At 62.8% G+C, this 56,879-nt stretch carries 53 protein-coding genes and 1 pseudogene (2 of these 54 only partly in view); 21 read left to right on the top strand and 33 right to left on the bottom strand.

Translation table 11 applies throughout. From position 1 onward, the window contains the following. The 5 genes in view from AB6724_RS00750 to pilV are tightly spaced (at most 8 nt apart) and all read right to left on the bottom strand, a layout consistent with a single transcriptional unit that may run on beyond the window. Positions 1–126: the 5' end (the start) of a type IV pilin protein gene (locus AB6724_RS00750; protein ID WP_369336590.1), read on the bottom strand. Its footprint begins 384 nt before the window's first position; 126 of the gene's 510 nt are visible here — the first part of the coding sequence; the start codon lies at positions 124–126; the stop codon falls past the left edge of the window. Continuing rightward, a complete protein-coding gene (locus AB6724_RS00745; protein WP_369336589.1) occupies positions 123–4,541 on the bottom strand; it encodes a pilus assembly protein in 4,419 nt (1,472 codons plus the stop codon). Before AB6724_RS00745 ends, AB6724_RS00750 begins: the two co-directional genes overlap by 4 nt. An 8-nt stretch (positions 4,542–4,549) precedes the next feature. Beyond that, complete coding sequence (locus AB6724_RS00740; RefSeq protein WP_369336588.1) at positions 4,550–5,179, bottom strand: pilus assembly PilX family protein; 630 nt, start codon at positions 5,177–5,179, stop codon at positions 4,550–4,552. A gap of 1 nt (position 5,180) precedes the next feature. After that, complete coding sequence (locus AB6724_RS00735; RefSeq protein ID WP_369336587.1) at positions 5,181–6,206, bottom strand: PilW family protein; 1,026 nt, start codon at positions 6,204–6,206, stop codon at positions 5,181–5,183. Then, entirely contained in the window at positions 6,203–6,871 is a 669-nt protein-coding gene (pilV, locus tag AB6724_RS00730) for a type IV pilus modification protein PilV (RefSeq protein WP_369336586.1), read from the bottom strand. The genes AB6724_RS00735 and pilV overlap by 4 nt, the downstream gene beginning before the upstream one ends. Before the next feature lie 95 nt (positions 6,872–6,966). On the opposite strand from pilV, the gene ribD reads away from it, so the two are divergent. Both ribD and AB6724_RS00720 read left to right on the top strand, forming a co-directional pair. Next, a complete protein-coding gene (ribD, locus tag AB6724_RS00725) occupies positions 6,967–8,085 on the top strand; it encodes a bifunctional diaminohydroxyphosphoribosylaminopyrimidine deaminase/5-amino-6-(5-phosphoribosylamino)uracil reductase RibD (RefSeq protein WP_369336585.1) in 1,119 nt (372 codons plus the stop codon). A 63-nt stretch (positions 8,086–8,148) separates the two neighbouring features. Further along, positions 8,149–9,852 carry a phospholipase D family protein gene (locus AB6724_RS00720; protein ID WP_369336584.1) on the top strand — a complete coding sequence of 568 codons (1,704 nt, stop codon included), beginning with the start codon at positions 8,149–8,151 and terminating at the stop codon, positions 9,850–9,852. Here AB6724_RS00720 and AB6724_RS00715 read toward each other — a convergent pair. Beyond that, complete coding sequence (locus AB6724_RS00715) at positions 9,806–10,852, bottom strand: tRNA dihydrouridine synthase (protein WP_369336583.1); 1,047 nt, start codon at positions 10,850–10,852, stop codon at positions 9,806–9,808. The two genes, AB6724_RS00720 and AB6724_RS00715, sit on opposite strands and share 47 nt — an antisense overlap. A gap of 210 nt (positions 10,853–11,062) precedes the next feature. On the opposite strand from AB6724_RS00715, the gene AB6724_RS00710 reads away from it, so the two are divergent. After that, on the top strand, positions 11,063–11,614 hold the full coding sequence (locus AB6724_RS00710) for a hypothetical protein (RefSeq protein ID WP_369336582.1): 552 nt from the start codon (positions 11,063–11,065) through the stop codon (positions 11,612–11,614). Here AB6724_RS00710 and AB6724_RS00705 read toward each other — a convergent pair. The 6 genes from AB6724_RS00705 to AB6724_RS00680 form a co-directional block, all read right to left on the bottom strand. Further along, the gene (locus AB6724_RS00705) at positions 11,611–12,720 is read right to left on the bottom strand and encodes a methyltransferase (RefSeq protein WP_439329813.1); all 1,110 of its coding nucleotides are present in this window, start codon (positions 12,718–12,720) and stop codon (positions 11,611–11,613) included. The genes AB6724_RS00710 and AB6724_RS00705 overlap by 4 nt on opposite strands. A 105-nt stretch (positions 12,721–12,825) precedes the next feature. Beyond that, positions 12,826–13,350, bottom strand: a complete 525-nt coding sequence (locus tag AB6724_RS00700; RefSeq protein ID WP_369336580.1) for a GNAT family N-acetyltransferase — start codon at positions 13,348–13,350, stop codon at positions 12,826–12,828. A 268-nt stretch (positions 13,351–13,618) separates the two neighbouring features. Further along, on the bottom strand, positions 13,619–15,058 hold the full coding sequence (locus AB6724_RS00695; protein ID WP_369336579.1) for a coniferyl aldehyde dehydrogenase: 1,440 nt from the start codon (positions 15,056–15,058) through the stop codon (positions 13,619–13,621). A 127-nt stretch (positions 15,059–15,185) separates the two neighbouring features. Beyond that, a complete protein-coding gene (locus tag AB6724_RS00690; RefSeq protein ID WP_369336578.1) occupies positions 15,186–15,542 on the bottom strand; it encodes a hypothetical protein in 357 nt (118 codons plus the stop codon). A 27-nt stretch (positions 15,543–15,569) separates the two neighbouring features. Beyond that, positions 15,570–18,182 carry an ATP-dependent chaperone ClpB gene (gene clpB, locus AB6724_RS00685; RefSeq protein ID WP_369336577.1) on the bottom strand — a complete coding sequence of 871 codons (2,613 nt, stop codon included), beginning with the start codon at positions 18,180–18,182 and terminating at the stop codon, positions 15,570–15,572. A 131-nt stretch (positions 18,183–18,313) separates the two neighbouring features. Next, complete coding sequence (locus AB6724_RS00680; RefSeq protein ID WP_369336576.1) at positions 18,314–19,222, bottom strand: helix-turn-helix domain-containing protein; 909 nt, start codon at positions 19,220–19,222, stop codon at positions 18,314–18,316. A gap of 134 nt (positions 19,223–19,356) precedes the next feature. Between AB6724_RS00680 and AB6724_RS00675 the strand changes: the two genes are divergently transcribed. Beyond that, positions 19,357–20,250, top strand: coding sequence for a DMT family transporter (locus tag AB6724_RS00675; protein ID WP_369336575.1), 894 nt, complete (start codon positions 19,357–19,359; stop codon positions 20,248–20,250). A gap of 88 nt (positions 20,251–20,338) precedes the next feature. Here the strand turns inward: AB6724_RS00675 and AB6724_RS00670 are convergent, their stop codons facing one another. Continuing rightward, positions 20,339–20,797, bottom strand: coding sequence for a molybdenum cofactor biosynthesis protein MoaE (locus tag AB6724_RS00670; RefSeq protein WP_369336574.1), 459 nt, complete (start codon positions 20,795–20,797; stop codon positions 20,339–20,341). A 53-nt stretch (positions 20,798–20,850) separates the two neighbouring features. Between AB6724_RS00670 and AB6724_RS00665 the strand changes: the two genes are divergently transcribed. Next, complete coding sequence (locus tag AB6724_RS00665; RefSeq protein WP_369336573.1) at positions 20,851–21,105, top strand: hypothetical protein; 255 nt, start codon at positions 20,851–20,853, stop codon at positions 21,103–21,105. 11 nt (positions 21,106–21,116) lie between these two features. Next, on the top strand, positions 21,117–21,443 hold the full coding sequence (locus tag AB6724_RS00660; protein ID WP_369336572.1) for a hypothetical protein: 327 nt from the start codon (positions 21,117–21,119) through the stop codon (positions 21,441–21,443). Between the two features lie 79 nt (positions 21,444–21,522). Here AB6724_RS00660 and AB6724_RS00655 read toward each other — a convergent pair whose 3' ends face one another. The 12 genes from AB6724_RS00655 to AB6724_RS00600 all read right to left on the bottom strand — a co-directional run bounded on the left by AB6724_RS00655 (position 21,523) and on the right by AB6724_RS00600 (position 32,902). Then, positions 21,523–22,029: a hypothetical protein gene (locus AB6724_RS00655; RefSeq protein WP_369336571.1), complete on the bottom strand. Its 507-nt coding sequence runs from the start codon at positions 22,027–22,029 to the stop codon at positions 21,523–21,525. Next, a complete protein-coding gene (locus tag AB6724_RS00650) occupies positions 22,026–22,448 on the bottom strand; it encodes a winged helix DNA-binding protein (RefSeq protein ID WP_369336570.1) in 423 nt (140 codons plus the stop codon). The genes AB6724_RS00655 and AB6724_RS00650 overlap by 4 nt, the downstream gene beginning before the upstream one ends. Continuing rightward, positions 22,445–22,816: a GIY-YIG nuclease family protein gene (locus AB6724_RS00645; protein ID WP_369336569.1), complete on the bottom strand. Its 372-nt coding sequence runs from the start codon at positions 22,814–22,816 to the stop codon at positions 22,445–22,447. Before AB6724_RS00645 ends, AB6724_RS00650 begins: the two co-directional genes overlap by 4 nt. 276 nt (positions 22,817–23,092) lie before the next feature. Next, positions 23,093–23,446: a recombinase family protein gene (locus tag AB6724_RS00640; protein WP_369336568.1), complete on the bottom strand. Its 354-nt coding sequence runs from the start codon at positions 23,444–23,446 to the stop codon at positions 23,093–23,095. Next, positions 23,443–24,870, bottom strand: coding sequence for a short-chain fatty acid transporter (locus AB6724_RS00635; protein WP_369336567.1), 1,428 nt, complete (start codon positions 24,868–24,870; stop codon positions 23,443–23,445). Before AB6724_RS00635 ends, AB6724_RS00640 begins: the two co-directional genes overlap by 4 nt. Positions 24,871–25,139: 269 nt before the next feature. Next, positions 25,140–25,394 (bottom strand): molybdopterin converting factor subunit 1, encoded by a 255-nt coding sequence (gene moaD, locus AB6724_RS00630; RefSeq protein WP_369336566.1) that lies wholly within the window; start codon positions 25,392–25,394, stop codon positions 25,140–25,142. A gap of 10 nt (positions 25,395–25,404) precedes the next feature. Beyond that, positions 25,405–26,652, bottom strand: a complete 1,248-nt coding sequence (locus AB6724_RS00625) for a molybdopterin molybdotransferase MoeA (protein ID WP_369336565.1) — start codon at positions 26,650–26,652, stop codon at positions 25,405–25,407. 14 nt (positions 26,653–26,666) lie between these two features. Beyond that, the gene (gene mobB / locus AB6724_RS00620; RefSeq protein ID WP_369336727.1) at positions 26,667–27,269 is read right to left on the bottom strand and encodes a molybdopterin-guanine dinucleotide biosynthesis protein B; all 603 of its coding nucleotides are present in this window, start codon (positions 27,267–27,269) and stop codon (positions 26,667–26,669) included. Positions 27,270–27,350: 81 nt separating this feature from the next. Continuing rightward, positions 27,351–28,775, bottom strand: a complete 1,425-nt coding sequence (gene thrC / locus AB6724_RS00615) for a threonine synthase (protein WP_369336564.1) — start codon at positions 28,773–28,775, stop codon at positions 27,351–27,353. A gap of 146 nt (positions 28,776–28,921) precedes the next feature. Beyond that, a complete protein-coding gene (locus tag AB6724_RS00610) occupies positions 28,922–30,130 on the bottom strand; it encodes a hypothetical protein (protein ID WP_369336563.1) in 1,209 nt (402 codons plus the stop codon). Positions 30,131–30,219: 89 nt separating this feature from the next. Next, on the bottom strand, positions 30,220–31,554 hold the full coding sequence (locus AB6724_RS00605) for a homoserine dehydrogenase (protein WP_369336562.1): 1,335 nt from the start codon (positions 31,552–31,554) through the stop codon (positions 30,220–30,222). Between the two features lie 67 nt (positions 31,555–31,621). Next, positions 31,622–32,902, bottom strand: a complete 1,281-nt coding sequence (locus AB6724_RS00600; protein WP_369336561.1) for a pyridoxal phosphate-dependent aminotransferase — start codon at positions 32,900–32,902, stop codon at positions 31,622–31,624. Positions 32,903–33,067: 165 nt separating this feature from the next. On the opposite strand from AB6724_RS00600, the gene AB6724_RS00595 reads away from it, so the two are divergent. The 4 genes from AB6724_RS00595 to AB6724_RS00580 all read left to right on the top strand — a co-directional run bounded on the left by AB6724_RS00595 (position 33,068) and on the right by AB6724_RS00580 (position 36,430). Further along, the gene (locus tag AB6724_RS00595) at positions 33,068–33,436 is read left to right on the top strand and encodes an Mth938-like domain-containing protein (protein WP_369336560.1); all 369 of its coding nucleotides are present in this window, start codon (positions 33,068–33,070) and stop codon (positions 33,434–33,436) included. Between the two features lie 138 nt (positions 33,437–33,574). Then, positions 33,575–34,063 carry a peroxiredoxin gene (locus tag AB6724_RS00590; RefSeq protein ID WP_369336559.1) on the top strand — a complete coding sequence of 163 codons (489 nt, stop codon included), beginning with the start codon at positions 33,575–33,577 and terminating at the stop codon, positions 34,061–34,063. A 222-nt stretch (positions 34,064–34,285) separates the two neighbouring features. Further along, on the top strand, positions 34,286–36,019 hold the full coding sequence (locus AB6724_RS00585) for a PhoH family protein (RefSeq protein ID WP_369336558.1): 1,734 nt from the start codon (positions 34,286–34,288) through the stop codon (positions 36,017–36,019). Between the two features lie 3 nt (positions 36,020–36,022). Further along, a complete protein-coding gene (locus tag AB6724_RS00580) occupies positions 36,023–36,430 on the top strand; it encodes a hypothetical protein (protein ID WP_369336557.1) in 408 nt (135 codons plus the stop codon). Positions 36,431–36,594: 164 nt separating this feature from the next. Here the strand turns inward: AB6724_RS00580 and AB6724_RS00575 are convergent. The 6 genes and pseudogenes from AB6724_RS00575 to rpsF form a co-directional block, all read right to left on the bottom strand. Continuing rightward, positions 36,595–37,393, bottom strand: a pseudogene (locus tag AB6724_RS00575) (IS5 family transposase). A 58-nt stretch (positions 37,394–37,451) separates the two neighbouring features. After that, complete coding sequence (gene dnaB, locus AB6724_RS00570) at positions 37,452–38,885, bottom strand: replicative DNA helicase (RefSeq protein ID WP_369336556.1); 1,434 nt, start codon at positions 38,883–38,885, stop codon at positions 37,452–37,454. Positions 38,886–39,035: 150 nt separating this feature from the next. Continuing rightward, positions 39,036–39,488 (bottom strand): 50S ribosomal protein L9, encoded by a 453-nt coding sequence (rplI, locus tag AB6724_RS00565; RefSeq protein ID WP_369336555.1) that lies wholly within the window; start codon positions 39,486–39,488, stop codon positions 39,036–39,038. 11 nt (positions 39,489–39,499) lie between these two features. Continuing rightward, positions 39,500–39,781: a 30S ribosomal protein S18 gene (gene rpsR / locus AB6724_RS00560; protein WP_158386426.1), complete on the bottom strand. Its 282-nt coding sequence runs from the start codon at positions 39,779–39,781 to the stop codon at positions 39,500–39,502. 18 nt (positions 39,782–39,799) lie between these two features. Continuing rightward, positions 39,800–40,090 (bottom strand): primosomal replication protein N, encoded by a 291-nt coding sequence (priB, locus tag AB6724_RS00555; protein WP_369336554.1) that lies wholly within the window; start codon positions 40,088–40,090, stop codon positions 39,800–39,802. Positions 40,091–40,110: 20 nt separating this feature from the next. Further along, positions 40,111–40,473: a 30S ribosomal protein S6 gene (rpsF, locus tag AB6724_RS00550; RefSeq protein ID WP_369336553.1), complete on the bottom strand. Its 363-nt coding sequence runs from the start codon at positions 40,471–40,473 to the stop codon at positions 40,111–40,113. Between the two features lie 314 nt (positions 40,474–40,787). Between rpsF and grpE the strand changes: the two genes are divergently transcribed. From grpE to dnaJ, 3 genes are all read left to right on the top strand, one after another. Then, on the top strand, positions 40,788–41,333 hold the full coding sequence (grpE, locus tag AB6724_RS00545) for a nucleotide exchange factor GrpE (protein ID WP_369336552.1): 546 nt from the start codon (positions 40,788–40,790) through the stop codon (positions 41,331–41,333). 117 nt (positions 41,334–41,450) lie between these two features. Continuing rightward, the gene (gene dnaK / locus AB6724_RS00540; RefSeq protein ID WP_369336551.1) at positions 41,451–43,388 is read left to right on the top strand and encodes a molecular chaperone DnaK; all 1,938 of its coding nucleotides are present in this window, start codon (positions 41,451–41,453) and stop codon (positions 43,386–43,388) included. Between the two features lie 101 nt (positions 43,389–43,489). Next, a complete protein-coding gene (gene dnaJ, locus AB6724_RS00535; protein ID WP_369336550.1) occupies positions 43,490–44,617 on the top strand; it encodes a molecular chaperone DnaJ in 1,128 nt (375 codons plus the stop codon). A gap of 67 nt (positions 44,618–44,684) precedes the next feature. On the opposite strand, the gene AB6724_RS00530 is transcribed toward dnaJ, so the two are convergent. Together AB6724_RS00530 and AB6724_RS00525 are read right to left on the bottom strand one after the other, a co-directional pair. Beyond that, the gene (locus tag AB6724_RS00530) at positions 44,685–45,974 is read right to left on the bottom strand and encodes an SEL1-like repeat protein (RefSeq protein ID WP_369336549.1); all 1,290 of its coding nucleotides are present in this window, start codon (positions 45,972–45,974) and stop codon (positions 44,685–44,687) included. Then, entirely contained in the window at positions 45,971–46,237 is a 267-nt protein-coding gene (locus AB6724_RS00525) for a hypothetical protein (RefSeq protein ID WP_369336548.1), read from the bottom strand. The genes AB6724_RS00530 and AB6724_RS00525 overlap by 4 nt, the downstream gene beginning before the upstream one ends. A 73-nt stretch (positions 46,238–46,310) precedes the next feature. Between AB6724_RS00525 and AB6724_RS00520 the strand changes: the two genes are divergently transcribed. The 8 genes from AB6724_RS00520 to AB6724_RS00485 form a co-directional block, all read left to right on the top strand. Continuing rightward, positions 46,311–47,273, top strand: a complete 963-nt coding sequence (locus tag AB6724_RS00520; protein ID WP_369336547.1) for a LysR family transcriptional regulator — start codon at positions 46,311–46,313, stop codon at positions 47,271–47,273. A 55-nt stretch (positions 47,274–47,328) separates the two neighbouring features. Then, a complete protein-coding gene (gene leuC, locus AB6724_RS00515; protein ID WP_369336546.1) occupies positions 47,329–48,750 on the top strand; it encodes a 3-isopropylmalate dehydratase large subunit in 1,422 nt (473 codons plus the stop codon). 125 nt (positions 48,751–48,875) lie between these two features. Then, positions 48,876–49,532: a 3-isopropylmalate dehydratase small subunit gene (gene leuD / locus AB6724_RS00510; protein WP_369336545.1), complete on the top strand. Its 657-nt coding sequence runs from the start codon at positions 48,876–48,878 to the stop codon at positions 49,530–49,532. A gap of 232 nt (positions 49,533–49,764) precedes the next feature. Then, positions 49,765–50,841, top strand: coding sequence for a 3-isopropylmalate dehydrogenase (gene leuB, locus AB6724_RS00505; RefSeq protein ID WP_369336544.1), 1,077 nt, complete (start codon positions 49,765–49,767; stop codon positions 50,839–50,841). 391 nt (positions 50,842–51,232) lie between these two features. Continuing rightward, on the top strand, positions 51,233–52,345 hold the full coding sequence (gene asd, locus AB6724_RS00500; RefSeq protein ID WP_369336543.1) for an aspartate-semialdehyde dehydrogenase: 1,113 nt from the start codon (positions 51,233–51,235) through the stop codon (positions 52,343–52,345). A gap of 364 nt (positions 52,346–52,709) precedes the next feature. Then, positions 52,710–55,505: a motility hub landmark protein FimV gene (locus AB6724_RS00495; protein ID WP_369336542.1), complete on the top strand. Its 2,796-nt coding sequence runs from the start codon at positions 52,710–52,712 to the stop codon at positions 55,503–55,505. 38 nt (positions 55,506–55,543) lie between these two features. After that, entirely contained in the window at positions 55,544–56,395 is an 852-nt protein-coding gene (gene truA, locus AB6724_RS00490; protein WP_369336541.1) for a tRNA pseudouridine(38-40) synthase TruA, read from the top strand. Further along, positions 56,392–56,879 carry the 5' portion of a phosphoribosylanthranilate isomerase gene (locus AB6724_RS00485; RefSeq protein ID WP_369336540.1) on the top strand. It continues 295 nt past the right edge of the window, so 488 of the gene's 783 nt are visible here — the first part of the coding sequence; it begins with the start codon at positions 56,392–56,394; the stop codon falls past the right edge of the window. Before truA ends, AB6724_RS00485 begins: the two co-directional genes overlap by 4 nt.

The following is a 56,879-nucleotide window of genomic DNA, read 5'->3' as shown; positions in this document are numbered from 1 at the left end:
CCCTTTCAGAACTGAATCCGTATATGCAGGATAGGCCACTGCCGCGAGTATTGCAACAATAGCCACGGTAATCATCAGCTCTATCAGAGTAAAGCCATTTGAGCGACTTAATTTCATAGCACTCATTTATTTTTCATATCCTGATAATTGAAAATCTGGCGCCACTCAAGACGCCCAACAACTTCATTGACCGTCACATTTTGTCCCCCACCACTCACACCCGACTGCCCCACCGTCACACCACGCTGCACCGTGCTGCGAATTCTTCGCCCAGTGCTATCGCTCTTGGTTTCCGTGGTTTCCGATGCATTGACAAAAAATATCGCTGGCCCCGGAATTCCCACAAGCGAAGGCACATAGGTTCCCTTTCCAGTGAATATATTGAATGCATATTGATTTCCACCTCCAGCAGCAGCAGAGCACGAACCCGGCGAACTTCCCGAGGCTCCAGGAATTACCGTATTAAAAGCTGCCGAGCCAACACCGAAGTCAGCAATTGAGCTGACCATTTTTTCCCCTGAGGATGGCAGATCGATATACCAACCGGATCGCATGCTGGCATCCGTATTAGACAATGGACGCCCCCATTTAAAGGCACTCAACGCAATGGTTTTTGCCGTTGTATCGACAGTGCCGGCAATCAGACGCCCTCTGCCACTGATAGCACCATCACCTACAGGACTAGCATCCGCGATCGCAGAACCATTGTCATACAAGGTATAGAAAGAATTGGTCAAGGTGGAGTTATTGTCTGCAGACTCCAAATATTTTCCAGTTCCAAAAGCCACATAAAAGGTTTCGATCCCTGCCACAATAGGTCCGGAGAACAAGGTCGGAGCCACCGTGATGGGCTGCACGTCCCCACTGCTCGTCTTGGCTGCGTACAACGGATAGGGACTAGGAGAGCTAGCAGTCCCCTTATTGAAGAAGGACAGGCTATCGACGCTCCAGTTTGCAGGAAGCACACTATTGAAATTGCTCAGCTTCCACAATTTTCCATGCATATCCCCCGCGTATACATCTGTCACCTCACCAGCCGAGCCATAGAGCGGGGTGAAGTTGACAAGCCCCGGAGCTACGGTTGCAGCCAAAGTAGCATCTACGGGCAGAGAGATTTTGTAGTAATTATCCCCCAGTGACCAAGCAGTACCCACAGGTTTATCCAGCGCAAGAAGGAACAATGCCGGCTTTCCGCTTGCGCTGAATAGGCCCGCACCATCCAGAACGTAGTTGTTCACACCGCTGGCAACCACCACAAACCAACGATATGTCGGTGCACCGGTCCCCGAGCCACTGGTTTTGAATTTCAGAATGCGGGGCTGCCCCACAACTTGACCCATATCCGGGTCATCGGCACGCTTGAACTCCCAAAGCACTTTAGATGCGTCAAAGGAAGAAGGATCTGAAACATCCAGCGCAAACACCCCCGCCCCCCCCCCGCCAGTGCCTCCTGCAAGAACGGTTTTCCAATCAGCTGCAACGTCATTGGACGCGACCTGCGCATCACCCAAGGCCAAAGGTGCATCTACATAGTTTTGATGCGTGGAGGCGAACGTCGGATCGGTAAGTGCAGACAGCTTCGGTCCCAACCAACTGGGGATATAGCCAAATAGCTCTACGCCAGTATCTGCATTAAATGCATGCAGCATGCCATCATTGGCACCGGCAAAAACCACCTTGGCACGGCCCCCATATTGAGAACGGAAAGCCGCATACCCCGTTCCCGCATACATCAACCCAGGACCGCCGGAATAAACCACATTGGAGTTGACAACATCACCCATCAGCGAAGTACGAACTCTGAATGGATTCCCCTCCAGCGACCTATCACCCCGAATATAGTTCAACCGATCCTGACCTCGATTGTCCGGCGTAGCCGCCGGAGCAGCCTTGTTCAAGTTCGCCTGCAAAGCCGCATCGATGGAGCCCCAGGCAAAATTAGTTGCAGCCGGATTCGCCGTACTACCTTCTCGCCCCACGACGATATTTCGTCCGGAAGCCGCAGAGGTTCGCGTATCCAGCTTGTTAGCAGCACTCCACACCTGAGCACCGAGGGTCACAGCCTTGCTTGCAGCATCTACGCTCAAGGACTCGGCCACCACATCACCACTCCAGTTGCTGGTATCAAAACGCGCCGTATAGAGCGTCGTGCCAGAACTCACAGAGCTGGAGGCCGCGGCCCCCCCGGCAATACTGCGCGCTGCCGTTGAGGCTCGACCAAAAATTGCGTCAAATGCACTTAAAACACCTCGTGCATCACTTTGCAGGTAATAAGTCTGCGCATCACCTGGAGCCGCTGATTTTTTCCAGACATTATCGTCATTCGTGCCGTCATCGCGCTTGAATGGATTGCCTTTGGTGTTATATGGCTTTGCCCCGGTATTCGTTGGATCGCTCTCAAAACCACCGTACTTGGCAGCGATAAATAATTGATTGGATGTGCTACGCGTAGCATAGTCGCTACTTGCGCTTCCCTCATTGACGTCAAATATGAATGTCTTCACACGCAAACCTGGCCGTTGCAATGAATTTGGAGCTCCGGAACTGTCTTTCCAGTCCGTGCCGCGGATATCCCGCATATGCGCCCAATAAGCAGAACCAATGATCTGGCTTCTCCCCGTATTGGTTATCACACTGTTTATGCTACCGTTTGCAGTATTGGGATTTGAGATTGTCTGTGTCACTCCCTGTCCATCCACATAGGTGCCACCCGTATTGGCTTCATACTTACCGACGATACTGCGCCAGTAATTGATATCTGGAATATTATTCGCTGCACTGGCTGTAGGGAGACGATTCCCATCCCAGGTATTCTTATCACCGATCACAACCACATTGCTCTTGATACAGGAATAGTCGGATGCATTGGTTCTAGCTCCACCATATGGATCCGTCCATGATGTATAGACAGGAAAGCCGTCTTTCATGACGTCGTTTATACCGCTCACGGCACTTGTGCTTGGCTGCAACCCCTGGAGATAACGCAGTGCCTCGTAATGCAACTCACCTACAGGGTCATACTGCTTGTACATCCCTGGCGTAGCTCCCGTGCGGCCAAATTTATTCAGATAATTAATGACCCCGCTAACACCCATTGCATCGCCCTCGGGGTTGGTTTTGAAGACCCCCGTGTTGGCATCCCACTCAATTTTTGAATTACCTGTCGACGACGTATTATCCCGTCCGAATTCGTCAAAAGTCTTACCCCCCACGTATTTCATCGGCGCACGCAAAACCCCCCCATAACGGCCATTTGAGGAGCTTTGCGTTTGATCCATGAGATAGCCAAAGGCCGCAAGTCGCAATTGATCGCTATACTTCTGAATCACTCCAGTCGGCTTGTATTTTCCATTGGGGTACTGACGACAGAGACCGTAATCACGCACATCTTGCAATGCGCCACCACTGGAGGCACAGACCTGCACGCGAGAATAGAAGAAGCCATCCGTATTCAAATCACCCGACCCTTGCGGCGGGGTCCATGATCCTGCGTAATCACTGATATAGCATTTCGGACCACTAACGCTTGAAGGCGTACCAAGATTAGCAGTCGAACACGTCACCCCTGTACCATCCCTGCTGTAAACAGGGCCATGACGCCAATAATACTTGGCACTACCACCGCTACCAGTGCTGCCGCCATACCAAATCTCCTTAACTCCGGTGAAGGCGCAAGCAGCATTATTGGATGCACAGGAAACTGCAGTACCTGGCAAATCATTTTTTGTATTTCCCCAATTATTGCTATTGACAATAGCTCCAATTGCCGAAGATGGGCTTGAACTCAATGTATAGCTGGCAGGCCCTGTAGATGAATTTCCCGTCGCTGAACCTGCTCGAAAATAAATTCTATTCAATGTATTAGCCACATGGATATCATTCGTACCAGCGGCTGTCCTCATTGCTAGAGGAATTGCTCCCCAGTAGTTTCCAGCCCCCCCTCCACTCCTGGAAAGAGTTTTATCCGGGAAATATGATCCATCATTCCAGAAATCGGCCGGAGTAGCCCCACCATTTGGCAAAACGGCACGTTGCAAAATGGTGAGTCCATCCTGATCTATATAGCGATCACCCCCCGACAAAGCAAGGCGCAGCATATCGATGGCCGAATTTGAGACCCAATTCAGAAAATTTCCACTGAATGCATCGGAACACATCCGATTGCTTGCAGCTCCACTGCGATCAAAACGTTTGTAGTCCGTGCTACTCAATCCGCTGACTGGTGTTTCTGTCGGTGCATTGTTATAGGTATAGCAGCTTTCCGCATCGTAATATCCAATGTATTCATTGGTATTGCTGTAACTATCTCGATATTGAGCTCCTACCGTTGGAAATTCCACAGACAGTGCCAAAGCCAATGTGGGCTTATCGACTGTTACGGCTGCATAGAGTGGTTCCCGCGCCAGGTCCACCGCTTTGAAGGCAGGAGGAGTACCGGAACTTGAGGCCCAGAAAGAAACCAGCCCTACCAAAGGCAAAGCCAACCATGCCAAGCGGGCTAGGGCCGTACGCGGAAAATACGATTTAATTCGATGAGACATGTGCAATCTCAATTGCGATAAATAATTTGAACGACGGCTTGAGTTTCTTGACTGGGGCCGAATCCCATGGCAGTGACCCGGTAGACATATCGATTTTGCGCCTTGGTCCGAGAGGTCAAAGGATCCGGAATGGGTTCAATCACATATCTAGGCGGGCGAGCGGGCTGGACCCCTTGGGAACCCGAGGCGAATGGGCGACCGGTAAATGCGCCGAACTCTGCCGTCGGCGCTGCATTGCCTGTTGCTGTGAAATCCACCGTAAGCCAAGCCGGCTTGGCATCACCCGCATTCAAGGCACACAGACCAACGCTTTGTGCAGACGTTCCGCAGTTCGCCAAAAACTTGGCTATATCGGTGTTGCCGCTGGCAAAGATGGAATTGCGTTTTGAAGACGAGGTGGCCGGCAAGCCTTCAATATCGAACTCGGCATCCATCAAAGCTGCCTCTGCTGCTTGCCATGCCACTTGCATATCCCGATCATTGCGCGTGCCTCGCTCTCCCATCATCGCGAGTTGCACACCGCCAACACCCAAGATGGAGACGATAACCAAGATGAGCAACACGACGATCAGAGAAAATCCCCTCTGCCGTTGCCGAAAGCCTCTTTGCTCCATCGGTACATGGCTAATGGAGTTCATATCAAAAACTCTCCAAATCCTGGAAATTGCGCAGATGCACCGTAAAGGTAACGACCTGCCGCATGCGTCCATCCGCGGGAGGCGCAAACACAGTTCCAGGGTCCGATGTGGATGAAAATGCGCCCCCCAGAGCAGTGGCCGATCCCGAAGCTTTGGTAGAGCCCAGCGGGTAAAAGGTTTGGGAATCCTTATCAATGCCGGAGCCTGGCAAGGAGCGCAGAACCATGCCAATACGCAAGCTGCGCACACGGCGCCAGTTGGCATAGGTCGCAACATCGTTGCCGGCTACCGTGAGCTGATCGGCCCTCAAATACCTTTCCGGCACGGAATCGGTTGCCAATGTCGGAGCCGCGCCCGGCACTACTCCGTCCACGCCGTAGAGCACCTGGAAATTTTCAACCCCTTGCACCAATGGCTCTGACTTAAAACTGCCTTTACTCTCTTCATAAGTACACATCAAAGCAGGCTCGCCATCACTGCCCGCCTGTACATGCAGGATGCTGATGAAGCGATCATCTCGGCTGGTAGGCGTCGCCGTTGGGGCAATGCCAAGGCAATTAATCATGGTGCCATCGGATGCAGAAGAGCCTGCATTGGCGGTGCTCACCTGGGCACGAAGGACCAAGATATCGCTGTTCTTTCCCAGATCGCTATTGCCCCAGCTGGAACCGCCGTTCCAGGCGTCACTTGGGGAACGCTGTTTATCGTTGAGCCCGAACACATGAGGCTCGGGATTGCCGTCAAGTCCTGCGCTAGCAACTCCGCCGCCTTTCATAAAAAACACATTTTTGAAGCCTGCCTGCACGCCAATGCGCTGCACCATATCCTGGGCAAAGCGCGCGTTATCACGCAGTTGAGAAGCAGCATCAACCGCAAAAAAACCTTGCCTAGACACCAGCAAAGCGGCCACAGCGGCTAACGCGATAAGCAGGCCCAAAACCATGGCCACCATCAACTCAATCAGCGTCATGCCACGCTGCGCGTCCGGCATCCTCCGACTACTCAAAGTGATCAGAGATTTCTTCATGTTCCACTCGCCGCGTTACCGCTGGTCACGGGAAAAATAAGATAGGGCGCAGTGGAGGCGTTTTCCAGTGCACTGCTATCGGTCTTGCTGTTATCGGTGGATGCTCTCGTCCAACCGATCTTGATGACAGCAGTGGTCTGGTCGGCACTCGCTGCCGTGCAACTCCAAACAGGCATGCCGCTGGCATCGTAAGGAGCGGCGTCAAAACACACCGACACGCGCGCACCTGGCAGCTCCATATCGACCCTGGCCAGCCAATCGGTCATTTCGGCCTTTGCAACTTCCAGCACAGAGCTGCAACCCGAGCTGGCATTGCCAACATTCAGGCAATAGGACGCATTGCTTCCCATGCTCAAACTCCCGACTGCAAATGCCCCCAGATACGGATTATTGGTTGCATCATTGACCGTTCCAACAACCTTGTTGCCACGCATCATCTCTGCCAGTTCGCGGGCCAGTGAAGCCGCACGGCCTTGCAAGCGGGCCTGTTGAGTGGCTTGCAACGAAAATGCTTGCATGCCCACCATACCCAGCAGGCCAAAAGAAAGCACAACTATGGCCACCAAGACTTCGACCAGCGAAAGGCCGCGCTGCCTTCTGCCAGGATCGAGGAGCCGTTTCGGGCACCGGAGTGGGCCTCGTCGCGAAAAAACGCTTGCATTCATAACAGGAATACTATGGCAGTTACCAAGTTTTGCCGACTCCATTCAACCTGCCCAAAGTACCGTTTGTAGAGAAAATCCATATTTCTGCCCTTGTTATGAATGAAGCTTTGAAGAAACCATCCGGGATGGATCTGGCACTGGCACAGGCCGTCACATCCATGTTCCGCACATCACCCAACCCTCGTGTCGGCTGCGTCATCATCTCGTCGCAAGGCATGCTGCTAGGCCAGGGCTCCACCCAGCAGGCCGGCGGCCCCCATGCCGAGATCATGGCGCTGCGCGATGCGGCGGCCAGGGGCAATGATGTGCATGGCGCTACTGCCTATGTGACGCTAGAGCCCTGCTCCCACCACGGGCGCACCGGGCCTTGCTGCGATGCGCTGATCGCCGCCGGCATAGGCAAGGTGGTGGGGGCGCTGACCGACCCCAACCCCCAAGTGGCGGGCCAGGGTTTCGAGCGCCTGCGTGCGGCCGGCGTTCAGGTCGAGGTCGGCCCTGGAGCCGCTGAATCGCGCGAACTGAACATCGGCTTTTTCAGCCGCATGGTGCGCGGCACGCCCTGGGTGCGGCTGAAGGCCGCCAGCTCGCTGGACGGCGTGACCGCCTTGCACAACGGCCAGAGCCAGTGGATCACCTCGCCCGCGGCCAGGGCCGACGGACATGCGTGGCGGGCGCGCGCCTGCACGATTCTGACGGGCATAGGCACCGTGCTCGAGGACAACCCGCGCCTGAATGTGCGCGATGTGCAGACGCCGCGCCAGCCCCGCATCGCCGTGGTGGACAGCAAACTGGACCTGCCCATTGACGCTCATGTTTTAAAAGCACCCAGCGGTTGCCTTGTCTACACTGCCAGCCAAAACCAAGCCAAGATCGAGCAATTGCAAGCGCTGGGCGCTACGGTTGTCGATATGCCCAATGCCGCAGGCAAGGTCGACCTCGCGGCCATGCTGCGCGACCTGGCCCGGCGCGGCACCAATGAGCTGCACGTGGAGGCCGGCTTCAAACTCAACGGCTCGCTGATACGCGAAGGCCTGGTCGATGAGTTCCTGTTCTACCAGGCACCCAAGCTATTGGGCACCGGAGCCATGGGCATTGCCAATTTCGGGCCACTCGATGCGCTGAGCCAGGGGCTGCAGCTGGAGTTCCAGGATGTCGCGCGCCTGGGGCCGGATCTGCGCGTCGTGGCGCGGGTTCAGGGGCGTTCCGGCTTTTGATTTCCTGCATGGCCGACAGCCGTCCGACAAACAGCCGCCACCTTCATCGGTTACAACGCAGTCATGACGGCCAGCCCTTCCCGCCACCTGAAATCCCCGCCGCCAAGGGCCTTGCGGCACTGGGTTCTTCCATGCATCGCGGCCCTGGCGATGCTGCTTGCGGGCTGCGCCTCTTCCTTGCCCAAGGATGTGGACAGGCCGCTCTCCACGGCGCTGGCCAGGCCGCAGGATACGCCGCTGGGCGCCCTGGTGAGACAGGCCCGCCCGGCGGGCGTCAAGCCGGGCGCCTCGGGCTTTGTCCTGATTGCCGGCCCCGAGCACGCCTACAGCAGCCGCCTGGCCCTGGTCGAGAACGCCAGCCAGACCCTGGACCTGCAGTACTACGCCATCCACGCCGATCACAGCACGGCCCAGCTGCTGCGCGCCATTGTGCGCGCCGCGCGGCGCGGGGTACGCGTGCGGGTGCTGCTTGACGACTTCCACAGCACCGGCCCCGACGCGCAGGTCATGCGCCTGGCCTTTGTGCCGAATGTGGAAATGCGCATGTTCAACCCGCTGAGCGGCTCACGCGCCTCGACCCTGGGACGGGCCTGGGCCCTGTTCACGGACTTCCAGCGTGCCCAGCAGCGCATGCACAACAAGCTTTTCGTCGCCGACAACGCCATGGCCGTGATGGGCGGCCGCAATCTGGGCGATGCCTATTTCGACGCGGCCGACGACGACAACTTCGTCGACCTGGACATACTGAGCGCAGGCCCCGTGGTCAAGGACCTGTCGCACAGCTTTGACAGCTACTGGAACAATGTGCGCGCCTATCCCGTGCAGTCGCTGATCAGCGAAAAAGAGCTGCTGCAGCTCAAGACCCAGTTCGCCAAGGAGGACTCGCAGCCCCAGCCGGCCGACCCGGGACAGGCTCCGGCCCAGAGCGAGCAGCCCATGGAACTGGGGCGGCTGCACTGGATCTGGGCCCAGGCCCTGGTGCTGGCCGACGATCCCGCCAAGATTCCGCTGGAAGGAGAGGACCATGCAGGGCAGCAGGCCTCAGCCGGGGCCGGCACCTTGCCCGTGAGGCAGCCCAGCCATGCTCCGGCCTCGGCGGCACAGCTGCTGAACAACGATTCCGTGGTCGATGGCCTGCTAACCCTGATCAAGACGGCCAGGCAGGAACTGCTGGTCGTCTCGCCCTACTTCGTGCCCGGCAAGGAAATCATGTCGGCATTTCGCGCCGCACGCGACCGTGGGGTGCGCATACGCGTGCTGACCAATTCCCTGGCCTCCAACGACGCCCCGCTGGCTCATGCGGGCTATGCGCGCCACCGCCGGGCCTTGCTGGAGATGGGCATAGCGCTGTACGAGCTGCGCAGCGAACCCGCCAACCTGCGCTCGGCCCTGAGCGCCGGCGGGACCGGCTCCAGCGGCGGCAGCACGGGAAAATCGCGCGCCATGCTGCACACCAAGCTGCTGGTGGTCGACGGGCGTCTGGTCGTGGTCGGCTCCATGAACCTAGATATGCGCTCTCAGCTGCAGAACACCGAGCTCGCCGTGCTCATCGCCAGCCGCAGCTTCGGCAAGCTGGCCAGCGACAATATCGACGACAGCCTGCCCGAAAACAGCTGGCGTGTGGAGATCGATCCCGAGGGCCGACTGATCTGGCGCGCGCCCCAGGACAGCGGGCTTCAGGACATGCATTCCGAGCCCGATGCCAGCCTGGGCCTGCGCCTTATGCTGCAGCTGCTAGGTCCGCTGGCGCCCGAGAGTCTGCTGTAAGCGCAGCGACCTCGGGCCAGGCCCATTCCCGGCCCAGGTCCCGCTGCGGCAATGCCTGAACCCAGGCACTGATCGCGCGCTGGTCCGTCTGGGTGCGCACCTCCTGATAAGCCTGTTCCGCCTCGGGAAAGCGCCGGCGCATCAGGTTCAGCCATTGCTTGAGCCGGCCCGCACGCTGGCGCGGCTCCAGGCCCTCACACACCATATGCCAGAAACGCTGGACCTGCGGCACCAGGGCCGGCCAGTCCACCACAGCGGCCGCATTGACCGTCCCCTGCTCCACGGCGGCGCGGATTGCCAGCGCCAGCCCCGGATCGGCCACAATGCCGCGCCCCAGCATCAGATCGTCGCAACCGGAAACCTCGCGGCAGCGCAAAGCCTCTTCCACGGTCCAGATCTCGCCATTGGCGACCACGGGCACGGGCACGGCTTCGCGGATGCGCGGAATTTCCTCCCAGTAGGCCGGGGGGCGATAGCCGTCGAGCTTGGTACGCGCATGGACCACGATTTCGCAGGCTCCGCCCTGGGCCATGGCCTGGGCGCACTCCGTCATCAGCGAGCGGTCGTTGAAGCCCAGGCGCATCTTGGCCGAGACCGGCAAATGCGCGGGCACCGCACTGCGCACGGCCTCGACCACGCGCGCAATCTGCGCGGGGTCCTGCAGCAGCGATGCGCCGCCGCCATGGCGGTTGACCACCTTGGCCGGGCAACCGAAGTTCAGATCTATGCCTTCGGGTCCTAGCCGGGCCAGGTTGGCCGCGTTATCGGCCATGCTGACCGGGTCCGAGCCCAGCAACTGGGCGCGCACCGGCACGCCGGCCAGCGTCCGGCTGCCGTTGCGCAGCTCGGGCATGGTGCGCAAAAACACCTTGTCGGGCAGCAGCGAGCCCGTGATGCGGATGAACTCCGAGACACAGCGATCGGCGCCGCCCACGCGGGTCAGCACATCGCGCAACACAAAATCCAGCAGCCCTTCCATGGGCGCAAGCAGCAGTTTCATCGCAGCAGATTCATATCAGGAAAGGCCGATAGCGCTTGCTCTACATGCGCTAACAGCTATTAATTCAGAAGCACCCGGCAAGCTGTAGGCGCCAGATTTCCGGGCAATGCCAGCGCAATGCACTGCGGATTGCCGCAGATTCACACCACTGTCACGCAACTCGCATGCAATACGCATTGTTACAACACGTATCACCTCCCCCGCCCGGCCATGATTTTGCAAAAAACCGCCAAAGCCCTGGAAGAGCTTCAGCCAGGAAAACGCCAGTTGCCACAGCGCGCACGCTCTGTACTGCTGGTGGCGGGCGGCAAGAGTCTCGATGAGATACGGAGTCTGCTGGGCGCAGATCATGCCGAATTGGCGCAGCAACTGGTGGCTCAGGGTTATCTGCAGCTTGCTTCGGCCCACTCTCCGGGACACAGCGCCAAAGCACAGGCCGGCCAGATCGCCCCCCCGGCCACGGCAGAAGCCGCCGGCGCGGACCAGGCACCGCCCGCCATCAATATGGCGGGCACGCGCATGTATTTGTTCGACCTGTGCGAACGCCTGTTTGCCAACCGCCACGAGGCTCTGGCCCAGGCCTTGCGCACCCAGCTGCGCGAGGCCAGGGACCTGCCCACGCTACGCGACGCCGGCCTGTCCCTGCTGGCTGCGGTGCAGGAGCATGCGGGCGAGGAACGTGCCCAGTCGCTGCAAGAGCGTCTGGCGGCCCTGCTGGCCCATGGCGCCGGGGGCGAAGCGCTCGAGACCGGCGCGGCCTAAGCTGCGGCCAGGCGCCACAGCGAGGTCACTTCGGCCGCACGTGCGGCGTGCAGCGGATCCTCGCGGTCCTGAACCTTGCCGTGATGCGGGCGGATATCCTCCCGCCCCAGTACCTTGAGGCCTGCGGCCTCGATCCAGCCCAGCAGCTCATCGCGCTTGCGCAGCTTCAGGTGCTCTGCCAGATCGGAGATGATCAGCCAGCCTTCGCCGCCAGGCAGCAGATGCGCGGCCAGCCCTTGCAGAAAGCCGCGCAGCATGCGGCTGTCTTCGTCGTAAATCGCCTGGTCGAGCAGCGATGCTGCCTTGCCCGGCAACCATGGCGGATTGCAGACGATCAGGCCGCAGCGCCCTTCGGGAAACAGATCCGCGCGCTGCAGCTGCACCTTGGCAGCCAAGCCCAGGTGCTGCAGGTTCTCGTCCGCGCAGGCCAGGGCGCGCTCGCTCATATCGCTGGCCAGCACGGACTTCACGCCACGCTTGAGCAGTACGGCCGCCAGCACGCCCGTGCCCGTGCCTATATCCCAAGCCTGCTCCAGGCCCGTGGCGGGAATCGCGGCATGCGCCACCAGATCCAGGTATTCGCCGCGCACCGGAGAGAACACGCCGTAGTGCGCATGAATGCGGGCCCCTTTCAGGGCCGCAATCTCCACGCCCTTCTTGCGCCATTCATAGGCGCCCACCACGCCCAGCAGATCGCGCAGGGGCACGAGCACGCCGCGCGCACCGCCTTCGATCTGCGGCCGACCCCAGGCCTGGACGCAGGCCGCGCTCCAGTCCGGCGCGCGACGCAGGGCACAGTGCCACTGCTCGTCCAGCTCGATCAGAACGCTGGCCAGCAGGCGCGCACGCTGGGCCTGTGCCTGGCGGTACAGATGAAAGGCCTGGGGGAAATCGGCAGCGGCTGCCGGAGCCTTGCGGCGGGACTTCTTGTCCAGCCTGCGGCCCAGCGCCAGCATGAGCTGGCGCGCGTTCTGGAAATCGCCGCGCCAGACCAGCACAGCGCCTTCGCTGATATGGCGAAAAGCCGTATCGGCGGGCGTGGTGTCATCGGCAGGCTCGAGGCGCTTGGGCCGGGGCAAGCCGCTTTCGGCGCGCCACATGGCCATGCACTCTTGCCCCTGCTCCTGCCACTGCAGCAGCGAATAAGCGGTGACTGAGGCCGCGACGTTGTGGTTGGGGGTCTTCACGGCCTGTCTTTCAAACCGCCTGGATCAGGCGTTCAGAGGGCGCTTGACGCGCACTTCTTCGATCTTGATGCTGCCGATCACGGCCGTCTTGGCCGTGGACATTTCGCGCTTGAATCCCGCCATTTCGTGGAAACGCAGGGCACGCTCGTTGCGCAGCGGAATCCAGGCTGTGACATTGGTGCAGCCTTCTTCCAGCAGACCATCGCGGGCGGCATCCCAGAGGGCCACGCCAACGCCTTGGTTCCAGTGGGTGGGAGCCGCGTAGATGGCCCAGATCTCGCCAGTGGTCTGACGGGATTTTTCGTCACGGGAGCGGTCGAAGCCGACGAAGCCCACGATCTTGTCGCCGTCGATGGCGACCTGGACTTGCGGCTCGCAGTATTCAATGGCCTCGCGCCAGTAAGCCTGGCGCTTTTCAACCGACGACATGGCCTTCAATTGATCGTCGGGAACCAGACCTCGGTAAGCCTCCAGTGCGGAAGCAGTATGGATCTGGGCAATCGCTTTTGCATCGCGAAGAGTAGCGGGACGGACCTGGATACTAGACATGGAAAAACCGGAGCGGAAACATGTAAGAATAGAAAGGGCGTAATTGTCTACATATTCAGAGTTTTGGCACGCGGCTCTATGGTTAGCCATGTGCTCAACTACGGCTGTTCGCAAATCCTTGCCCTACAGCACTCTATGTGCTATGCGCTCACCTAAGCAGAGCACAAAGCCCTCGCTCATCAACGGTTTCCATTGAATTTAAGGCCGGGATCCGGGGCCCGCAAAGCCCCCCGGCGGCGATAGGAACGGCCCGGATCTCAGACCGGCGTCACAGCCAGCGGCGCATGAAATCCATCACCTGGTCGAACTTTCGGCCAAACGGCGGGTACAGCAACGAGGTCGCGGCCCAGCGCGACTGCACGAACACGGCTTTCTGATGCACAAAGCGCAGAAAGCCCTGCTCCGAGTGGTAAGCGCCCCAGCCGCTTTCACCCACGCCGCCAAACGGCAGATTCTCGTGCGCCACATGCAGCAGGGTGTCGTTGACGCACACGCCGCCGCTGACGGTACGCGTCAGCACCGCATCGCGCTCGGCCTCGTCATTGCCAAACCAGTACAGCGCCAGCGGCCTGGGGCTGGCATTGATGGCATTGATCACGTCCTCGATGCGCTCATAGGAGATGACCGGCAGGATGGGGCCGAAGATCTCCTCCTGCATCAGCTGCATCTCGCCCGTGGCGCCGAACACCAGGGCCGGCGCGAACTGGCGCTCCACGGCCTCGCCCCAGGCCGTGCTGTCGCCTTCCACGGCGGGCGCGGCCGCCTCATGCATCCAGTGCACCTGCGCCCCCAGGCTCTGGGCCTGGCGCAGCATCTGCTTGAGCCGCGCCAGATGGCGCTTGCTGATGATGGCCGTGTAGTCGGGGTTGCCCGAGATGCGCGGATACAGCCGCTGCACCGCGGCCTTGAAGGCCTCGGCGAACTCCTGCTCCCGCCCGCGCGGCAGCAGCACATAGTCGGGGGCGATGCAGGTCTGGCCGGCGTTGACCAGCTTGCCGTAGGCCACCTTGAGCGCCACGGCCTGCAGATCGCAGTCCTGCGCGACGATGCAGGGCGACTTGCCGCCCAGCTCCAGCGTGGTCGGCGTCAGATGCACGGCGGCCGCCTGCGCCACGCGCCGCCCCACGGCCGTGGAGCCGGTAAACAGCAGGTGGTCGAACTGCAGGCCCGAAAACTGCGTGGCCACGGCCACATCGCCCTCGATCACGCAGAATTCCTCGGGCGCGAAGAACTGGGCCACCAGCTCCGCCATCTTGGCCGAGGTATGCGGCGTCAGCTCGCTGGGCTTGAGCATGACCCGGTTGCCGGCCGCCAGCGCCGTGATGGCCGGTGCCAGCGCCAGCTGCACCGGATAGTTCCAGGGCGCGATGATGCCCACCACCCCCAGCGGCTGGCGCTCCACCCAGGCCTTGCCGGGCTGCAGCATCAGCGGCGTGCTCGCGCGCTGGCGCTTGGCCCATCGGGGCAGATGCCGCAGGGTGTGCTTGAGCATGTTCCGCACCAGCATCAGATCCAGCATCTCGGTCCAGCGCTCGGAGCGCACACCGAAGTCCTGCTGCACGGCCGCGCACAGCGCGGCGCCGTTCTCGTCGAGCATTTTCTGCAGCCGCAGCAGACGCTCGCGCCGCACCAGCAAAGGCACATCCACCTGCGCGCGGCTAGCTTGGTATTGCAAGTCAAAAATGCGGTGCAAGTCCATGTAGTTCATGCCTATCCGAAGTCCCTAATCACAGCCTGCACGATAACCCGTTACAGCGTAAACACAGCGTAAAAAAAGAGCCTGCTGCTCATCGCACAGGCTCTCGGTGCTTCTGCGGCGATGCGCAGACAGCTCTCTACGATTCGTGCACCTCACGCGGCTTCACATCGGTCACATCGCCGGCACCGGGCAGCACGCCGCGGCGCGAACGCGCTTCGCGCGCGTCCTTTTTGGCCTCGGCATCGCCCGACGATTGCGCCATCCACGCGGCACCCGAGCGGTATACCGTCTGCCAGCCCGCAAAAGGACTCATGACGCCCATGCTCATGGGCACCACGGGCTGGCCCGTGAGCTTGGCCCACAGGGCGCGCAGGCCCCAGGCCAGAGCGATCAGGCAGGCCACGCTCAGCAGGCACAGAAAGAACACCAGGCCCACCAGCATCAGCACGATGCGGATGACCCAACGGGTGGCGGTGGTGGCGAAATCGTTCAAAGCAATACCTTTCTAGGGTCCGGGTCCTCAGGCCAGGCCTGCAGACTCGAACCGGAATACCCCGGGATCATTCACCGGGTCTACTGTCACTGCAATCGTACTCTTGGGCGGAAACCTGCCTTCAAGCAGCAACTTGGACAAAGGGTTTTCTATACGCTGCTGAATCGCGCGTTTGAGCGGACGGGCGCCGAACACCGGATCGAAACCGACCTTGGCCAGCTCGGCCAGGGCCTGGTCGGACACCAGCATGGACAGCTCCATCTTCTCCAGACGGCGCTCCAGCAGCTTGAGCTGGATTCTCGCAATCGCCTCGATGTTCTTGGCATCCAGAGCATGGAAGACCACGGTTTCATCGATGCGGTTGAGGAATTCGGGTCGAAAATGGTTTTTAAGTTCCCCCCAGACCGCTTCCTTGATCTCATCCGCATCCTGACCCACCATGGCCTGGATCAGATGGGAGCCGATATTGCTGGTCATCACGATCACGGTGTTCTTGAAGTCCACCGTGCGGCCCTGACCATCGGTCAGGCGGCCATCGTCCAGCACCTGCAGCAGCACGTTGAACACGTCGGGATGGGCTTTTTCCACCTCGTCCAGCAGCAGCACGCTATAGGGCTTGCGGCGCACGGCCTCGGTCAGGTAGCCGCCTTCCTCGTAACCCACATAGCCCGGAGGCGCACCTATCAAGCGTGCCACAGAGTGCTTTTCCATGAACTCGCTCATGTCAATGCGCACCAGATGCTCTTCGCTGTCGAAGAGGAAGCCTGCCAGCGCCTTGCACAGCTCGGTCTTGCCCACGCCCGTGGGGCCCAGGAACAGGAAGGAGCCCGTGGGACGGTTGGGGTCGGACAGGCCCGAGCGCGAACGGCGGATGGCATTGGCCACGGCCGAGATCGCCTCCTCCTGACCCACCACGCGCTCGTGCAGCTTGTCTTCCATGTGCAGCAGCTTGTCTTTTTCGCCCTGCATCATCTTGGCCACGGGGATGCCCGTGGCGCGGCTCACCACCTCGGCAATCTCTTCGGCGCCGACCTGGGTGCGCAGCAGCTTGTTGGCCGCCACGCCGCCCTGGCCTTCTTCCTTGGCCTGGGCCTCGTGCAGCTGCTTTTCAAGGCCCGGCAGCTTGCCGTATTGCAGCTCGGCCACCTTGTTGAAGTCGCCCTTGCGCTTGTATTCGTCGATCTGTATGCGCAGCTGGTCGATTTCCTTGCGGATCTGCTCCGAACCCTGGGCGCTGGCCTTCTCGGCCTTCCAGACCTCTTCAAGGTCCGCGTATTCGCGCTCGAGGTTCTCGAGATCCTCCTCGATCAGCTGCAGCCGCTTTTGCGAAGCCTCGTCCTTTTCCTTCTTCATGGCCTCGCGCTCGATCTTGAGCTGGATCATGCGGCGCTCCAGCCTGTCCATTTCCTCGGGCTTGGAGTCGATCTCGATCTTGATCTTGGCCGCGGCCTCGTCGATCAGGTCGATGGCCTTGTCGGGCAGGAAGCGGTCGGTGATATAGCGGTGCGACAGCTCGGCCGCGGCCACGATGGCCGGGTCGGTGATGTCCACGCCGTGGTGGGCCTCGTACTTGACCTGCAGACCGCGCAGGATGGCGATGGTGTCCTCGACCGAGGGCTCGTCCACGATCACCTTCTGGAAGCGCCGCTCCAGGGCCGCGTCCTTCTCGATGTATTTGCGGTATTCATCGAGCGTAGTCGCTCCCACGCAGTGCAGCTCGCCGCGCGCCAGCGCCGGCTTGAGCATATTGCCCGCATCCATGGCGCCGTCGGCCTTGCCCGCACCCACCATGGTGTGGATTTCGTCGATGAAGAGAATGATGCGGCCTTCATCCTGCGCAATTTCCTTGAGCACGGATTTGAGACGCTCCTCGAAGTCGCCGCGGTATTTGGCGCCGGCCAGCAGGCCCGCCATATCCAGCGACAGCACGCGCTTGTCCTTCAGCGATTCGGGCACCTCGCCGGCCACGATGCGCTGGGCCAGGCCCTCGACGATGGCGGTCTTGCCCACGCCGGGCTCGCCGATCAGCACGGGATTGTTCTTGCTGCGGCGCTGCAGCACCTGGATGGCGCGGCGGATCTCGTCGTCGCGGCCGATCACGGGGTCCAGCTTGCCGCTGCGCGCGCGCTCGGTCAGGTCCAGCGTGTACTTCTTCAGCGCCTCGCGCTGGCCTTCGGCCTCGGCGCTGTCCACCTTCTGGCCTCCGCGCACGGCATTGATCGCCGCTTCCAGGCTGGACTTGCTCACGCCGCTTTGCTTGAGCAGGGCGCCGGCGCGCGTGGCCGAGCCCGCGGCATCGGCCAGCGCCAGCAGATACAGCTCGCTGGCAATGAACTGGTCGCCGCGCTTCATGGCCTCCTTGTCGGTCGCCTGCAGCAAGCGATCGAGCTCCGAGCCCACGCGCACATCGCCCTGCTGCTGCACGCGCGGCAGCTCGCCCATGGCCTGCTCGGCCAGGCTCTTGAGCTGCTGCACATTGGCGCCCGCGCGCTGCAGCAGCGCGCCGGGGCCGTCCGGCTGGCGCAGCATGGCCACCAGCAGGTGCAGCGGGTCGATGGTGGATTGGTCGGCACCCAGCGCCAGGGACTGCGCGTCGGCCAAGGCTTCTTGGAATTTTGTCGTCAGTTTGTCAATTCGCATGGTGTTCAGCTTTCGCTCCAGATCAGAGTCATTGGCAATAATCTGTGAGTGCAAGAGGGATTTTCAAGACCCGAGGCCGCAACAAAGCGCCGTTCTTGCGCCAGATCAAGCCGGTCCGGCGCAAATCACCGTCAAGCATCCCGCTGCAGCCGCAGGAATTGCGTAGGAGTAAATCCAAAATGCTTGCGAAAGCAGCGCAGCAGATGACTGGCGCTGGAAAAGCCGGTCTCGGCCGCCAGCAGCGCCAGCCCCGGCGCGCCTGCCCGGCCCTGCAGCCGCTGGCGCACCGCGCACAGGCGCCGCTGCAGCACCCAGTCGTGCACGGTGCAGCCCATGCTCTGGTGGAACATGCGCGCGAAGTGGTACTCGGACAGGGCCGCAACCTCGGCCAGGCCCGAAAGACTCAGGGCCCGGACATCGGCCAGATGGGCATCCACATAGTCGAGCACCCGGCGCCGCACCACGGGCGAAAGCCCGCCCAGCGGCCGCGCCAGCCTTTGCCGGTAGCGGGGCGCGGCCGACTGCAGCACCAGCCGGTCCAGAATCTGCTGGCTCAGCGTATCGGCGCGCAACGCATCGTGAGGGTCGCTCCAGTCCAGCCGCCACAGGCCCTGGGCCCATTGCGCATAGACCGGGTCGACGGCATAGATCTGCGGCATCAGGGTCATGCTGCGCGGCTCCGCATCCAGCAGGCGCACCGCACGCTCGGCCCAGGCCATGTCGGAGACATAGAGATGCAGAAACTGCACGGGCTCGCGCACCAGCCAGTGCGACTCGTGCTCGGCCGGAAAGACGCAGAAGCGCCCGGCCTCGCCCCTGAGATCCGCATCCCCCTTGAGCTGCGAGCCCCGGCCGCCGGCCAGATAGACGGACAGGGTGTGGTGCCCCTGCCGGCAATAGTGCACCTCGTCATCGCTGTTGGCCCAGATGGCCAGCTCCAGCGACTGGCTCAGGCAGGCCTTGCGCCTGAGCTGCGCGCGCGAGCCCGCCAGCACCTGGCTTAGGTGTGAGGGATCGGGCAGGGAAACCGCAGCGGGCATGACAGCATTTTGTCCCAGCCTCAGGGGCTGCGCCCGCGCATGGCTTGGCGCAGCGCGACAAAACCGCAGGAATATGCAATCCCGCCCCGCTGCTGCCGCGCATGATCGCGGCATCCGTCGATACCGAGAATTCCATGCTGCTGCCTCTATATGCCCTGGTCGTGCTGATCTGGGGCTCCACCTGGATTGCGCTGAAGATGCAGCTGGGCAGCGTGCCCGTCGAGCTGTCCATTGCCTACCGCTTCGGCCTCGCGGCCCTGCTGCTGTTTGCCTGGCTGCTGCTGACCCGCCAGTGGCGCGTACCGCGCGGCGCTGCCCTGCCCCGCGTGCTGGGCCAGGGCCTGTGCCTGTTCAGCCTGAACTTTGTCTGCTTCATGCATGCCAGCGAGACGCTGACCAGCGGCCTGGCCGCCGTGGTGTTTTCCAGCGCCAGCATCTGGAATGCCTTCCTGGCCCGGTTGATCCACGGCCGCAGGCTGGCGCCGAATGTGCTCGCGGGCAGCGCCCTGGGACTGGCCGGCCTGCTCGCCCTCTTCTGGCCCGAGCTGCAGCAGGGCCAGCATGCAAGCTGGCAGGGCCTGGCCTGGGCCCTGGCCGGCACGCTGTGCTTTTCCTGCGGCAATATGCTCTCCGCCTCGCTGCAGAGCCTGGGCTACCGGCCGCTGCACACCAATGCCTGGGGCATGCTGGCCGGCACGGCCCTGCTGCTGGCCTATGCGCTGGTCGCTGGCCTGCCCTGGCGCTTCGACATGAGCCTGACCTACACCGGCGCACTGCTGTATCTGGCCATTCCGGGCTCGGTGATCGCCTTTACCGCCTATCTGACCCTGGTGGGCAGGCTGGGTCCCGAGAAAGCCGCCTATGCCACCGTACTGTTTCCCATCGTGGCGCTCAATATCTCGGCCCTGGCCGAGGGCTATCAATGGACGCCGCTGGGGGGGCTAGGCCTGCTGCTGGTGATGGGCGGCAATGTGCTGGTCTTCAGGCCGCCGAGCTGGCTGCAACCGAACTTCCTTCAAAAAGCATAGCTTCTACCGCCTTTCTACATATAGTTTCAGATAATTTTCCATCTGAAACTCAATGAATAAAGGCGCAAGCAGCTATCAATTCATAGATCTATTCCCATCTCGCCAGCGCCTGCTCGTCGCTCACGCGCGCATCCACCCAGCGCGCGCCCTGTTCGGTCTGCTCCTTCTTCCAGAACGGAGCTTCGGACTTCAGATAGTCCATGATGTATTCGCAGGCCTCGAAGGACTTGCCGCGGTGGGCGCTGGTCACGGCCACCAGCACGATTTGCTCCATGGGCGCCAGCAGGCCGATGCGGTGGATCACGCGCGCGCCGTAGATGCCGAAGCGCTGCACGGCCTTGTCGATGATGGCCTCGATGGATTTCTCGGTCATGCCCGGGTAGTGCTCCAGCTCCATGCTGGAGACGGCATCGCCCTCGTTGCGGTCGCGCACCGTGCCCACGAAGCTGCAGACCGCGCCCACGCGCGCATCGCCGGCGCGCAGGGCCGCGATCTCGGTTGACACATCGAAGTCCTGGGTCTGTATGGATACACATGCAGCAGTCATGCCCGCATTGTCGCAGGCCTGCACGGCTGCGTGGGCCGCATTAGCATTGCGCCATGGCCACACAAACCATCAATTTGCCGGAGTACACGCTGTACCCCTCGCCGCGCAACGAGCACCGGATGATTTTCGAATTCCAGCTCTTTGTGCCCTACCCCTATGAACTGATCCACCTGCCCGACTACAACTTCAAGGGCAAGGCCTCGCTGTTCGCCGCGCACCGCAAGCATGACAACAGGTCGGGCCAGCTCATCACCTGTGAACTGGCCGAGGACCTGGCGCGTTTCGAGCGCCTGTTCGAACCCGGTTGAGAGGAGCTGCGATGGACGACACCAGCCAGATTCAGCCGCCGCCCAGTTTTGCCGATCTGTTTCGCAGCCGCAGCGGCAAGCTGTCGGCCCCTATTGCTGAGGTCGTAGCGCGCTACGAGCTTTGCGAAGACCTGGCCTGCCATCTGACCGAGCAGGCACAGACGCTTTACCACTCGGGCAACTCCTCCGAAGAGCAGGTGCTGCTAGGCATGCATGCAGGCCTGGCCGCCGAAGGCTCGGTGGTCAGCGCGGCAGAAGCCGGCTGGATCGTGCAGCGCCTGGCCGAGCTGCTGGAATGGCGCACGCCGCAGCTGCCGGCGCCGCCGGCCGAAGCCTGAGGTTGCGGATCCGGCCCAGCCCTGGCGATGGATTGGCCGGCGCCGGATGGCCTATCTCAAGCGCAATTCCGGGCCCGCATCACAGATCTCCAGGCGGTGCATGCAAACGCTGCCATGCCAATGCCCGCCAGACCGGCGTGCCATAGGCGGCCACCAGATCACGCCCGATTTCGACCCAGGCCGGGTCGTCCGGGCTCAGGCCCAAAGCCTCGATGAAAGGCGCTTGCACGATGAAGCACTGGCGCCGGTAAGGCAGCAGGAATCCTTGGCCTTGCTGCTCGAGCACGGCGCGTGCCTCGGCATACTCGCTGAACCAGATGTGCAGCAGGATGCCGGTACGCGGCACATGCCAGAAGCCGCCCAGGTCATCACCGGGGACGGCCAGGCCGGACAGCACGCGGCGCGCATGCTCCCAGTCGGCAAAGCCCAGCTCACGCGCAACCTCGTGCAGCACATCGCGCAGGCGGGTGGCGCCGGCGCTGCCTTCGCGCCGCGCGCGGTTCAGCCGCACGCGGGCACGCACCTTGAGTTCATCGACCAGGGCCTCGGGGGCGAGCCCCCTGCGCTCCGACACTGCAGTCTTCATAGCTTTCCCCGTACCGGCAGGGCCAGTCGCTCCAGCAGCAGCTGGCAGCCCGCCAATGTGCTGGCATCCGTGCCCAGAGCTTGCAAGGCCTGGGCGTAGACCGCCTCCGTCGTTCGCCTGGCCTCTGCCAGCAGCTGGCGGCCCGCCGGGCGCAGCCGCACCAGGTCGTCCGCGCGCTCCAGCAGACCGGTTTTTTCCATGGGCAGCAGTTGGCGCAGCGTGGCCGTGGGAGCTTGCAGCAGGGTTTTGGCCAGGGCCGCCAAGGCCAGGCCTTGAGGTTGCGGCTCCAGCGCGTTCAGCAGCTGGTAGTCGCCCAGGTTCAGCCCATGCCAGTCGCCCAGGCGCTCATCCAGACGCTGCTGCAGCACGGCCTGGGCGTGCCACAGCGTGGCGCCAAAGTTCAAGGCCTGGGTGCTCATGGCTGCTCTCCGGCGGCCATGGACTCGGGCTGCAGCTCGGCCTGCCACAGCGCCAGCAGGGCCTGCAGCTCGGTCTCGTAGTCGAAGTCCGGATCGTCACGCTGCTTGACGCGGTCCAGCACCTCGAAACGAAAAGCCTGCTCACCATGGCTGGCCCAGGCCCGGGACAGCGCGGCATCGCGCTGCAAGCCGGTGGCAAGTTCAAAGCGTATGCGGTTGAGCATGCCGTCCACATTGCGGCTGGCGCCCAGGCGCAGCAGGCCGGCGGCATCGCAGCGCACGGCGTAAATGCCCAAAAGGGGAAAGGATTGCTTGTAGTCCCGCACCAAAGCGCGGCGCGCCTGGAGGGAAAGAGAGGAGGAAGTCATGACAGTGCTCCGGGTTGCGTGCACAGCCCCCCGCGCTGGGCCCGTACGGCAACCATGGTCTGTCAGAACATGATCCGAATCAAAACAGGGGTGAGAGCCTCTTGTGCGGGCAGGCGCCCCCTTGGCACCTGAAGCCTGCATTGTAAGTCTTGGCGGCCAGGGCAGCTAAACCTCAAGGCTCAATCGGCCTCCAGCCTAGTGACAACAAGCGCCAAGCGCTATCAAAACAAGGCCGTGCAGCGAGCGCCGCACGGCTTTTCCATGGTCGTTGCGGCCTCAGGCCTCGCCAGGCTCCGCCGCCTTCCAGTCCGCATAGCGGTTCAGAATGCGCTGCACCTGCCCGTGCGTCCATTCGCCGCCCTTGGCCGCCGCGATGCCACGCGCATTGAGCTCGGCCGCCATGGCGCGATGGGTGAGTCCTTTGGCCTGCAGCTCGGCAAACAGCGCTTCATGCTGCCTGGCAAAGGCATCGGCCGCCGACTTGCGCTTTTCCACCGTGGCGCGGATATTGGCCGCGCCTGCCGAGCCGAGCTTGACGCCGCGCTCGCGCGCTTCGGCCAGCGCCTTGCGGGTGCGGGCGCTGATCTCGGGGTTTACTTCGCTGGAAGGCAAATCGGTTGCTTGGGTCATGGCATCACAGGGGGGATATAGCTCAGGGTCTGACCCAGGAACCATAGCAGGAACAGCACCAGCGGTGTGTGGACCAGCAGCTGCACAAAGCTGAAACCGATCAGATCGCGCGCCTTCAGTCCCAGCACGCCCAACAGCGGCAGCATGTAGAAGGGGTTGATCAGATTGGGCAGGGCTTCGGCCGCGTTGTAGATCTGCACGGCCCAGCCCAGGTGGTAGTGCAAATCATTGGCCACCTGCATCACATAGGGTGCTTCGATGATCCACTTGCCGCCGCCCGAGGGCAGGAAAAAGCCCAGCACGGCCGAGTAGGTGCCCATGAGCAGCGCATAGGTGTCGTGCGTGGCGAAATGGGTGAAGAAGGTGGAGATATGGTGGGCGATGCTCGCACCGTCCGCCCCCTTGACCTCGGTCATGATGGCCGCGATCGCGCCATAGAGCGGGAACTGGATCAGCACGCCGGTGGTGGTGGGCACGGCGCGCGCCACGGCATCGAGGAAGCTGCGCGGACGCCAGTGCAGCAGCGCACCCACCATCAGAAAGATCAGGTTGTAGGTGTTGAGGCCCGAGATCGCCTGGATGAAGGGCTTGCTCGAGAACTCCTCGATCATCCAGCCCGCGGTCAGCAACACCAGGAAGATGATGAGCAGCGGGCTGTATTCCAGCCATTCGCCGGGACGGCTGGGCTTGGCCGCGGCCTTCACGGCCTCGGCCTGGATATCCACCTCGCACTGCGCGGCATCGCGGGCCGTCTTGTCTGCCGGAGCCGTCATATAGGCCACGACGATGGACACCACCATCAGTAACGCCAGCATCACGCCGGACTGCCACATGAAGATGGTCTGCGTGAACGGAATCACCCCGGTGATCGCCAGAATGCCGGGCGGCAGGCTGGCCGCATTGGCCTGCAGCTGCGCTGCCGAAGACGAGATGCCCAGCGCCCAGACGGCGCCCAGGCCCAGATAGGCCGCAGCGCCCGCGGCGCGGTAATCCATCTTGATGTCGGTGCGGCGCGCCAGGGCCTTGACCAGCAGGCCGCCGAAGACCAGGCTCAGGCCCCAGTTCAGCAGCGAGGCCGTCATGGACACAAAAGCCACCCAGGCCACGGCCGAGCGGCCGTTGCGCGGCACGCGGGCCAGGGCCTCGATGAGCCGGGATGCGGGCCCGGAACTGGCCACCACATAGCCGCCTATCACCACGAAGGCCATCTGCATGGTGAAGGGGATCAGACTCCAGAAACCCTTGCCGAAGGCCTTGCTGGTGTCCTGCACGGGCACGCCGATCGCAAAGGCCGCAAGCACCACGATGCAGATGCCGACCACGGCAAACACCCAGGAATCCGGGAACCACTTTTCCGCCCAGCTCGCACAGCGCATGGCAAAGCGCGCCGAGCGGGTCTCCTCCATATTGACGTGAGTTGTCATGAGTTCAACGCTTTCTTGCTTAAAGAAGCGCTGCATTCTCTGAAAGGAAAGTCGTCCAAACGACAAAAACACCCATGGGATAACCCTAGTAGGTAGTCCCACGCTGCAGCCTCCATGCGGGCCGCGACCGACCCCAAGGAGAGCGGCGCGCCCATGAAAAAACGGCCTGCGCCGCCAGGCACAGGCCGTTGCATATCGGCCATCCGGACACCGCTGCGGCCAGGCTATCGCCTCCTCACCGGGAAGCCGGCGGCTCGGGTGGATGCCGTTCAGCCGCCGGTCACGGGCGGAAAAAACGCCACTTCGTCGCCGCTGCGGATTTCGGTATCGCCCTCGCACATGGTCTGGTTCAGCGCCATGCGCACGGCCTTGCCCGCAGCCAGGGCCTGGGCTGCGGCAGCGCTGCGGCCCATGAGCTCCTCACGCAGCGCGCCCACGGTGGCCGCTGCCGTCTGCAGGCTTTCATGGCCGGTGCCCATGGCTTCGCGAATCGAGGCGAAGTATCGGACGGTGATCTGATGCATGCCGACTCCTTCAGGCCATGAGTTCTGCAAACGGAATAAAGCGCACGCTATCGCCTTCGGCAATGGCGGTGCCTGCGGGGTTGTCCACCACGCCATCGCCCCAGGCCGTGGAGGTCAGCACGCCCGAGCTCTGGTTGCGGAACAGTTCGAGCCCGCCTTTTTCGTTGTAGCGCACGCGCAGGAATTCGCGGCGCTTGTCGCCCTTGGGCCAGGCGAAGTCCGCCCGGGCTTCAATCGCGCGCGGCAGCACATGCTGCACGCCCTGCAGACGCAGCAGGAAGGGGCGCACCAGCACCTGGAAGGTCACAAAGCTGGACACCGGATTGCCGGGCAGGCCAATGAAATGCGCAAAGCCCGTGCCAGACCCGCGATTGACGCGGCCATAGGCAAAAGGCTTGCCGGGCTTGATGCTGATCTGCCAGAGGTCGAGCTGGCCCAGATGCTGCACCGCGGGCCTGATATGGTCTTCCTCGCCCACCGAGACGCCGCCGCTGGTGACGATCACATCGTGGTCCATGGCGGCATCGGCCAGCGTGGCAATCGTGGCCTCGCGGTCGTCGGGAACAATGCCCAGATCCGTGACCTCGCAGCCCATGCGCAGCAGCAAGGCGCGCAGAAAGAAGCGGTTGCTGTTGTAGATGCTGCCGGGTTTCATGTCCTGCGGCGCCACGGTGCCGGGCATGACCAGCTCGTCCCCCGTGGAGAACAGGGCCACACGCGGCCTGCGTGCCACCTGCAAGCGCGCAAAGCCCATGCTGGCAGCCAGCCCCAGATGGGCGGGCGTGAGCCGCGTGCCCGCTTCTATGACCGTGGCGCCCTGCGCGATGTCCTCGCCCGAGCGGCGTATCCACTGCCCCGCCTCGGGCCGGGCCTTGATGCACACGCGGCCGTCATCCAGGGCTTCGCAGTCTTCCTGCATCACGATGGCATCGGCCCCCGCGGGCACGGGCGCGCCGGTGAAGATGCGCGCCACCGAGCCTGCGGCCAGGGCCTCGGGCGCGGTGCCCGCGGGAATGCGCTGCGAGACCGGCAGCACCGCATCCCCGCCCGCGCATTCGGCGGCCCGCACCGCATAGCCGTCCATGGCCGAGTTGTCCTGCGGCGGCACCTGCAGCGGCGATACCGCGGCCTGCAGCAGCACCCGGCCGTCGGCATCAAAAGTATCTACCTGCTGTGCACCCGCCAAGGGCTGGGCATGGGCCAGCAGCTCCTGCAGGGCTTGGTCCAGGGGCTTGAGCGGTTTGCGCTGTGCTTGCATTGCGATGTCTTTCCTCAATTCTTGTATTCCAGAGAGTCTGCCCTATCCAGCAGCCACTGCAGCACGGCCTGCGGCCGGTTCAGGTCCAGCACCGGCTGGCTGGGCGCTTGCGGCAGGTCCCGGGCCGCATCGGTGGCCACGGCCAGCACCCTGGCGTCGTGCGGGTACAGGGGCTCTATGCTCTTGCCCTGCTCCAGCCGGTCCTGCTGCCGGCGCCAGACCTCGATCTTGGGCATATCGCCATGCTTGAAGCCTTCCACCAGCACCCAGTCCACGCCCGGGTCCAGCTGGGCCAGCATGTCGTGCACGCTGAGCTCCAGAGGCTGTTCGTGCTCGCGCATCAGCGCCATGCGTTTCTCCGAAGCCAGCAGCACCTCATAGGCTCCGGCCTTGCGATGGCGCCAGCTGTCCTTGCCCTCGCGGTCCACATCGAACAGATGATGGGCATGCTTGACGACCGAGACCCTGAGCCCGCGCTGCCTCAGCAGCGCCACCAGGGCCTCGACCAGCGTGGTCTTGCCCACGCCCGAATATCCGGCAAAGCCTATGACCTTCATGCCTGCATCACCTCTGTTGCGCCTTCCTGTTTTGAGAGCTGCGCGCGCCTTCTGCGCCAGCGTTTAGCGGCATTTTCATGCCAAAAGAAAAGCACCTGCAGCCAGGCTCCAGGTGCTTGTCCAGCTTAATGCCGCAGGGCTTTATTTGCAGTTTGCGGCAATAAAGGCCTTGACCTGTTCCACATCGGAGGCCATCACGACCACGCGCTTGGGCAGGTTCTCGATGCCGTCGAACTTGGCGGGACGATCGGGCGAACGGCCCAACGCCTCTTCGATGGTCGCGGCGAACTTGATGGGCAAGGCCGTCTCAAGCACGATCATGGGCTCGGAGCCCAGATGCTCGCGCGCCACCTTCACGCCGTCGGCGGTATGGGTGTCGATCATCTGGCCGAAGCGCCGGTACGTATCCTTGATCGTGGCCAGGCGGTCGGCGTGCGTGCTCTTGCCGCTCACGAAGCCGTACTTGGCGGCCGCATCCTTGAAGGCGGGATCGGTGCTCAGATCGAACTTGCCCGCCTTGGCCACGCCTTCTGCGAACAGCTGCTTGGTGCGCACGCCGTCACGCCCCACCAGGTCGAATACGAAGCGCTCGAAATTGCTGGCCTTGGAGATATCCATCGAGGGGCTCGATGTCTCGTAGGTATTGGCCGAGCCGCGCACCTGGTAGACGCCGGTGCGGAAGAACTCGTCGAGCACATCGTTTTCGTTGGTGGCCACCACCAGCTTGGTAATCGGCAGGCCCATCTGGCGCGCCACATGGCCCGCGCAGATATTGCCGAAGTTGCCGCTGGGCACGGTGAAGCTCACCTTTTCGGCATTCGACTTCGTGGCTTGCAGATAGCCCGCAAAGTAGTAGACCACCTGGGCCAGCAGACGCGCCCAGTTGATGGAATTGACGGTGCCGATCTTGTACCGAGCCTTGAAGCCGTGGTCGTTGGAGACGGCCTTGACGATGTCCTGGCAGTCGTCGAACACGCCTTCGATGGCGATGTTGTGGATGTTCTCGTCCTGCAGACTGAACATCTGCGCCTGCTGGAAGGGACTCATGCGGCCATGGGGGCTGGTCATGAAGACGCGCACGCCTTTTTTGCCGCGCATCGCGTACTCGGCCGCGCTGCCGGTGTCGCCGCTGGTGGCGCCCAGAATATTGAGTTCCTCGCCGCGGCGGGCCAGTTCGTACTCGAACAGATTGCCCAGCAGCTGCATGGCCATGTCCTTGAAGGCCAGCGTCGGGCCGTTGGACAGGGCTTCGATCAGCAGATGGCCCTCGACCTGGCGCACGGGAACGATGGCCGCGGTGCCGAAGACTTCCTGGGTATAGGTCTTGGCGCACAGGGCGCGCAGATCGGCGGCGGGAATATCGTCGATGTACAGCGACAGGATCTCGAAGGCCAGGGCCGCATAGCCCTGGGTCGCCAGGGTTTCGCGCAGCTGGCTCAGCTTGGCATCGCTGATCTGAGGGTACTCGACAGGCAGGTACAGGCCGCCGTCAGGTGCCAGGCCTTCGAGCAGGATGTCACAAAAACGCTTGCGGTCCGCATGGCCGCGGGTGGACAGATACAGCATCTCAAACTCGCCAAAAACAGAATTCAGAACGGGCAGCCAAACGAGCAGAAGTCATGCCGCCGAGCTTTCCATTATCGGTCAGCACACGCCCGACCACCCTGCGCCAATGCAGAAACCGCCCAACGTTATTGCATAGAGTCGATTCATCAAGGCTGCAGATAGCGCTGCGCGCCGGGCTTGATATAGGGTCTGAAGTCCTTGAACGCAATGCTCACGCCACTGCCCAGACAAGCGCCCATCGCATGGCCAATGCCGGAGATCACAAAGCTCACGGCAGCCGGGGTCTCGATCATGGGCACCATGAACTCCGCCAGATAGTCCGTGCAGCCGCCAGCTCCTCCCTGGTCAGCATCTTGCTTGGCTGCAACTTTGGCTATTTTTTTCACTAGTGCATCCGCATATTCGAAGCCGTTTTCTCCATATCTGGAGTCTTTGAACAAGCGTCTGAAATCCATATAGCCGCCTTTGCGCAAATCCAGCACAAAGGGATTGAAATGGTTGTTGGGGTGGGCACCGCCACAGTCGGTGGAGCCTGACTCCACCACGCTCATCAAGGCCGTCGACAGATAGCTGACCTGGATCCGCTCGTCGTTGTAATTGCCGAGAGAGCCCGCAGCAGGCCCCAGGTTCAGATAGATGGAGGATTTGCAGGCCAGCGCATCAAGACTCATGGCCCAGTGGCGTTGCTCCAGCAAGGCATTGGTCTGGGCCAGAATTTTTGCGTCTGGGTGGCGGCTAAGGCGCGGATACCAGAACTGCGTACGCGCGTCGCGTACCGGTCGCCACGCCAGATTGGGCGCCAGCACCACCTCCTTGCCCTGCCCCAAAGGCTGCAAGCTCATGCGCAGATAGTCGTAAGGCGCGGTTTTTTCGCTGATCGTCACATCCTGGGAGATGCCGCTGCCCGAGCCCTGAACAATGGCCCTGGTCACGGCTTCCACGCCTTTGGGTTCCAGCGCCTCGGGGTCGTAATGGGCAATGCGCTTGAGCTTGAGCGGCAGCTTTTTGCCGCGAATGCCGTCCACCCATTCGCCACTCAGACTGCCATCACCCTGCTGCTGCACGTTCCAGACCACGGCACGCTGCTCGGCATCCGTGAACAGCGGCGCATCTGCACCCAGCTTTTCCGTCAATTCCGGCGTCAGCGGCTGGGCCTCGGCCAAGGCATTGAGCGGACCTTTGAGAGGGATATCTACGCCGTATCGCGGGTAAAAATAGCGCCCCTCGCGTGCACCATCGGTCCGAGGCCTGCCCAGCTCCATCACCACTTCGGAGCCGCCCAGCGTGCCGCGATAGACATCCACGGGCGCAGCCAAGGCCAGGCCCGATGCAGAAACAGCAAAGGCCAGCGCCACAGGGCGCCAGCCTTTGAAAAAGCCTGTGCGCCGATCGCACCGAACAGAGAACTCTCCGGCTTGAGTGCGATAGCGCATGAGCTGCCTTCTTAGTTGAGTTCTTCCTTGCGGATACGGGTGATAGGCGCCAACACGGTGGGCAGGCTCTGAATTTCAGCCAGCGCCTGGTTCATATCGCCTTCGCGCGTATCGTGCGTGAGGATGATGAGGTCGGTCTGGGTCGAGCCCTCGCCGCCCACTTCGTCGGCTTCGCGCTGCAGCACGGCGTCGATGCTGATGCCGGCACCGGCCAGCAGGCCCGTGATCTTGGCCAGCACGCCGGCCTCGTCGGCCACGCGGATGCGCAGGTAATAGCTGGTCACGACCTCGGTCATGGGCAGCACCGGCAGTTCATGGCCGGCGGCCGCCAAGGTGTGGCTCTGAAAAGCCAGGGCCGGCACGCGGTGGGCGGGGTCCGAACCGTCCATGCGCGCGATGTCCACCAGGTCGGCGATCACGGCCGAGGCCGTGGGCTCGGAGCCCGCGCCCTTGCCGTAGTACAGCGTCGTGCCCACGGCATCGGCATGCACGACCACGGCATTCATCGCGCCTTCCACATTGGCGATCAGGCGCTTGGCCGGCACCAGCGAGGGGTGCACGCGCAGCTCGATGCCCTTGTCGGTGCGCTTGGTGATGCCCAGCAGCTTGATGCGGTAGCCCAGTTGCTCGGCGTAGCGGATGTCGGTGGCGGTCAGCTTGGTGATGCCTTCCACATAGGCCTTGTCGAACTGCACGGGGATGCCGAAGGCGATGGCGCTCATCAGCGTGGCCTTGTGGGCGGCATCCACGCCTTCGATGTCGAACGTGGGATCGGCTTCGGCATAGCCCAGACGCTGGGCTTCCTTGAGCACCACCTCGAAGTCCAGGCCCTTGTCGCGCATCTCGGACAGGATGAAATTGGTCGTGCCGTTGATGATGCCGGCCACCCACTGGATGGAGTTGGCCGTCAGGCCTTCGCGCAGCGCCTTGATGATGGGAATGCCGCCGGCCACGGCAGCCTCGTAGGCCACCATCACGCCCTTCTCGGCGGCGGCCTTGAAGATTTCCGTGCCGTGCACGGCCAGCAGCGCCTTGTTGGCCGTGACCACATGCTTGCCGGCCGCAATGGCTTCGAGCACCAGGGCCTTGGCGATGCCGTAGCCGCCGATCAGCTCGACCACCACGTCGATCTCGGGATTGGCAATGATCTCGCGCGCATCGCCGACCACCTTGGCCTTGTCGCCCACCACGCTCTTGGCGCGCGCGGTATCCAAGTCGGCCACCATGGTAATTTCAATGCCACGACCCGCACGACGGCGAATCTCGTCTTGGTTGCGTTCCAGCACATTGAAAGTACCGCTACCCACGGTGCCAATGCCCAACAGGCCTACTTGGATTGGTTTCATAAACTTCAGAGGTAAAAACGCTGCAGCGCTTGACTGCCAAGCGCCTACAGCTATCGAAAAGAAAGCGTTATGCGGCTTTTTCCGCCTTGGCGGCCTTGAGCTCGGTCACGACCTTGGGCTTGTCCGTGCCGTGGCGCTTGCGGTATTTCTCGAGGAAGGCCGCCAGACGGTTGATGGCTTCGCGCAGGTCCGCCTCATGCGGCAGGAAGACGATGCGGAAATGGTCGGGATGCGGCCAGTTGAAGCCCGTGCCCTGCACCAGCATGACCTTGGTTTCCTGCAGTGCCTCGAGGAAGAACTCCTGATCGTCCTGGATCGGATAGACCGCTGGGTCCAGGCGCGGGAACATGTACAGCGCGCCCTGGGGCTTGACGCAGGAGACGCCGGGAATGGCGTTGATCAGCTCCCAGGCCAGGTCGCGCTGCACGCGCAGACGGCCGCCTTCCTTGACCAGCTCGTCAATGCTCTGATGACCGCCCAGCGCCGTCTGCACGGCCCACTGGCCGGGCACGTTGGCGCACAGACGCATATTGGAGAGCATGTTCAGGCCCTCGATATAGTCCTTGGCAGGCTTTTTATCGCCCGAGATCACCATCCAGCCGGCACGGTAGCCGCAGCTGCGGTAGGCCTTGGACAGGGAGTTGAAGGTGATGGTCAGCACATCAGTGGACAGGCTGCCCAGCGGCGTGTGCTTGGCATCGTCGTACAGCACCTTGTCGTAGACCTCGTCGGCGAAGATCACCAGACCGTGCTCGCGGGCGATCTGCACAATCTCCAGCAGCAGCTCCTTGGAGTACAGCGCGCCCGTGGGATTGTTGGGGTTGATGACCACAATGGCCTTGGTGCGCGGCGTGATCTTGGCACGGATGTCATCCAGGCGCGGCATCCAGCCATTGGCCTCGTCGCACATATAGTGCACGGGCGTGCCACCGGACAGGCTGGAGACGGCCGTCCACAGCGGATAGTCGGGGGCGGGCAGCAGCATTTCGTCGCCGTTGTCCAGCAGCGCGTTGGTTGCCAGGGCGATCAGCTCGGAGGCGCCATTGCCCAGATAGATATCGTCGAGCGTCACGCCCTTGATGCCCTGGCGCTGGGTTTCGTGCATCACGGCCTTGCGCGCAGCGAAGATGCCCTTGCTGTCGGAGTAGCCGGCCGAGTTGGGCAGGTTGCGGATCATGTCCTGCTGCACTTCCTCGGGCGCATCGAAGCCGAACACGGCGAGGTTGCCGATATTGAGCTTGATGATCTTCTGCCCGTCTTCCTCCATCTTCTTCGCCGCGTCCATGATCGGCCCGCGGATGTCGTAACAGACGTTTGCTAATTTGGCGGATTTTTGAACGGTTTTCATGCGCTTCAGTAGAAAAGGATTTCAGGCACGCCACGCTGCCCTTGGCATCATGGTGAAACCTATAATTTAAGCACAGTTCCGCGCTGCAGCAATGTCCCCACCCTCTGTACATGGAGACAGCAGCCATCGCCCCCGCCAAGCGCGCCGATTGCGCACACTCTTCATATGAAATTCCAGGCAGACAAATCCGATGCGCAAACCATTACCGGCTATGGTCCGGGCTGGATTGCCGTCGACAAGCAAAACCACGAAACCAGCCTGTTGGTGGGCTCGCAGGGCCTGCTCAAGACCTGGAGCTGCGCGCGCTTCGAGGACCTGACGGCGGCCCACTTCGAGGAACTGGCCCAGCTGGAGGCGGAGGTCATCATCTTTGGCAGCGGCAGCAGGAACCGCTTTCCACCCGTGGCCTGGCTCAAGCCCCTGATGGCCAAGCGCGTGGGACTGGAGACCATGGATACGGCCTCGGCCTGCCGCACCTACAACGTGCTTGCCGGCGAGGGCCGCAATGTGGTGGCAGCCCTGCTCCTTGTATAGCCATATCCCATTGATTGAGAGAAATACGTATTTCGGAGTAAAATCGCAGGTTGCGGTTGGGGGCGCTCGATAGATAAAAGCAAAAATACCACCGACGCCTTCGGCATTTCAACGACTACACCCGAGAGATTCAAGCGCATGGCGATCGTTGTCAACAAACCCCTTCCTGAATTTGAGGCCAACGCTACCGGTGGCATCAAGGTGTCCAACACCTCGCACAACGGCCAGATTCTGATCCTGTATTTCTATCCCAAGGACAATACGCCCGGTTGTACCACGGAAGCAATGCAATTCCGCGATAAATACAAGGATTTCATCAAGGCCGGAGCCACCGTATTCGGCGTCTCGCGCGACAACATGAAGTCCCATGACGACTTCAAGGAAAAGCTCGAACTCCCCTTCGAGCTGATCGCCGACACCGAAGAAAAAATGTGCCACATGTTCGGCGTGGTCAAGAACAAGATCATGTACGGCAAGAAGGTCAAGGGCATCGAGCGCTCCACCTTCCTGGTCGGCCCCGACGGCACCCTGGTGCAGGAGTGGCGCGGCCTGAAAGTGCCCGGCCATGTGGACGAAGTGCTCAAGGCCGTCAAGGCCATCAAGGCACAGGACAAGAAAGTGGCCTGAACAGGCCCGCCGTTGAAGACCTTGCCAAGGCCTACACCCAAAGCATTGCAAAGTCTTTAACCAGGCCTGAACAGGAAATACCGCTTTCGGCCGGCCCAGGCTATGCATAATGGGGCAATGCCTCAGCGCTACGCAGTTTTTCCTGTTCACCCGACCAAAGCCGCCTCGGTTTCCAGGCGGCTTTGTGCTTTTTGAATCTTGTTGAGGAACGGTTCGTCCACTATGCCCCTGCCTCCCGCCCCCGGCCATCGCGCCGCAAAGCTTTCCGCAGAAGCCTTCCTGCCCAAGCGCAACACCGCCAAGCAGGCTGCGCAACCTGACGACGATCTGCACACTCCGGCGCTCAACGGCGATGCCGTGGCCAGTGCTGCGCCGGCGGCCGCCAAGCCACGCCGCAGTGCCGGCAAGGCCGAGACCGCCGCTGCCAAGAAGCCGCGCAAGACGGCCGCGGCTCAGCCCGCCGTGGAGGCGAAAGCACCTGCGCCCGCAGCCGCCGCCCCTGCCAAGACTCCGGTCGAAAGCGCCGCCAAGCAGGCCCGCCGCGCGCGCAACACGCGCACCGGCCCGACCACGCTGTTCGTGCTGGACACCAATGTGCTGCTGCACGACCCCAGCAGCCTGTTCCGCTTCGAGGAACACGACATCTTCCTGCCCATGGTGGTGCTCGAAGAGCTGGACAACCACAAAAAGGGCATGACCGAAGTCGCGCGCAACGGCCGCCAGGTCAGCCGCACGCTGGACTCCCTGGTCGCCTCCCAGCCCGCCGACGGCCTCGAAAAAGGCTTGCCGCTGAACGCCACGGGCCAGCGCACCGCCACGGGCACGCTCTACTTCCAGACCCAGCCGCTGGATGCAGCCCTGCCCGAAAGCTTGCCCCAGGGTAAGGCCGACAACCAGATCCTGGGCGTGGTGGCCGCACTGCGCGAGCAGCACAAGGACCGCGAAGTGGTGCTGGTGTCCAAGGACATCAATATGCGCGTCAAGGCGCGCGCCCTGGGCCTGGCCGCCGAGGACTATCAGAACGACAAGGTGCTCGAAGACGGCGATCTGCTGTACTCGGGCGCCCTGGCCCTGCCCCACGACTTCTGGGCCAAGGCCGGCAAGAACGTGGAGAGCTGGCAGGAAGGCTCCATCACCTACTACCGTGTCAGCGGCACCATCGTCGACCAGCTGATGATCAATCAGTTCGTCTACTATGAGGCGCCGGGCGAGCCCAGCCTCTATATGCGCGTGACCGAGATCCGCGACAAGACGGCCGTGCTCAAGACGCTGCGCGACTTCGGCAACCCCAAGAATGCCGTCTGGGGCGTGTCCACGCGCAACCGCGAGCAAAACTTCGCGATGAATCTGCTGGTCAACCCCGATGTGGACTTCGTCACCCTCACGGGCACGGCCGGCACCGGCAAGACCCTGTTGGCCCTGGCCGCGGGCCTGGCCCAGGTGCTGGACGAGCGCCGCTATACCGAGATCATCATGACCCGCGCCACGGTGAGCGTGGGCGAGGACATCGGTTTCCTGCCCGGCACCGAGGAAGAGAAGATGGGGCCCTGGATGGGAGCTCTCGACGACAACCTCGAGTTCCTGGCCAAGGGCGACGGCGGCAACGCCGGCGAATGGGGCCGCGCCGCGACCAACGAGCTGATCCGCAGCCGCATCAAGATCAAGAGCATGAACTTCATGCGCGGCCGCACCTTCCTGAACAAGTACGTGATCATCGACGAGGCGCAGAACCTGACGCCCAAGCAGATGAAGACCCTGATCACGCGTGCCGGCCCCGGCACCAAGATCATCTGCATGGGCAATCTGGCCCAGATCGACACGCCCTACCTGACCGAAGGCAGCTCGGGCTTGACCTATGTGGTGGACCGCTTCAAGGGCTGGCCCCACAGCGGCCACATCACGCTGGCACGCGGCGAGCGCTCGCGCCTGGCCGACTTTGCGAGCGAGGTACTCTAAGCCATGGCTATCAGCTGGATCAGCGCGCTGAAGATGGTGCCCTGGGGCGATGTGATCAAGGCCACGCCCCAGGTCGTCAAGGCCGCCCAGGGCCTTCTGAAGAAAAAGGAAGCCCAGGCCGAGGCCCACGAGCAGGATCTCAGCGCCCAGCAGGCGGAGCAGAAGCTCTCGCCCCCCAGGTCCGCGGGCGAGCAGGCCTTGCTGCTGATCCAGCACCTGGAAGCGCGCATCGCCCAGCTCGAGCAGTCCCAGCGCCAGTCGCTGGAGATCATCGAGAAGCTGGCCCAGCAGAACTCCCAGATCGTGGCCACCGTGGGCGCGCTGCGCACAGGCGCCCAGCGCCTGGCCTGGGCCTGCGGCATCCTGGGCGCCTGCATGATCGGCCTGCTCATCTACCTGTTCAGGCACTGATCCGGCCACGCAAAAAAACAAGCCCGCAGGCATGACGCCTGCGGGCTTTTCTTTTGGTGCCTTCAACCTGATAGCTGGTCGCGCTTGGCATTCATAGATTTCATATTCATAGAGTTACGGAACCCATGTTCGACAAGCGCCGACAGCTATGATTTTTAGAGTGGCTAACACCACCGATCCACGAAGCGCGCACAGATGATCGCTGCCGCCAGTTTCAGCAGCGCTTCGTGGATATCCAGCCGTCGTTCAAAGCGGATTCGCAGCTTGCCAAAGCCTGCAAACCATCCATGCGTTCGCTCCACCACCCAGCGATGCTTGCCCAGTCGCTCGCTACTCTCAACGCCTCGCCTGGCAATGCGGCTGGCGATGCCCCGTTGCCTCAGGTGCGCACGGCAACGCTTGTAGTCATAGCTCTTGTCGGCGTGCAGCTTCGATGGTCTTTTGCGAGGGCGCCCTCCCAAGCCTGCAATCGCAGGAATCGCGTCCACGCACCTCTCGAACATCTTGGAGTCGTGCCGGTTTGCGCCGCTGACCAAGATCACTAGGGGAATGCCTCTGGCATCTACAACGATATGTCGCTTGGACTCTGTCCGTGGGGTTGGGGCCCGTTTCCTGGCCCCCCCGGGGGCTTGGCACCGAGGAGCCATCAATGCTGGCCCGGCTCCAGTCGATCTGGTCATGTTCACGCAAGCGAGTCAGCATGGCTTGGTGCAACTGCTCCCAGACACCAGCGGCATTCCAGTCGCGCAGGCGCCGCCAGCAAGTCATGCCGCTGCCATACCCAAGGGATTGGGGAAGGTCTTCCCATGGAATGCCTGTTTGCAGCACAAACAGGATGCCGTTGAGGGCGGCTTCATCGCTGACTGTGAGCTTGCGCGCACCGCCTTTGGCAGAAGGTACGAAGGCTGGGATCAGGGGTTGTAGCTGTCGCCACAATTCTTTGCTTACGGGTCGTCGTGCCATGAGGGCAGCGAGCATAACTGCTTTGCGGGGGCCTGTGACGAAGTGATGTTAGCCACTCTTAGTATTCGTCGCTGCCGTAGCCCTGGGCCAGGTTCTCGAAGCGCGTCTGGTTCTTCTGGAAGAACAGCTTCACCGTGCCCGTCGGGCCGTTACGCTGCTTGCCGATGATGACCTCGGCAATATTCGGCTCCTTGCTGTCCTTGTTGTAGTAGTCGTCGCGGTAGATGAACATGATGATGTCCGCGTCCTGCTCGATGGCGCCCGATTCGCGCAGGTCGGACATCATGGGCCGCTTGTCGGTACGTTGCTCCACCGAGCGGTTGAGCTGGGACAGCGCGATCACCGGGCATTGCAGCTCCTTGGCCAGCATCTTCAGACCCCGGGAGATCTCGCCCAGCTCGGTGGCGCGATTGTCGGAACTGGCCGCCGACCCCGATCCGCTCATCAGCTGCAGATAGTCGACCACGATGAGGCCGAGCTTGCCGCACTGGCGCGCCAGGCGCCGCGCATTGGCACGCAACTCCGTGGGGGACAGGCCCGGCGTCTCGTCGATATGCAGCGACACCGTGCGCAGCCGCTCGATGGCCTCGGTCAGCCGCGGCCACTCGTCGTCGCTGAGCTTGCCGGTGCGCAGATTGCCCTGGTTCACGCGGCCGATGGAGCCCACGATACGAACCGCCAGCTGGGCCGCGCCCATTTCCATGGAGAAGATGGCGACCGGCAGGCCTTCGTTGAGCGCCACATGCTCGGCAATATTCACGGCGAACGAGGTCTTGCCCATGGACGGGCGCGCGGCCAGCACCACCATGTCACCGGCCTGCAGGCCGCTGGTCATGCGGTCCAGATCGACGAAACCCGTGGGCACGCCGGTCACGTCCATAGGATTGTCGGCCATCTCCTGGACGCGGTCCAGCAGGTCCACCACCAGCGTATCCAGCGACTGGAAACCCTGCTTGTTGCGCGCCCCCTCCTCGCCGATGGCCATGATCTTCTGCTCGGCCTCGTCGAGGATGCGCTCCACCGTCTTGCCCTGCTGGTTGAAGGCATTGGTCGCGATCTCGTCGCTGGCCGTCACCAGCTTGCGCAGAATGGCGCGCTCGCGCACGATTTCCGCATAGCGGCGGATATTGCTGGCACTGGGCACGTACTGAGCCAGCTGGTTCAGATACATCAGGCCGCCGATTTCCTCGGCCTTGCCTATGCCCTGCAGATGCTCGTAGACCGTGATCACGTCGGCCGGCTTGCTGGCATTGATCAGCTTGCCTATGGCCTCATAGATCAGCTTGTGCTCGTGGCGGTAGAAATCCCCGTCGGTGAGAAGATCGCCGACGCGGTCCCAGGCATTGTTGTCCAGCAGCAGGCCGCCGAGCACCGAGGACTCCGACTCCATGGAATGCGGCGGCACGCGCAGCTGCGCCACCTGCTGATCCGCAGGCGGCACCGGCGCGAAGGCATCATCTTCCAGATCGAGCGGGGGCATTACAGACGACATGAGACTCCTTGGGGCAAGTTCTCCATCGTAGCCGGAGGCGGCAACGACGTCACCCTTGGGGGAACTAGAAAAACACCGGCGACGGCGGCATCGCCAGAAAACAAAAAACCGCCCGAAGGCGGCTTCTTGCCAATTCAGAACAAGTCTGGATTAGGAGTGGTCGCCGTACACGGAGACGGAGACTTCTGCGGACACGTCCGTGTGCAGAGCCACCAGCACGGTAGCGTCGCCAACCATCTTCAGAGGACCGTTGGGCATGCGAACCTGTGCCTTGTGCACTTCGAAGCCTGCCTTTTGCAGTTCTTCGGCGATGTCGGCGTTGGTGATGGAACCAAACAGACGACCGTCAACACCGGCCTTCTGAGTGATCTTCACGCTGGCGCCGTTGAGCTTTTCGCCCAGGGCTTGAGCGGCGGCCAGCTTCTCGGCAGCAGCCTTTTCCAGTTCGGCGCGCTTGGCTTCGAACTCGGCCTTGGCTGCAGCCGTGGCGCGACGGGCAGCGCCCGTGGGGATCAGGAAGTTGCGGGCGTAGCCGTCCTTGACCTTGACGATATCGCCCAGGTTACCCAGGTTCACAACCTTGTCGAGCAGAATAATTTGCATGTTCGTGCTCCTTAGATCTTGTGCTGGTCAGAGTAGGGAACCAGAGCCAGGAAGCGAGCGCGCTTGATGGCAGTGTTCAGCTGACGCTGGTAGATGGCGCGCGTGCCGGTCAGGCGTGCGGGCACGATCTTGCCGTTTTCAGCGATGAAGTCGCGCAGGGTGTCGACATCCTTGTAGTCGATTTCTTCGACGCCGGCGACGGTGAAGCGGCAGAAGCGCTTGCGCTTGAACAGCAGCGACTGGGTGTTGCGCTTAGGACGCTTGTCCTTGTTGAATTTCTTGAACGTGGCCATTTCTGGACCTCTTGAAAATTAGTTTTGTTGAATGTCCTGAATGTGCAAAACCAGCATCTTGGTGTTGCGCGGCGTGGCCAGAAAACCTTGAAAGGTCCATTGGCTGCCGGGGGCCTGGCGGGCCAGCTTTTCAGCCAGCGAGCCAAAGGCAACAGCTTTGACAGATGCCGTGACGTTGCGCAGATTGCCTGCTTCCTGATGCTGAGAACTGTGTTCAATCCTCACGTCCAGGGCGGGCAGTCCGGCGGGCGTGTAGCGCAGAGCGGCTTGCTCGGCCAGTGTTCCCGTCAATACAACGCGGTTTTCCACTCCTTCAGAGTCTGGATGCTTTAAGCGTGCTCAGCCTGATTGGCCTTGCGGGCTTCTTCGCGCTCAACGGTCTTCATCATGGCGGAAGCGGCTGTGTCGGCCTTCTTCTTCTGCACAGTCAGGTGACGCAGCACGGCATCGTTGAACTTGAAGGCGTGTTCCAGTTCAGCCATCACAGCCTGGTCGGCTTCGATGTTCAGGCACAGGTAGTGGGCCTTGGCGAGCTTGTTGATCATGTAGGCCAGCTGACGACGGCCCCAGTCTTCTTCGCGATGCACCTTGCCGCCACCAGCGGCAATCATGCCCTTGTAGCGCTCCAGCATGGCGGGAACTTGCTCGCTTTGATCCGGATGGATCAACAAAACGATTTCGTAATGACGCATATCGACTCCTTTTGGGAAAACGCCGCCCACTGCGTCTTGAAGTGGTGCGGCAAGGCAAAACGTTGGATTCTAGCCGAGTGCTCGACTGTCTGTACACTTAGGCCCACATAAACCTGCACACACCCCAGGTCAATGCGAGGCCGGACCGCTTCTCACCAGCGGCTCCCGCTCGCGCACGCCAGGGCCGGGAAGACTGCAAATCCGAGCGGAATGGCACTTTTTGCAGGCCCGCGCTCTCACAAGGCTTGAAATAGACTCGGGTGAGCACATCTAGTTCCTAGATTGTCCTAAGTTTTGCGAAACCTTCACCACCTATGACCGAGAACAACAATCCCACCCCATTCAATGACGCCAGCCCTGAGGAAGTGGAGGCCGCCATGGCCGCCAACGCGTCGGACGAACTGGAGCGCCTGAAGGCTGAGCTCGAGCAACTCAAGGCCAAGAGCAGCGAACTGGCCGACCAGTATCTGCGCGCCAAGGCCGAGGCCGAGAACATGCGCCGCCGCGCCGATGAGGATGTGGCCAAGGCCCGCAAGTTCGGCATCGAGGGCTTTGCCGAAAGCCTGCTGCCCGTGATCGACAGCCTGGACGCCGCCCTGTCCATCCAGAACGCCACGCCCGAGCAACTGCGCGAAGGCTCGGACGCCACGCTGCGCCAGCTGACATCGGCACTGGAGCGCAACAAGGTGCTGGCCATCAACCCGCCCGCAGGCGAGAAGTTCGACCCCCACCACCACCAGGCCATCTCCATGGTCCCGGCAGACCAGCCCGCCAACACGGTGGTCAACGTGCTGCAAAAGGGTTATGTGATCGCCGACCGCATTCTGCGCCCGGCCCTGGTGACCGTGGCCCAGGGCTGAGCCACGGACGGCCAAACGCGTCAGACGGGCAAAATTGCGAGCGATGACTCTTGAAGAGCGGGCCAACGCCCACAACTGACGAATCAAGCGAACATTCAACAAGTTACGGAGAGAAAAATGGGAAAAATCATCGGTATTGACCTGGGCACCACCAATAGCTGCGTCGCCATCATGGAAGGGAACAACACCCGCGTGATCGAGAACAGCGAAGGCGCCCGCACCACCCCCTCCATCGTCGCCTATCAGGAAGACGGCGAGATTCTGGTTGGTGCTTCCGCCAAGCGCCAGGCCGTTACCAACCCCAAGAACACCATCTACGCCGCCAAGCGCCTGATCGGTCGCAAGTTCGACGAAGCCGAGGTGCAGAAAGACATCGGCCTGATGCCTTTCCAGATCATGAAGGCCGACAACGGCGACGCCTGGGTCCAGGTGCGCGACCAGAAGCTGGCGCCTCCCCAGATCAGCGCCGAAGTGCTGCGCAAGATGAAGAAGACCGCCGAGGACTTCCTGGGCGAGGCCGTGACCGAGGCCGTGATCACCGTGCCCGCCTACTTCAACGACGCCCAGCGCCAGGCCACCAAGGACGCTGGCCGCATCGCGGGCCTGGAAGTCAAGCGCATCATCAACGAACCCACGGCTGCGGCCCTGGCCTTCGGCTTGGACAAGGTCGGCAAGGGCGACCGCAAGGTGGCCGTGTATGACCTGGGCGGCGGCACTTTCGACGTCTCCATCATCGAAATCGCCGACGTGGACGGCGAAAAGCAGTTCGAAGTGCTGTCGACCAACGGCGACACCTTCCTGGGCGGCGAAGACTTCGACCAGCGCATCATCAACTACATCATCGACGAGTTCAAGAAGGAACAAGGCGTCGACCTGTCCAAGGACGTGCTGGCCCTGCAGCGCCTGAAGGAAGCCGCCGAAAAGGCCAAGATCGAGCTGTCGAACTCGGCCCAGACCGACATCAACCTGCCCTACATCACGGCCGACGCCACGGGTCCCAAGCACCTGAACATCAAGCTGACCCGCGCCAAGCTGGAGTCGCTGGTGGAAGACCTGATCGAGCGCACCATCGCTCCCTGCCGCACGGCCATCAAGGACGCCGGCATCTCCGTATCCGACATCAACGACGTGATCCTGGTCGGCGGCATGAGCCGCATGCCCAAGGTGCAGGAAAAGGTCAAGGAATTCTTCGGCAAGGATCCCCGCAAGGATGTGAACCCCGACGAAGCCGTGGCCGTGGGCGCTGCCGTGCAAGGTCAGGTGCTGGGCGGTGAGCGCTCGGACGTGCTGCTGCTGGACGTGACTCCGCTGTCCCTGGGCATCGAGACCCTGGGCGGCGTGATGACCAAGATGATCAGCAAGAACACGACCATCCCCACCAAGTTCGCGCAGACCTTCTCGACCGCCGAGGACAACCAGCCCGCCGTGACCATCAAGGTGTTCCAGGGTGAACGCGAGATCGCCAGCGCCAACAAGCTGCTGGGCGAGTTCAACCTGGAAGGTATTCCGCCCGCCGGCCGCGGCGTGCCCCAGATCGAGGTGAGCTTCGACATCGACGCCAACGGCATCCTGCACGTGGGCGCCAAGGACAAGGCCTCGGGCAAGGAAAACAAGATCACCATCAAGGCCAACTCCGGTCTGTCCGAGGACGAGATCCAGAAGATGGTCAAGGACGCCGAGCTCAACGCTGCCGACGACAAGAAGAAGCTGGAGCTGGTGCAGGCCAAGAACCAGGGCGAAGCCGCTGTCCACAGCGTCAAGAAGAGCCTGGGCGAACATGGCGACAAGCTCGATGCTGGCGAGAAGTCGGCCATCGAGGCAGCCGTAAAGGAACTGGAAGAAGCCCTCAAGGGTGACGACAAGGACGCCATCGACGCCAAGACCACGGCGCTGATGACCGTCAGCCAGAAGCTCGGCGAGAAGATGTACGCAGACGCTCAGGCCGCCGCCGGCGGTGCCGAGGCCGCTGCCGCCGCAGGTGCATCGACCGCAAGCGCTGCCGCTGGCGACGACAACGTGGTTGACGCAGAAGTCAAGGAAGTCAAGAAGGACTAAGCGCGGGCAGGTCCTGGCCTCAAACCATTGACCGCCTGCCGCCGCGCCGGCCCTGATATGGGCTGGCGCGGCGTTCCTGTTCTCTCCGACCGGAAATCCAGATGTCCAAACGTGACTACTATGAAGTTCTGGGCGTTGCCAAAAGCGCCTCGGACGACGAAATCAAGAAGGCTTATCGCAAGCTCGCGATGAAGCACCACCCCGACCGCAACCAGGGTGACAAGGCCAAGGCGGCCGAAGAGCAGTTCAAGGAGGTCAAAGAGGCCTACGAGATGCTGTCCGACGCCCAGAAGCGCGCCGCCTATGACCAGTACGGCCATGCGGGCGTGGACCCCAACCGCGGCATGGGCGGCGGCGAAGGCTTTGGCGGTTTCGCCGAGGCCTTCGGCGACATCTTCGGCGATATGTTCAGCGGTGGCGGCCGCGGCCGTGGCGGCCGCCAGGTCTACCGCGGCAACGACCTCAGCTACTCCATGGAAATCACCCTGGAGGAAGCGGCCAAGGGCAAGGATGCGCAGATCCGCATTCCCAGCTGGGACAGCTGCGACACCTGCCACGGCAGCGGCGCCAAGCCCGGCACCAGCCCCAAGACCTGCACCACCTGCAACGGCATGGGCAGCGTGCAGATGCGCCAGGGCTTCTTCAGCGTGCAGCAGACCTGCCCGCACTGCCGCGGCACGGGCAAGATCATTCCCGAGCCCTGCACCAGCTGCGGCGGCCAGGGCAAGATCAAGCGCCAGAAGACGCTGGAGGTCAAGGTGCCGGCCGGCATCGACGACGGCATGCGGATTCGCTCCGCGGGCAACGGCGAGCCCGGCACCAACGGCGGCCCGGCCGGCGACCTCTATATCGAGATTCGCGTCAAGGACCACGATATCTTCGAGCGCGACGGCGACGACCTGCACTGCAACGTGCCCGTGAGTTTCATCACTGCGGCCCTGGGCGGCGAGATCGAAGTGCCGACCCTGGCTGGCAAGGCCGCGATCGACATCCCCGAAGGCACCCAGGCCGGCAAGCAGTTCCGCCTGCGCGGCAAGGGCATCAAGGGCATACGCTCCAGCTACCCCGGCGACCTGTACTGCCACATCGTGGTCGAGACCCCGGTCAAGCTCACCGAGTACCAGCGCAAGCTGCTCAAGGATCTGGACGAATCGCTCAAGAAAGGCGGCTCCAAGCATTCCCCCAGCGGCGAGAGCTGGACGGATCGCCTCAAGAGCCTCTTCAGCTAAGCGCTAGCCGCTCACAAAAAAGCCCATCCGGCATGGCCGATGGGCTTTTTTCATGCGTGGGCCGGATTCACTGCTTGACCGGCTTCCAGGCCTGCGCCTCGCGCTGTATGCGCAGCTTTTCCGCGGAGCCCAGGTCCTGCTCCGCCGTGCGCACGCGGCTTTGCAGCGATGCATCCTTGGTCTTCGCGATCAACAGCCAGTAATAGGCCTTGGCCATGCTTTTCTCTACGCCCTGGCCGCTCGCATACATGGCCGCCAGATTGGACTGCGCCACGGTATCGCCCTGTTTTGCCGCACGCTCGAACCAGCGTGCCGCGGTCGCCGGGTTCTGACCGACCCCCTGGCCATTCGCGTACAGAAAGCCCAGCGTGGACTGAGCCGAGGCATTGCCCTGATTCGCCGACTTTTCCAGCCAGCCCGCCGCACGCGGCATATCCTGCGGCACCACCGCGCCTTCCGCATACATCATGCCCGCGTTGTACTGGGCATCGGCATGGCCTTTCTCGCCGGCCTGCTCGAACCACTGCAATGCGCTGCGGCTGTCTTCCTTGACGCCGCGGCCGCTGGCCAGCATCACGCCCAGGCTGTACTGGCCCGCAGCCTCGCCGCTCTGCGCCGAGCGCTGGAACCACTGCACGGCCTGGGCATCGTCCTTGGCGACGCCGCGCCCCTCGGCATACATCAGGCCCAAATTGTTCTGGGCAATCCCATCTCCCTGATCCGCGGCCTTGCGATACCACTGCACGGCCTGGCGCTCGTCCTGAGACACGCCGCGGCCATTCGCATAGAGCACACCCAGATCGGACTGCGCCGGGGCATAGCCCTGATCGGCGGACTTACGAAACCACTGCACGGCCTGCGCCAAGTCCTGATTCACGCCGCGGCCGAAGCGGTAGCGCGAGCCCAGCAGGTACTGGGCCTTGGCATCTCCGGACTGGGCCGTGCTGCGCAGGGCTGCCAGCTCCTTGGCGTCTTCGGCCTGATCGGGCTTGTCGCTGCTGGGCGCCCAGTGTTCCAGCCCCACGGGAGCGGCGGCCGCCGCCGCGCCGGCCGCCACATGGGCCGCACGGCCGCCACGGCTGCCCTTCTTGCCTGCCGACTTGGCTGAGGCCTTGCCGCCGCCTGCGCTCTTTGCCGCCTTGCCCGCGGCAGCTGTTTTGCCGGACTTGACCGCATGGGCGGCCGCCTTGTCGTGGCCGGCCGTCTTGCCCTTGGCCATGGCGGGAGACACGGCACCCAGAGCCAGCGCCGCGGCCAGCAGGCAGACCTGGGTCAAGCGCGATGGAACAAGCCTCATCGCAGAGGCGGGCAGACCGGGGGTTTCGCTTTCAGGCATCTCGGGAACAGGGACTCTCATGACTCACATTTTTGCAGCAAATAGCCGAAGCGGCACGCCACTTTACTGACGCTTGACACTTGTATCCCGGGCTTCTCGCGCGAGATCGGCAGTCTTTTGACGCAGCCGCGATCTTTGCGCATCGCCTCTGCACGCACGGCCGTAATTTTGCCGCCCAGCGGCAAAGCGACACTTTTGCCGCGGAACTTCAGCCCAGCCATCTGCAAGCGAGAAAAGCCCCATCGCCAAGCATGACCCATCGCGAACCAAGACATCTCATCCAAAGATGGATTCCGGGTAATTTATCGGTAAAAATGCTTATAACTTCTCGAAACGAGAAGACTGAGACTAGGCCCCATGAAGAATTCAGAGCGCAGTTTTGCGCGCCGCATAGACCTTACCTCGCTGCAATTGTTCGTCGCCGTGTGCGAACTGGGCAGCATCGGCCGCGCCGCGGAGCGCGAGTTCATTGCCGCTTCGGCCGTCAGCAAACGCCTGTCCGACCTCGAAGCCACCGTCGATACCGCCCTGCTCTATCGTCACAGCCGCGGCGTGACCCTGACCCCCGCCGGCGAAAGCCTGCTGCACCATGCACGCAATGTGCTCTACGGGCTGGAGCGCATGCAGGGCGAACTCTCCGAATACGCCGACGGCGTGCGCGGCCATGTGCGCATGCACGCCAATATGTCGGCCATCGTGCAGTTTCTGCCCGAAGACCTGGGCGCGTTCACGCGCGAACACAGCCAGATCAAGATCGATCTGCAGGAGCACCTGAGCCCCGACGTGCTGAGCGCCGTGGCCGAGGGCACGGCCGACATCGGCATCTGCACGCTGGGCAATATCAAGAACGGCGACGGCCACCAGGCCACCGTGCAGCTCTCGCAAGGCAATGTGCCGCTGCAGTACCGCAATTACCGCGAGGACCGGCTGGTCGTCGTCGTGCCCGAGCGCCATGCCTTGGCGGATCGCGAGAGCGTGGCCTTTGCCGAAGTGCTGGAATGGGACATCGTCAGCCTGCATGCGGGCTCTTCCATCAGCCTGGCCATGCGCGCCGCCGCGGCCCAGGCCGGCCATGCGCTGCACCAGCGCATCCAGGTCACCAGCCTGGACGCCATGTGCCGCATGATAGACAACGGCCTGGGACTGGGCCTGCTACCGGACCGCGCCTTCGAACTCATGCATGGCGTGGGCCATCTGCGCGCCGTGCAGCTCAGCGACGACTGGGCCCGCCGCGAACTCTGCGTGGTGGCGCGCGACTTCGACGCCCTGCCCGTCACCACCCGCCTGCTGGTCGACCATCTCTGCCCGGCCAAGGCCTGAGGCACCAGCCTGTACCGCATTCACTACCCGACATCTACAAACTCACGAGGCCACCATGGGACGCACCCTCTACGACAAGATTTTTGACGAGCACGTCGTGCATACCGAGGAAGACGGGACTTCCATCCTCTATATCGACCGCCATCTGGTGCACGAGGTGACCAGCCCCCAGGCCTTCGAAGGCCTGCGCGAAGCCGGCCGCAAGCTGTGGCGCGTGAGCTCCGTGGTGGCGACCGCCGACCACAACACGCCCACCGACGGCTGGGAGCGCGGCTATGACGGCATTGCCGACCCGATCAGCAAAGAGCAGATCATCACGCTGAACAGCAACATCGCCGATTTCGGTGCTGCGGCCTTCTTCCCCTTCATGGACAAGGGCCAGGGCATCGTCCACGTGATGGGCCCCGAGCAGGGCGCAACCCTGCCCGGCATGACCGTGGTCTGCGGCGACAGCCACACCTCCACGCACGGCGCGTTCGGCGCGCTGGCCCACGGCATCGGCACCTCCGAGGTCGAGCATGTGATGGCCACCCAGACCCTGCTGGCCAAGAAGGCCAAGAACATGCTGGTGCAGGTCAAAGGCAAGGTCGCGCCCGGCATCACGGCCAAGGACATCGTGCTGGCCATCATCGGCAAGATCGGCACCGCCGGCGGCACGGGCTACACCATCGAATTCGCGGGCGAGGCGATCCGCGATCTGTCCATGGAAGGCCGCATGACCGTCTGCAACATGGCCATCGAAGGCGGCGCGCGCGCCGGCCTCGTGGCCGTAGACGAGAAGACCATCCACTACATCAAGGGTCGCCCTCTGGCCCCCACGGGTACTGAATGGGATGCGGCCGTCGCCTACTGGAAGACGCTGCATTCCGATGCCGACGCCACGTTCGACCGCGTGGTCGAGCTCAACGCGGCCGACATCGTGCCCCAGGTCACCTGGGGCACCAGCCCCGAGATGGTGCTGGGCATCGATGCCGCCGTGCCCGATCCCGACAAGGAAAAGGATGCCAGCAAGCGCGGCGCCATCGAGCGTGCACTGACCTATATGGCGCTGGAGCCCGGCAAGCCCATCAACGACATCTTCGTGGACAAGGTCTTCATCGGCTCCTGCACCAACAGCCGCATCGAGGACATGCGCGAGGCCGCAGCCGTGGTCAAGAAGCTGGGCCAGAAAGTGGCCAAGAACATCAAGCTGGCCATGGTCGTGCCCGGTTCCGGTCTGGTCAAGGAACAGGCCGAGCGCGAAGGCCTGGACCAGATCTTCAAGGCCGCAGGCTTTGAGTGGCGCGAGCCCGGCTGCTCCATGTGCCTGGCCATGAACGCCGACCGTCTGGAGCCCGGCGAGCGCTGCGCCTCGACCAGCAACCGCAACTTCGAAGGCCGTCAGGGCGCGGGTGGCCGCACCCATCTGGTCAGCCCCGCCATGGCCGCTGCGGCCGCCATCCACGGCCACTTTGTCGATATCCGTAAATTTGCGTAACCCCCTGAGTCGCTGCGCGCCTTCCCCCAAGGGGGACGACGGCCTTTGCTGCGGGACGGCCCTTGCTGGCCGTCTCTGACGCAAGACGCGAACGTCGCTAAGACTAAAGATTCTGGAATCACACCATGCAAAAATTCACCGTGCACAAGGGCCTTGTCGCCCCCATGGACCGCGAGAACGTCGACACCGACGCCATCATCCCCAAGCAGTTCCTCAAGTCCATCAAGAAGACCGGCTTCGGCCCCAATCTGTTTGACGAGTGGCGCTATCTGGACCAGCCCGGCCAGCCCGGCGTGCCCGAAGCCGACCGCAAGCCCAACCCCGACTTCGTGCTCAACCAGCCGCGCTACAAGGGCGCCTCCATCCTGATCGCGCGCAAGAACTTCGGCTGCGGCTCCAGCCGCGAGCACGCCCCCTGGGCCCTGGACCAGTACGGCTTCCGCGCCATCCTGGCGCCCAGCTTTGCCGATATCTTCTTCAACAACAGCTTCAAGAACGGCCTGCTGCCCATCGTGCTGCCCGAGTCCACGATCGACCTGCTGTTCCACGAGGTGCAGGCCTTCCCCGGCTACGAACTGACCATCGACCTGGAACGCCAGGTCATTGTCCGCCCCCAGGGCGAAGAGATTGCCTTCGACGTGATCGCCTTCCGCAAGTACTGCCTGCTCAACGGCTTCGACGACATCGGCCTGACCATGCGCCATGCCGACAAGATCAAGGCCTTCGAGGCCGAGCGTCTGGCGCAAAAGCCCTGGCTGGCGCATACGTTGATTCAGAAATAACCCCCTGAGCCGCTACGCGGCTTCCCCCAAGGGGGACGACGGCCTTTGCCGCGAGGCGGCGGGGCCGCCCAGGCTCTTGCTTGATGCCCTCTCGCTTAGGGCATGCCTTGCTTGAATTAGCTACCAATAAATGAGCTGCTAGCGCTTTTTATTCATAGACTTTGCGATGTATTTGATCTGAAGTCTATGAATACCAGGCGATGGTAGCTATCAAATTAATCAAAGGAACATCATGAAGATTGCAGTTTTGCCCGGTGATGGCATCGGTCCCGAAATCGTCGCGGAAGCCGTCAAGGTGCTCGAGGCCCTGAATCTGGGTCTGGAGATGGAAACCGCTCCCGTGGGCGGCGCTGGCTACGAAGCCGCCGGCCACCCCCTGCCTCCCGCCACGCTGAAGCTGGCCCAGGAAGCCGATGCCATCCTGTTCGGCGCCGTGGGCGACTGGAAGTACGACACGCTGGACCGTCCGCTGCGCCCCGAGCAGGCCATCCTCGGCCTGCGCAAGGCCCTGGGCCTGTTCGCCAACTTCCGCCCCGCCATCTGCTACAAGGAACTGACCCACGCCTCCAGCCTCAAGCCCGAGCTGGTTGCAGGCCTCGACATCCTCATCATCCGCGAGCTGACCGGCGACATCTACTTCGGCCAGCCGCGCGGCCGCCGCGTGGCTCCCGATGGCCACTTCCCCGGCGCCGAGGAAGCCTTCGACACCATGCGCTACACCCGCCCCGAGATCGAGCGCATAGCCCACGTCGCCTTCCAGGCCGCGCAAAAGCGCAGCAAGCGCGTGACCAGCGTGGACAAGGCCAATGTGCTCGAGACCTTCCAGCTGTGGAAGGATGTGGTCAGCGAAGTCGCCAAGCAGTACCCCGACGTGGCCCTGGACCATATGTACGTGGACAACGCCGCCATGCAGCTGGTCAAGGAACCCAAGCGCTTCGACGTGGTGGTCACCGGTAATATGTTCGGCGACATCCTGTCCGACGAAGCATCGATGCTGACCGGCTCCATCGGCATGCTGCCCTCGGCCTCGCTCAACGACAAGAAGCAGGGCCTGTACGAACCCAGCCACGGCTCGGCCCCCGACATCGCCGGCAAGGGCATCGCCAATCCGCTGGCCACCATCCTCTCGGCCGCGATGATGCTGCGCTTCTCGCTGAACCAGGAAGCCGCGGCCCAGAAGATCGAAGCCGCCGTGCAGAAGGTGCTGGCCCAGGGCCTGCGCACCGCCGACATCTACAGCGAAGGCACGACCAAGGTCAGCACTGCCCAGATGGGCGATGCCGTGGTCAAGGCGCTGGCCAGCATCTGACTGATGGCCATCAAATGGCCATGAACGACTGATGCGAAGCCACCGCCGCAAATGCGGTGGCTTTTCGTTTGACGTATTTATCGACTCCAAATAAAACAAAACGTCAAAAAATAAATCATTTATTTCGACGTTTTGACTAGAAATTTAAGCGATTTTAATTCTTCACGCTTTTGCTCTAGTCGCTAGAATGACAACTCTTATGTTTGCCGCACGCACCTTCAACACTGAAACCGCCACACCTGCAATGCTTGCCGGTCTGGACGCGCGCGCAATCACCATTAAGACGATTACAGGCTGACCCAGCCCGGTTCGTCGCGCGCCCTTTCCGGCCCTGACGAGCCGGACGAAGCAGTCTCAAGCTACTGTTTTCAAAACTGAAAAGGCGTTTCAAATGAGCAAGCAATTGGTAGGTTTGGTGGGCTGGCGCGGCATGGTTGGCTCCGTGCTGATGGACCGCATGCAGGCCGAAGGCGACTTCGCGCTGATCGAGCCGGTGTTTTTCTCCACCTCCAACGCCGGCGGCAAGGCCCCGGCCATGGCCACGGTCCACACCCAGCTCAAGGATGCCAACGACATCGCCGAGCTGTCCAAGTGCGACATCATCATCACCTGCCAGGGCGGCGACTACACCAAGGAAGTCTTCCCCAAGATCCGCGCCGCGGGCTGGAACGGCCACTGGATCGACGCAGCCTCCTCGCTGCGCATGGAGAGCGATGCCGTCATCGTGCTGGATCCCGTCAACGAAGGCCTGATCCAGCAGAAACTGGCCGCGGGCGGCAAGAACTGGATCGGCGGCAACTGCACCAACTCCATCCTGCTGATGGGCCTGGGCGGTCTGTTCAAGGCCGGTCTCGTGGAGTGGGTCTCCTCCATGACCTACCAGGCGGCCTCGGGCGGCGGCGCCAACCATATGCGCGAACTGCTCAAGGGCATGGGCGTGGTGCACGCGGCCGTCGCCGACGAGCTGGCAACCCCTGCTTCGGCCATTCTCGAAATCGATCGCAAGGTAGCCGCCACCATCCGTGAAGACGTACCCACCGAATTCTTCGGCGCGCCTCTGGCCGGCGGCCTGATCCCCTGGATCGACGTGCAACTGCCCAACGGCCAGTCCAAGGAAGAATGGAAGGGCCAGGCCGAGGTCAACAAGATCCTGGGCACCGAAGCCACCATCCCCGTCGACGGTCTATGCGTGCGCATCGGCGCCATGCGCTGCCACAGCCTGGCGCTGACCCTGAAGCTCAAGAAGGATATGCCCCTGGAAGAGATCGAAGCCCTGATCAAGGGCGGCAATCCCTGGGTCAAGTTCGTGGCCAACGACCGCGCCCTGACCGTCAAGGAACTGACTCCCGCAGCGACCACCGGCGGCCTTAACGTCGCCGTGGGTCGCGTGCGCAAGCTCAATATGGGCCCCGAATACGTCTCGGCCTTCGTGATCGGTGACCAGCTGCTATGGGGTGCTGCCGAGCCGCTGCGCCGCATGCTGCGCATCCTGCTGGCCGCCTAAAGCGACTTGCCTCTGACGCTGGCTTGCGCCAGCTCAAACAGCGCCATGCCATCCCTGCGATGCATGGCGCTTTTTCATGTTCAAGCCCGGGGCTGGGCCACAATCGACCATCTGTTCGGATGACCGAATTGCCGCATCGTAGATACATTAAGTTTCATCTCGTTGCCAATCGACAACATTCCAAAGCCTTGTCAAGCACGCTTTTGCTCGCCATGCAATAGCGTCGCCGACAATGGCGGCGTGTCCTGCGGCCTTGGAGACTATTTGCCGACCGCAGGAAATTTCAATGACAAGTGCACCGGTCCACCGGCCTCGCGAGAAGAATTACAGGGTGGACTGGGTGCGCAGAAAAATTTGATGCCTTATGCAACGCTGGAAACTCTCTGCGCTCGCCGCAGCCTCCCTCGCTCTGTCAAGCCTAGCGGCCACTGATGCATGGGCCTTGGCGCTGGGCCGGATCACCGTTCAATCGGCTCTGGGCGAGCCCCTGCGTGCCGAAGTCGAGATCCCCCAGCTGAGCGCCGCAGAGGCCGACAGCCTGCAGGCCGCAATTGCCTCGCCGGCCGCCTTCCGGGCCCAGGGCATGGAATACACGGGCACGGCCAATTCGGTGCGCGTCAAGGTGCAAAAGCGCACCAATGGCACGGCCGTGCTGCAGCTGAGCAGCGCCCAGCCCGTCAACGACCCGTTTGTGGATCTGGTGATCGACACCAACTGGGCCTCGGGCAAGCTACAGCGCAATTACACACTGCTGCTGGATCCTCCCGCCTCTCGCCGTCCGGCTCCCGCCCCCGTGGCTGCAGCTCAGGTGGCGCCGGCCGAGCCAGCCGCCCGCCCGGTCCGTCCGGCCGTCGTGGAGCCAGCTCCCGCTGCCGCAGCGGGCCGCGATCTGCGCAACGACCGCGACCAGGGCGAGGCCTCGGCCAAACGCAAGCGACAGGCCAGCGCGGCTGCACCGGCCGCTGGCAGCGGCGAGTTGCGTGTCAAGACCGGCGACACCGCGGGCCGGATTGCGGCCGCCTACAAGCCTGCAGGCGTCTCGCTGGACCAGATGCTGGTGGCCATGCTGCGCAGCAACCCGCAGGCCTTTGTCGACGGCAACGTCAACCGCATGCGCAGCGGCGCCGTGGTTCAGCTGCCCGACGAAGCCGCGGCCCAGGCCACCTCGGCCAAGGAAGCGCGCCAGATCATGGCCGCCCAGTCGCGCGATTTCAATCAGTTCCGCCGTCAGCTGGCCGGTGTGGCACCGGTTGCCCCCGTCGAAGCCGCATCGCGCGCGGCCTCCGGCCAGGTCCAGGCCCATGTGGAAGACAGCAAGGCCGGCACGGCCGCACCCGACAAGCTGACCCTGTCCAAGGGCTCGGTCAAGGGCGCTGCAGCCGACGAACACCTGGCTCAGCAGAAGCAGGCCGTCGAGCAATCGGCACGCACCGACGAGCTCAAGCGCAATATGGCGGAACTCAGCCAGATTGCTGCGGCCACCAAGCCCGCGGGCAGCGCCGCAGCGCCTGCGGCTGGCGGCTCCGCCCCCTCGGCGGCTCCCGGCCTCGCCGTGCCTGCGGCCACCGTCGCCGGCAATGCGGCTGCAAGCACCACTCCTGCAGCCCCGGCCGCCGCGCCCGCTGCTGCAGCTGAAACCGCCAAACCCGAAGCCGCACCGGCGGCAGAGCCCGCAGCCGCGGCAACGCCCGCCGCGAACGCCCCGGCCGCAGACGCCAGCCCCGTACCGGCGGCCGAAGCTCCGGCTCCAGCGCCAGCCCCCGCAGCGAAACCCAAGCCTGCACCGGCCCCCCTGGCGCCCCCGGAAGAGCCCAGCTTCATCGACGGTTTGATGGACGACCCAGCGATTCCCCTCGCCGGTGCGGCCCTGCTGGCCCTGCTGCTGGGCTACGGCGGCTACCGTGTTGCGCAGCGCCGCAAGGCCGCGGCCGCGGCCAGCACCGACAGCTCGCTAGGTGACAGCCAACTGGCCGCCGACTCCTTCTTCGGTGCCAGCGGCGGCCAGCGCGTGGACACGACCACCACCAACAGCAGCCAGCTGTCGGGCCAGTCCATGCATTATTCGCCCAGCCAGCTCGATGCCGGCGATGTGGACCCGCTGGCCGAGGCCGATGTCTATCTGGCCTATGGCCGCGATCTGCAGGCCGAGGAAATCCTCAAGGAAGCCCTGCGCAGCGACCCGAACCGCCTGGTCCTGCATCAGAAGCTGGCCGAGATCTATGCCAAGCGCCATGACCGCATCGCCTACGCTGCGGTGGCCAACAACCTCTATGCGCTGACCCAGGGCAAGGGTCCGGAATGGCTGCGCCTGGCCGATCAGGGCCGCATTCTCGACCCCGACAACCAGCTGTACCAGCCTGGCGGCTCTCCCCTGGCTCAGTCCGCCGCCGCATCGGCAGCCGGCCCGGTCGAAGCGGCTTCCGGCCTGATGGGCGCTGCCACCGCGGGCATGGGCTTTGGCGCCGCACTGGCTTCCGCCCACAGCGCGGCCGACGACAGGGAAGGCCCTCCCACCATGCCTAGCGGCCTGGAATTCGACCTCAACCGTCCCGAGCCCCAGGCGGTACAGCCTGCTGCGCCCCAGAACCTGGGCGCCCAGCCTCAGTGGGAAGCGCCTGCCGCAGCGGCAGAGCCCTCGGCCGCGGCAGACAACAGCCTGAATATCGACCTCAACGATCTGGCCTCGTTCAGCCTGCCCACGGCCCAGGCGCCCGTGGCTGAGCCCGTAACGGAGGCTCCGGTCAGCTCGCTGAATGCGCTGGAGTTCGACCTCGACAGCTTCTCCCTGCCGCTCACGTCCGAAGCAGCGCCCGCAACCGCACCAGCCTCGACGGACCAGACCTTGAGCCTGGACGAAGAGACTGGCGCCGCCGAGCCCATGGTTCCGCCGAGCATCGGCTCCGCTTCCCAGTCCGAGCCCAGCTTCGACCTGAGCGGCCTGTCGCTGGATCTGGGTACGCCCGAGACGGCCTCCGGTGCCGGCCCGACCAGCCTCCCCGCCGAACCCGAAGACCCGCTGGCAACCAAGCTGGCGCTGGCCGAAGAGTTCAACGCCATCGGCGACAGCGACGGAGCGCGTACACTCATGGAAGAAGTGATCGCCGAAGCCCATGGCGATCTCAAGGCCAGGGCCCAGAGCCTGCTTTCCCAGATTGGTTGAAATTTGATGCGTTTGAACCCCACGCCAGCGCCCGTGCCATGCGCATAGCTCTTGGCGTCAGCTACAACGGTCAGGCCTATAACGGCTGGCAGAGCCAGCCTTCAGGCAAGACCGTACAAGATCATCTCGAAGCGGCCCTGGGCCGCTTTGCTGCTCAAGAGGTGTCCACAATCTGCGCAGGCCGTACCGATGCCGGCGTGCACGGTCTGATGCAGGTCGTGCATTTCGACACCGAGCTGCAGCGTGCGCCATTTTCCTGGGTGCGCGGCACCAACACCTTTTTGCCGCCCGACATTGCCGTGCAATGGGCGCAGCCGGTATCCGACGAATTCCACTCCCGCGCCTGCGCCACGGGCCGCCGCTATGCCTATGTGCTGCTCCAGTCGCCCGTGCGCCCCAGCGTGGAGGCCGGCCGCGTGGGCTGGGTATTCCATGCTCTGGACGGCGAGGCCATGCAGCAGGCCGCCCGCAATCTGATCGGCGAGCACGACTTCAGCTCCTTCCGGGCCTCGGGCTGCCAGGCCAAGACGCCGGTCAAGACGCTGTACGACATCCGCGTCAGCCGGCGCATGACCGATGGCGGCTCCAAGCAGGCTGCTGCCAGCTCCATGCGCCCCGGCGACACCGAGCCCATGGAATGCTGCTACTGGCGTTTCGAGTTCGACGGCAGCGCCTTCCTCCACCATATGGTGCGCAACATCATGGGCTGCCTGATCGCCATCGGCCAGGGCCTGTATCCGCCCGAGTGGATGGAGCAGGTGCTGGCGGCGCGCTCACGCGATGCGGCGGCTCCCACCTTCGCCCCTGACGGCCTGTATTTCCTCGGCCCCATGTACGATGAGAAATGGGGCCTGCCCACGCGCACGGCCGCTTTTGACTGGCTGCCATGAACCATTCGCAACGAACCCGTATCAAGATCTGCGGCCTGACCCGCGAGCAGGACGTCGATGCCGCGGTCCAGGCCGGGGCCGATGCCATAGGCTTTGTGCTCTATGCGGCCAGCCCGCGCGCCGTCACGCTGGAGCGCGCCGCCGAGCTGGCGCGACGCCTGCCCCCGTTCGTCACGCCGGTTTTGCTGTTCGTGAATGAAAGCGCGAGCAATGTCCGGGCCGCCTGCGCCAGGATTCCCAATGCCTGCGTGCAGTTTCATGGCGATGAGTCGCCCGAGGACTGCGCGACCGCAACGCGGGGCGTGCAGCCATGGCTGAAGGCGGCACGCATACCCCTGGGGGACGATGCGGCGCGGTTCGACCTCGTAGAATATGCGCAACGTTATTCAGAAGCCCAGGCCATCTTGCTCGACGCCCATGTCGACGGATATGGCGGCGGCGGGAAAGCATTCAATTGGTCACTTCTGCCAACAAGCGTCGCCTC

Source organism: Comamonas guangdongensis (assembly GCF_041079535.1).
Taxonomy (GTDB): Bacteria; Pseudomonadota; Gammaproteobacteria; order Burkholderiales; family Burkholderiaceae_C; genus Comamonas; species Comamonas guangdongensis.
The sequence above is the reverse complement of the archived record's forward strand: the minus strand, read 5'-3'. Positions and strand labels throughout refer to the sequence as shown.

Coding starts and splice junctions, on each gene's coding strand:
- AB6724_RS00745 (WP_369336589.1), bottom strand. CDS start 4,541: ATGTCTCATCGAATTAAATCGTATTTTCCGCGTACGGCCCTAGCCCGC.
- AB6724_RS00740 (WP_369336588.1), bottom strand. CDS start 5,179: ATGAACTCCATTAGCCATGTACCGATGGAGCAAAGAGGCTTTCGGCAA.
- AB6724_RS00735 (WP_369336587.1), bottom strand. CDS start 6,206: ATGAAGAAATCTCTGATCACTTTGAGTAGTCGGAGGATGCCGGACGCG.
- pilV (WP_369336586.1), bottom strand. CDS start 6,871: ATGAATGCAAGCGTTTTTTCGCGACGAGGCCCACTCCGGTGCCCGAAA.
- ribD (WP_369336585.1), top strand. CDS start 6,967: ATGAATGAAGCTTTGAAGAAACCATCCGGGATGGATCTGGCACTGGCA.
- AB6724_RS00720 (WP_369336584.1), top strand. CDS start 8,149: ATGACGGCCAGCCCTTCCCGCCACCTGAAATCCCCGCCGCCAAGGGCC.
- AB6724_RS00715 (WP_369336583.1), bottom strand. CDS start 10,852: ATGAAACTGCTGCTTGCGCCCATGGAAGGGCTGCTGGATTTTGTGTTG.
- AB6724_RS00710 (WP_369336582.1), top strand. CDS start 11,063: ATGATTTTGCAAAAAACCGCCAAAGCCCTGGAAGAGCTTCAGCCAGGA.
- AB6724_RS00705 (WP_439329813.1), bottom strand. CDS start 12,720: ATGGCCATGTGGCGCGCCGAAAGCGGCTTGCCCCGGCCCAAGCGCCTC.
- AB6724_RS00700 (WP_369336580.1), bottom strand. CDS start 13,350: ATGTCTAGTATCCAGGTCCGTCCCGCTACTCTTCGCGATGCAAAAGCG.
- AB6724_RS00695 (WP_369336579.1), bottom strand. CDS start 15,058: ATGAACTACATGGACTTGCACCGCATTTTTGACTTGCAATACCAAGCT.
- clpB (WP_369336577.1), bottom strand. CDS start 18,182: ATGCGAATTGACAAACTGACGACAAAATTCCAAGAAGCCTTGGCCGAC.
- AB6724_RS00680 (WP_369336576.1), bottom strand. CDS start 19,222: ATGCCCGCTGCGGTTTCCCTGCCCGATCCCTCACACCTAAGCCAGGTG.
- AB6724_RS00675 (WP_369336575.1), top strand. CDS start 19,357: ATGCTGCTGCCTCTATATGCCCTGGTCGTGCTGATCTGGGGCTCCACC.
- AB6724_RS00670 (WP_369336574.1), bottom strand. CDS start 20,797: ATGACTGCTGCATGTGTATCCATACAGACCCAGGACTTCGATGTGTCA.
- AB6724_RS00665 (WP_369336573.1), top strand. CDS start 20,851: ATGGCCACACAAACCATCAATTTGCCGGAGTACACGCTGTACCCCTCG.
- AB6724_RS00660 (WP_369336572.1), top strand. CDS start 21,117: ATGGACGACACCAGCCAGATTCAGCCGCCGCCCAGTTTTGCCGATCTG.
- AB6724_RS00655 (WP_369336571.1), bottom strand. CDS start 22,029: ATGAAGACTGCAGTGTCGGAGCGCAGGGGGCTCGCCCCCGAGGCCCTG.
- AB6724_RS00650 (WP_369336570.1), bottom strand. CDS start 22,448: ATGAGCACCCAGGCCTTGAACTTTGGCGCCACGCTGTGGCACGCCCAG.
- AB6724_RS00645 (WP_369336569.1), bottom strand. CDS start 22,816: ATGACTTCCTCCTCTCTTTCCCTCCAGGCGCGCCGCGCTTTGGTGCGG.
- AB6724_RS00640 (WP_369336568.1), bottom strand. CDS start 23,446: ATGACCCAAGCAACCGATTTGCCTTCCAGCGAAGTAAACCCCGAGATC.
- AB6724_RS00635 (WP_369336567.1), bottom strand. CDS start 24,870: ATGACAACTCACGTCAATATGGAGGAGACCCGCTCGGCGCGCTTTGCC.
- moaD (WP_369336566.1), bottom strand. CDS start 25,394: ATGCATCAGATCACCGTCCGATACTTCGCCTCGATTCGCGAAGCCATG.
- AB6724_RS00625 (WP_369336565.1), bottom strand. CDS start 26,652: ATGCAAGCACAGCGCAAACCGCTCAAGCCCCTGGACCAAGCCCTGCAG.
- thrC (WP_369336564.1), bottom strand. CDS start 28,775: ATGCTGTATCTGTCCACCCGCGGCCATGCGGACCGCAAGCGTTTTTGT.
- AB6724_RS00605 (WP_369336562.1), bottom strand. CDS start 31,554: ATGAAACCAATCCAAGTAGGCCTGTTGGGCATTGGCACCGTGGGTAGC.
- AB6724_RS00600 (WP_369336561.1), bottom strand. CDS start 32,902: ATGAAAACCGTTCAAAAATCCGCCAAATTAGCAAACGTCTGTTACGAC.
- AB6724_RS00595 (WP_369336560.1), top strand. CDS start 33,068: ATGAAATTCCAGGCAGACAAATCCGATGCGCAAACCATTACCGGCTAT.
- AB6724_RS00590 (WP_369336559.1), top strand. CDS start 33,575: ATGGCGATCGTTGTCAACAAACCCCTTCCTGAATTTGAGGCCAACGCT.
- AB6724_RS00585 (WP_369336558.1), top strand. CDS start 34,286: ATGCCCCTGCCTCCCGCCCCCGGCCATCGCGCCGCAAAGCTTTCCGCA.
- AB6724_RS00580 (WP_369336557.1), top strand. CDS start 36,023: ATGGCTATCAGCTGGATCAGCGCGCTGAAGATGGTGCCCTGGGGCGAT.
- dnaB (WP_369336556.1), bottom strand. CDS start 38,885: ATGTCGTCTGTAATGCCCCCGCTCGATCTGGAAGATGATGCCTTCGCG.
- rplI (WP_369336555.1), bottom strand. CDS start 39,488: ATGCAAATTATTCTGCTCGACAAGGTTGTGAACCTGGGTAACCTGGGC.
- rpsR (WP_158386426.1), bottom strand. CDS start 39,781: ATGGCCACGTTCAAGAAATTCAACAAGGACAAGCGTCCTAAGCGCAAC.
- rpsF (WP_369336553.1), bottom strand. CDS start 40,473: ATGCGTCATTACGAAATCGTTTTGTTGATCCATCCGGATCAAAGCGAG.
- grpE (WP_369336552.1), top strand. CDS start 40,788: ATGACCGAGAACAACAATCCCACCCCATTCAATGACGCCAGCCCTGAG.
- dnaK (WP_369336551.1), top strand. CDS start 41,451: ATGGGAAAAATCATCGGTATTGACCTGGGCACCACCAATAGCTGCGTC.
- dnaJ (WP_369336550.1), top strand. CDS start 43,490: ATGTCCAAACGTGACTACTATGAAGTTCTGGGCGTTGCCAAAAGCGCC.
- AB6724_RS00530 (WP_369336549.1), bottom strand. CDS start 45,974: ATGAGAGTCCCTGTTCCCGAGATGCCTGAAAGCGAAACCCCCGGTCTG.
- AB6724_RS00520 (WP_369336547.1), top strand. CDS start 46,311: ATGAAGAATTCAGAGCGCAGTTTTGCGCGCCGCATAGACCTTACCTCG.
- leuC (WP_369336546.1), top strand. CDS start 47,329: ATGGGACGCACCCTCTACGACAAGATTTTTGACGAGCACGTCGTGCAT.
- leuD (WP_369336545.1), top strand. CDS start 48,876: ATGCAAAAATTCACCGTGCACAAGGGCCTTGTCGCCCCCATGGACCGC.
- leuB (WP_369336544.1), top strand. CDS start 49,765: ATGAAGATTGCAGTTTTGCCCGGTGATGGCATCGGTCCCGAAATCGTC.
- asd (WP_369336543.1), top strand. CDS start 51,233: ATGAGCAAGCAATTGGTAGGTTTGGTGGGCTGGCGCGGCATGGTTGGC.
- AB6724_RS00495 (WP_369336542.1), top strand. CDS start 52,710: ATGCAACGCTGGAAACTCTCTGCGCTCGCCGCAGCCTCCCTCGCTCTG.
- truA (WP_369336541.1), top strand. CDS start 55,544: ATGCGCATAGCTCTTGGCGTCAGCTACAACGGTCAGGCCTATAACGGC.